Here is a 55,954-nt window from a genome sequence, read left to right on the forward strand (position 1 = left end):
CACCGGCGATCCCGAAGCCGACCACCACCACGTCGTACGACGCGTCGTCGCCCAGACCGGAGGGCAGAGCGGAGGGGGGCAGGACTGCGGGCAGCGAGGTGCCGCGCGCCTCGGCTGGGGTGGGCTGTTCGCTGGTCATGGACGCAGCGTAGTGCCAGAACTAGAACGAGTTCCAGTTTCTGGGGTCGGGCGAGCACTTAGACTGAGCCCACCCCCCTCCGTCCGATCGTCGGGCCCTGCCTGAGAGGCGACCTGTTGACCTTCGACGTCCACCAGCTCGACTCCTTCGTGCTGGTCGGGTCGCTGGTCACGCTGCTGGCGGTGCTGGCTGTCCGGGCGTCGACGCGTGCGGGGCTCCCCAGCCTGCTGATCTACCTGCTGATGGGGGTCGTGCTGGGAGAGGCCAGCATCGGCATCGACTTCGAGGACGCCGCGATGGCGCACGCGCTGGGCTTCGGGGCGCTGGCCATCATCCTCGCCGAGGGCGGACTGACCACGAGCTGGCGCGAGATGCGGCCCGCGATGCGGCTCGGCGTCTCGCTCGCCACGGTCGGCGTCGCGGTGTCGGTCGCGGTGGTCGCGGTCGGGGCGCACTTCATCCTCGGACTTCCGTGGGAGCTCGCGATCCTGCTGGGCGCCGTCTGCTCGCCGACCGACGCCGCGGCCGTGTTCTCCGTGCTGCGGGTCGTCCCGCTCCCCAAGCGGCTGACGGGCTCCTTGGAGGCCGAGTCGGGGCTCAACGATGCGCCGACCGTCGTCCTCGTCACGCTGATCTCCAGCGGGGCCGCGGCGGACCACGGTGCACTCGCCGTGGTTGGCATCGTCGTCTTCGAGCTCGTGATCGGCGTCGGCTCGGGCCTGCTGTTCGGGTTCGGGGGCGCCTGGGTGATGCGGCGGGCTGCGCTGCCGTCGTCGGGGCTCTACCCCGTCGCGATCCTCTGCCTGGCGTTCCTCGCGTACGGCGCGTCGGCCGCGGTCCACGGCTCGGGGTTCGCCGCGGTCTATGTGGCGGCCCTGATCCTGGGCAACAGCGACCTCCCGCACCGCAGTGCGACGCGCTCCTTCGCCGAGGGGATCGCCTGGCTGGCCCAGATCGGGCTCTTCGTGATGCTCGGCCTGCTGCTCTCGCCGGGCCGGATCACGCTCTCCACGGTCGGGCTGGCGATCGGTGCCGGGCTGATCCTCACCTTCGTGGCTCGCCCCCTGTCGGTGCTGATCAGCTCGGTGGTGCAGCCGATGCCGAGGCGGGAGCTGGCCTTCATCTCGTGGGCCGGCCTGCGCGGGGCGGTGCCCGTCGTACTCACGACGATCCCGCTCGCGGCGGGGGTCGCCGACGCGGAGTATCTCTTCGACATCGTCTTCGTGATGGTCGTGATCTACACCCTCCTGACCGGCCCCACGCTGCCGCTCGTCGCCCGGATGCTCAAGGTCGCCCGGCGCTCGGAGCCGCGCGAGCTCGATGTCGAGGCGGCCCCGCTCGAGCGCATCGCCGCCGACCTCCTGCAGGTGACGATCAGCCCGCAGTCGCAGATGCACGGCGTCGAGGTCGGCGAGCTGCGCCTGCCCCGCGGAGCGTCGGTGTCGCTGGTGATCCGCGACGGAGAGACCCTGGTGCCCGAGCGCCGTACGGTCCTGCGCCGCGGCGACGACCTCGTCGTGGTCACGCCGCGCAAGCACCGCGAAGCCACCGAGGAGCGCCTGCGCCGGGTGTCCCTGCACGGCCGCCTCGCCCACTGGCTCGCCGACGACACCTGAGCCGCCCCCACCACAGGCAGCCCAGCACAGGCAGCCCAATCAGGCAGCAGCCCCACCCCCGTCCGCCGACCCGTCACTCCCTCGACCAAACACGCCGGGTACGGCGGAGCCAGTGACGGGTCGGCGAGCACAGCCACCTCCCCCCGTACGCCGACCCGTCAATGCCGCTGACAGCCCCGGCGTGTCCGGTCGAGCCAGTGACGGGTCGGCGGGGTGGGGTGGGGGGTGGTCAGGAGACGGTGGGGCCGCAGAAGGAGGTGTCCTTCTTCAGGGTGATGCCCTTGGGGCCCTTGCGCAGCTTCTTGAAGTCCTCGCCGACGAGGATGGTCACGCCGTCGGAGAGCGGGTCCTCCTTGACGATCTTGGTCCTGCCGAGGTGCTTGGCGACCAGACGCACGATCTCGCTGTCCGGGTCGTCGGTCCAGATCTGGGAGAGCTGCACGCGCACGTCGCGAGGGCCGTTGCCCATCTTGCCCTCGTCGAAGCCGCGATCCACGAGGAGATCCATCGTCTCGGCGGCCTGGCCCTCGCGGCCACCGGCGTTGAAGACGCTCACGGTGACGTCGTCGGTGGTCACCCGATCGCCGGCCTTGCCCTCCCGGGGCTCGCACTCCACCGGGAGCACGCTCTCACCGAGCTTGCCGGGGAGCGGCGAAGTCAGCGCCGACCAACCCCACACGGCCATGACCAGGAGGATCACGGTCAGCGTCGTGAGCGTCGCGGCGCTGCGGACATGGGTGCTCATCAACCCTCCAGCAGGTGGACGCGGGCGTGCAGGACGTTGCGCTGCTGCAGGGCGGCCCGCAGTGCCCGGTGCAGGCCGTCCTCGAGGTAGAGGTCGCCGCGCCACGCGACGACATGGGCGAAGAGGTCCCCGAAGAACGTCGAGTCCTCGTCGAGCAGCGCGTCGAGCTGCAGGGTGGTCTTGGTCGTGACGAGCTGGTCGAGGCGGACCTGGCGCGGCGGCACGTCCGACCAGCCCCGGGAGCTGAGCCCGTGCTCAGGGTAGGGACGGTCGTGGCCCACGCGCTTGAAGATCACGCTGGCGACTATAACGACGCGTGCTGCAGGTCCAGAAGCTCGCGGAGTCCGCGAGCCATGGTGTCCTCGCCGTACAGCTGCGCCACCGCGCCGGCGTGGGCCCGACCCAGCCGCTGCAGCGCTGCACGGTCCGCGACGAGCGCGCGGACGGTGCGGGTCCAGGCTTGCGCGTCCGCAGTGGGAAGCATCACCCCCGTCTCCCCGTCGACCACCGCGTCCCGGATGCCCTCGAGGTCGGCGGCCACGACCGGAGTGCCCCGCATCCCCGCCTCGATCGTGACGAGCCCGAAGCCCTCCATGTCGCCGGGCACCACCACGTTGGGTTGGACGAACAGGTCGGCGCCGCAGAGGAGTGCCTCGCGCTGGTCGTCCGAGACCCTGCCGAGCAGGTGGACCTGGCCGGTGACCCCTGCCCGGGCCGCGGCCTCGGCCACCCTCGCAGCATCGGGACCGTCCCCCGCCACCACCAGGTGCGTCCGGCAGGACAGACCCGGCAGGACCTCTCCGACGAACCATGCCGCGCCCTTGCGGCGCACCAGCCGGCCCAGGCTGAGCAGCAGCACGTCGTCCTCGCTGAGCCCCAGCTCCGCGCGCACCCGGGCGCCGGCCACCCTGCGCTCCTGCTCCGAGCAGGCACGGACCGGGATGCCAAGGCGAAGCACGCTGACCCGCTCCGGGGGGACGCCGAGGGACACGACCTCGCCGGCGGTCGCGGCACTGATCGCGATCACCTTCTCGGCCCGGCGCAGGGGCGGGTGCACGATCGCTCGATAGAGGCGGTGCTCGTAGGTCACGTCGAGGCCCATCACCATCGTCGCCGACCGGGTCCGGGTGAGCGCCAGCAGCGGGCGCAGTACGGCGTACATCAGGGCGTCGCCCGTCACCACCAGAGCGACGTCGCGACGGGCGAGGAGGGCGGCCACCCGCAGCACCGCCCAGGGGGCCCACCACACCAGGGCGCGGTTGCCGCCGCCGTGCGCGACCAGGGCCGGCTCGGGCCGCAGCCCGGCCAGCGAGCGCCAGACGCCCGCGGCCAGCGTCTCCATGCCGCCCACCGAGGGCGGGAACTTGCGGGTGACGAAGACGACCCGACCCTCCCGGGCTGCCGGGCGCGGCGCGCGCGCGCCGTCGCGAGCGGACAGCCCGCGCAGCTGGCTGAGCCCCAGGGCGGTGTCGACCACGATGAGCAGCACCCGCGACACGAGCGCGACCACCAACGCGTCGCCCACCGACGTCACCGGGGCGAGCACCGCGACGAGGACGGCCTCGCGAGCGCCCATCCCGGCAGGCACGAAGACCAGCGCCACCCCGATCCCCGAGGCGAGGGCATAGGCGCACACGGCGAGCACGTAGCCCTGCAGGCCGGTGACCCCGAGCGGTGCCCCGAGCAGCATGATGTGGAGGCCGAAGAGCAGGTTGCCCGCCACACACCAGGCCGCCGAGCGCAGCACCCCGGGCAGGGAGTACGTCGAGGGCGGGACGTCGCGGCGCAGCAGCCGGGCGGCCAGGTCCACCAGCCGATTGAGCACGGGCGGCCAGAGGGCGGCCAGCAGCGGGAGGGCCAGCAGCGGGGCCCAGCCGACGAGCTCCGAGGCCTCCCGGCCCGCGGCCGGCAGCAGCACGCACCCGATGACGAGCGCGGTGCACACACTGATCGCCAGGGCCAGGAGCGAGGCCGACGCCATCCGCAGCGGCGAGACCCCGTAGCGGCGGCCGAGCTGCGCCTGGGCGAGGACCGGCCACACGGAGCCGGGGAGGTACTTGCCCGCCTGGCCCACGCCGTACACGCGCAGGCCGTCGCGGGCGGACAACCGCACACCGCCGTCGCGCACCGCCTCGAGCCACGACAGGTAGAGCGCGCCGACGGCCGCCGCGCCGAGGGCCCCCGAGCCGAGCACGGCGGGCCACGAGAGCTGGACGAAGGAGTCCACGATCTCCGCGCGCCGGCTGAGCAGGGCCCAGGCGATCGCCCCCAGGAAGAGCGCGAAGAGGAGGTAGGTCAGCGCGAGGTGACGGCTCCTCTCCCGGCGATCATCCGGAGCGGTCACGGGCGTCGGGGGCGCAACGGTCGCGGCGGTCGACGGACCGTCCCCCCGGCCGGGCGCCGCCCGCCGGGCGTGCCCACCCAGATGAACGTCGGCATCACCGGGGCCGCGGCCCGCCACGCGGCGTGGGGCAGCCGGGCCAGCCGGGGCGGGACCATGTCGGTCGCCTCAAAGGCCACCGGGTCGCCGAGGACGGTGTAGGTGTAGTCCCACAGCCGCAGCGGCGCGCACATCCGCTGCAGGGCGGCCCGGCCGCGGAAGCGCTCGTAGTAGTCGTCGGCCCGCCCGCTCAGCGCGACGTAGCGGTCCGCGACCCGTGGCGGCAGCCAGGACAGGAACGGGAGCCGGTAGTGCGGCTCGACCACGCCCCACCGGTTGCCGAGGCCCAGGTAGACGACGCCGTCGTCGGCGAGCACCCGGCGGATCTCGGCCATCACCCGGTCGGCGTCGACCACGTGCTCGTAGATGTGGTTGAACACGACGATGTCCACGCTCCGGTCGGCCAGCGGCAGCGCCGCTCCGTCGGCGCACAGGAACGAGGCGTGGGCGCCGAACTCCGTGGCGGCGTGCGCCAGTCCCGGCACGTCGATGTCGAGACCCACGACCTCGCAACCGGCTGCGCGCAGGGTGTCGACGGTGAAGCCGGTGGAGCAGCCGATGTCGAGGGCGCGGAGCCCGGCGAGATCCTCGCGGCCGAGGAAGTGACGCAGGACGGCCACGATCTTGGCCGCCTTGCGCCGGCGCTTCCGCTCGTCGTGGGTCTTGTCCTGCAGCTCGGAGTAGGCCAGCTGCGCAGTGCGTCGGGTCATCTCGTCAGCTCGGGGAGCGCGGGGAGGTCGCTGGAGGCGGACGGCTCGACAACGGTACGGCGCGCGTCGGCGCCGTCGAAGCGCATCCGCTTCGTGTGCTCCAGGGCATCCTCCAGCAGCGTGCGGTTGGTCCGGATCAGGTCGGAGATGATCCCGAGGATCACGGACAGGAACGACATGATCAGCAGGACCGCGCCGACCAGGAGCGACTGGAGGTGCCCACCTTCGTCGTTCGACATCATCAGGATCGCGTAGCGCACGAACGGGGCCAGCCCGAGCACGCCGAGGATGGCGGCCAGCCAGGCGAAGATCAGGTAGGGCTTGTACATCAGGTAGGCCCGCACGATCGCGCGCGCCGACTTCATCACGTGCTCGGGCGTGGAGCGGAAGAGGCGGGACTCGCGGGTCTTGGGGTTGGTGACCACGGGGATGCTGGCGATCTCCAGGTGCTTGTTGCCGGCCTGGATGATCGTCTCCATGCAATAGCTGAACCGCGTGATCGTGTTCAGCACCATCAGGCTCTCGCGGGAGTAGGCCCGGAAGCCGCTGGCCGCATCCGGCAGGTGCGTCCCCGCGGCGACGTTGACGACCCGGCTCCCCACGCGCTGGAGCAGCTTCTTGGCGGGCGAGAAGTGCTCGACCTGCTGCACCTGACGATCGGCGATGACGATGTCGGCGCGGCCCTCGAGGATCGGGCGGACCAGGTCGGGGATCCGCTCCTGGGGGTACTGGTTGTCCCCGTCGGTGTTGACCACGATGTCGGCGCCGAGCTCGAGGGCGCGGGTCACCCCGTCGCGGAAGGACCGGCCCAGTCCGCGGTTGCGGATGTGGTGCACGAACTCGTGCACCCCGTGCTCCCGGGCGACCTGCACGGTGCGGTCGGCGGAGCCGTCGTCGATGACCAGGACGATGATCTCGTCGATGCCCGGGATCGATTGCGGGATGGACTGCAGGACAGCGGGAAGGGTCTCTTCCTCGTCCTTGCAGGGGATCTGGACGACAAGCCTCATGGACGACCTCGTGGGTGACGATGGGTCTCTTCCGGAGGATCGAGCCTAGCGCGAATGCGCCGACGCAGGGGGCGCCGCAACACAGGGAGGAGCAGCAGTCCCACCGCTGCGCCCAGCGCGCCCGCCGAGACGAGGGCTCCGGTGCGCAGACCGGGGGGACGGTGGCGGATCCGCACGTCGTGCTCGCCGTGGGGGACCGGGATGGCCGCGAAGGCGTGGTTGCCCGCCACCATCGCGACCGGCTCACCGTCGACGGTCGCCGTCCAGCCGTCGCGCAGGATCGAGTCGGCGACTACGAGGTATCCGTCGCCGGACGCCTTGACGCGGGCCCTGATCTGCTCGGCCTCGTCGACCAGCACGGTGACTTCGGCGGACGCCCCCTCAGCGACGGGCAGTGCCGGGTCCTCCAGCAGCACGGTGTCGTCGGGCAGGCCGATCGCCAGCCGCTCCAGCCGCTCCTCCGCGTCGGGCACCACCTCGGAGTGCGCCGCCCAGCGGATCCGAGGCAGGGCGCTGGTGCGCTCGAGGACGAGGCCGCCGGCGTCGGCGTGCACCAGTCGCAGACCGTCCGGCGCCGGGCGTACGGCGGAGCAGGCCGGGCCTGTGCCGGCTCCCTCCAGGACGAGCGTGGCGTCGTGACCGCTCGTCCAGACGTCGACGACGTAGGGGGTCCGATCGGCCAGGTCCTCGCCGGCCACGCCCACGCGCAGGGCCCCGGCCCGGACGGCGCCCCGCAGGGGGCGGGTCCCCTCGCGCACACCGGAGGGGGTGCGGACCGCCACGTGCAGCTGCAGGCGTGCGTCCTGAGGGATGCGCAGGGTGTCGGTCAGCCGCACCTGGACGCCCCTCATCGCACCACCGGGCACGGTGCACTCCAGCCGGCTCCGGCCGTCGAGGACGACGGGCTCGCCCGACCCGGGGACGAGGGCGACGGGCGTGCCGGCGACCTCTCGCGTCTCCGCCACCCAGTAGCGGACGGAGAGCTGGTCGAGCACGCTCGAGCCGGCCGCGACCCTTGCCGTGACCTCTGGTGAGAAGGCCATGTTGGTCGGGCTGCGGGCCACGTCCGGGTCGAGCGCCTCGAGGAGCTCGCGCCAGCGGGGCGCAGTGAACTCGTGTCCGACCGGGGTGCGCAGGGCATACCAGTCGGAGGTCGCCGGATACATGGTGCGGTCGCCCGCGGCGTAGCGCTCGGCGCCGAGATGCTCCTGCAGGAAGGCGTGGGTCGCGGTGGTGGGGTAGAAGCTGGAGCGCTCGCTGCGCGGCAGCATCGTGTGCGCGAACCACGCGCTCTGGCCCACCAGCAGCAGCGCCAGCACGACGGGGCCGACGCTGCGGGCCCGGTCAGGTCCGAAGCGGGTCAGCACGGCGGCCGCGACCGAGACCGCGAGCAGCACGCCGGGCACCACCAGCGACGAGCGCAGGTGGTCGCCGTAGCCCTCGGCCGCGGCGTCGGCAAGGGCGGCGCGCAGGACCAGTCCGCCCAGCAGCAGGACCGCTGCCACGACGGCGAGTCCGGCGGCCAGGTCACGGCGGCGGCGGTGCTGCTCGGGGCGGCTCCCGCCCGAGTGGTCGTCGGGCGAGGCCCAGTCGAGGAGCCGGTCGAGACCGTGGCCGGCGAGGGCGGCGCCGGCGAAGGCGAAGACCGATCGCGCCCGGTTGATCGAGTTGGAGGAGTAGAAGGGCAGCGACTGCAGCGCGGAGAGCAGCGGGCCACCGAACCAGACGGCCACGAGCACCACCCCCAGGAGCACCGCGAGGAAGAGCGTGGCCGACCGGTCGCTCGCGTGTGTGCCCCGACGGGCGACGACCAGCGCGCACACCGCGAGCACCGCGGCGGCGGCGCCTAGGAAGGCCACCCCCTCGATCGGGTTGACCGGCCCGTAGCTCTCACCGGCCACGCACAGCCCGACGCTCTCGGGGGCGACGGCGGTGAGCAGCAGCCCGAGCGGGGAGTGGACGCCGGACCAGTCCCGCTCCTCGAGCGCGACGGCGTCGAGGTTGCGGGCGAACGGCACCAGCTGCACGGCCGCGAGAGCGACGCCCAGCCCCACCCCGCCGGCGGCGCCCAGCAGCACGCCGGCCGCGCGTCGAGGGGCGTCGCGGACGCTCGGAGCCACCCGCATCACGACGTACGGCGCGGCGGCCGTGAGGGCGAACAGGGTGACCGCGGGGAAGCCGCCCAGGAGCATGCTCGCGACGACCACCGCGACCAGGACCACGTCGCGGACGCGGCGATCCTGGACCAGCCGCTCGAGCGCCCAGAACAGCGCCGGGATCAGGGCGGCGACGCGGGTGTGCGGCCAGTTGGTCCACATCATCATGAAGCCCGACGACACGAAGACGACTCCGGCCAGCAGCGCCGGCCCGCGGCGTACTCCTCGGCGACGCAGGAACGCGAACATCCCTGCGATCCCCACGGCGATCTCGCCCAGCTTGACGAACGCAGGGGCCAGCCACAGCGGGAGCACGAGGTAGGGCAGGGCCAGCGGGCTGAATACGCCGTGGTTGGGCAGGTGGGCCAGTGGGCTCCCGCCGACCTCGTAGGGCGACCAGGTCGCGAGATCGCCGTGCAGCAGCGCCTGCTTGGTGGCGGCCACACCGGGGAGGTAGTCGACCGTGTCGCCGCGGCAGGTGATCGCGTCGGTCGCCGGACGCGCGTCGTGGGCGGAGAACGGTTGGAAGAGCGTCAGCAGGTCGACGTCGACGAGCGTTCCCTGTCCGAGCAGGGCAGGACCCAGCGCGACGAGCACGAAGACGCCGACCAGCAGCGCACTGAGCTGGTCGAAGCGCGGGGGACGGGGAGCAAGCGACATCACGCCTCCTCCTACATCCCGGGAAGCTCGCCGGGAAAGAGTAGGCCCCTGCGCCTGCGATCAGGCGGACCAGCGCACGAAGTCGTCGACGAGGTCTGCCATCGCGTAGACGCCACGGAGGTCCTGGCGGTTGTCCATCAGGCTGGTGAGGGCCTGGGTGTGTCGGCTGTGCTGGGTGATCTGCTGACGGCGGATGTGCTCGAGCTCGAGGTCGACGGGGGTCTTGTCGTCCATGGTTCCTCCTGGTGTCCGGATCGGTGAGACAACAGTCGGCTGCTCGCGTCGCCGGCGCATTGACGGCGGGTTACAGGTGCGTGTCACGTCCTGTGACGTGGACTGCACCGCAACTACCGGACAGCGGGACGCCCGCGTGCTAGGCGCTGCGCCGGCCCCCTAGGTTGCGGACATGGATGACCACGAGGCGATTCGCCAGCTCAAGTACCGCTACGTCCGCTTCCTCGACACCAAGGCGTGGGACGACTACACGGAGACCTTCGCCCCCGAGGCGACCGCGGACTATGCCGGACTGGTCTTCGACGGCCGCGACGCCATCGTCGACTACATGCGCACGAACATGACGGCCGACATGATCACGCTGCACCAGGTCCACCACCCGGAGATCACCGTGGACGGCGACACGGCGACCGGCACGTGGTACCTCCAGGACAAGGTGATCGTGCCGGCCTTCAAGTTCGTCCTCGAGGGCGCGGCGTTCTACGACGACCGCTACGTCCGCACCTCCGACGGCTGGCGGATCGCGCACACCGGCTATCGCCGTACCTATGAGATGACGTGGTCCACCGACGACCTCGCCAGCGTCAAGATCAAGCAGAACCCCACGCACTGACCCCGACCCGTCACAGGCTCTGCGCCGTACGGCGTGTCTGGTCGAGGGAGTGACGGGTCGGGTCAGAGGGCCGGGTCGGTCCAGGCGATCTGGACCACCTCGGTGCCGCCGTCGCGGGTGACCAGCCGGCCCCGGCCCGGCGGCGCCGGCCGGGGCTTGACGTTGCCGATGAGGTAGCCCTCGTCGGGGCTGCCGGACAGCACCAGACCCGGCGCCGAGAGGTCACGCAGCGACTGGATGACCGGCTCGTAGAGAGCCCGTGAGGCACCACCCGAGCGGCGCGCCACCACGAGGTGCAGACCCACGTCACGGGCCTGGGCCAGCAGCGGCTGCAGCGCCTGCACCGGCGAGCTCTGCTGGGTCGCGACGAGGTCGTAGTCGTCGACGACGATGAAGACCTCCGCGCCCGACCACCACGACCGGCTGCGCAGCTGCTCGGGCGTGACGTCCGGCCCGGGGATCCGGTTCTCGAGATAGCTCGCGAGGTCGCGCAGGATCGGTGCGGCCTGGTTGGCGCTGGTGAGGTAGTTGAGGAGGTACTCGTCGGGCACCTCGCCGAGCAGCGAGCGGCGGTAGTCGACGACGACGATCTGCGCCTGCTTGGCGGTGCGGGTGCGCATGACCTCCTGGACGTAGGTCCGCAGCAGCGCGCTCTTGCCGGACTGTCCGTCGCCGAAGAGCAGCAGGTGCGGCTCGGCGTCGGGGTCCAAGGTGACCGGGGCCAGCTCCTTCTCGTTGATGCCGAGCACCAGCCGCTGGTCCTGGCCACCGCCGGAGTGGATGAGCTGCTCGCGGACCGGGGCCAGGTCCACGCGCTCGGGGAGCAGGCGCAGCTTGGGGCCGGTCGGGCCCCGCCAGGCCGCGATGCTGCGCGCGACGAGGTCGTCCACGCCGTCGCCCACGGTGGCCGAGTCGGGCTCGGCGTCGATGCGCGGCAGCGAGCCGAGGAAGTGCAGCTTGCCGGGGACCAGCCCGCGCCCGGGGCGTCCCTCGGGCACCAGCGTCGCGACCTTGCGGTCGATCTCGGAGTCCAGCGGGTCGCCGAGGCGCAGCTCCAGCCGGGTGCCGAAGACGTCTCGCATCGCCGCCCGGAAGTCGGCCCACCGGGTGGCCGAGACCACGAGGTGCAGCCCGAAGGTCAGGCCGCGGGTGGACAGCTGCTGCAGCTCCAGCTCGAGGTCGTCGAAGTCCGCGCGCAGCGTGCTCCAGCCGTCGACGACCAGGAAGACGTCGCCCCAGCCGTCGTCGGCGCGTCCGGCGGCGCGACGTGAGCGATAGGTCTCGATGGAGTCGATGCCCTGGGAGCGGAAGTACTCCTCGCGGCGGTCGACGATGCCGTGCACCTCCGCCAGGATCCGTCGTACGACGTCGGGCTCGGACCGCGTGCCGACGCCCGAGACGTGCGGGAGGCGGGCGAGCGGGGCGAACGTGCCGCCACCGAAGTCGAGCACGAAGAACTGCGACTCCTGCGGCGTGGTCGTCAGCGACATGCTCGTGACGATCGTGCGCAGCAGCGTGCTCTTGCCGGTCCGTGGCCCGCCCACCACCGCGACGTGACCGGCCGCACCGCTGAGGTTGACCGTCATCGTGTCGCGGCGCTGCTCGCGCGGACGGTCGACGGTGCCGAGCGGGACGACCAGGCCGCCGAGGGCGCGCCACTCGGGCGAGACCAGTCCCAGGTGCGGGTCCTCGACCAGGTCGGGCATCAGCCGGTCGAGGGTGTCGGGCACGTCGAGCGGCGGCAGCCACACCTGGTGGGCCGCCGGGCCGTGGCCGATCATCCGGTCGACCGCGACGTCGAGCAGGGAGCGCTGCTCGCCCTGGGGAGCGGCCGGGGCGGCCTCGGTCTCGGGGGCGACCAGCGGCTCGAGGGTCAGCACCTCCGAGATCGTGAACGGCAGGATGCCGCGCACCTTGCCGCCCTCGTCGCGGTGCACGCGCGCCCGACCGGACGGCGGTCCGGAGACGTAGGCGGCCTTGAACCGCAGCAGCGTCGACTGGTCGGGCTTGAGGTAGCCCAGGCCGGGGACGGGAGGCAGCTCGTAGGCGTCGGGCACACCGAGCACGCTGCGCGACTCACCGGCCGAGAAGGTCCGCAGACCGACCCGGTAGGACAGGTGCGACTCGAGCCCGCGCAGCCGCCCCTCCTCCAGGCGCTGCGAGGCCAGCAGCAGGTGCAGGCCCAGCGAGCGGCCGAGCCGGCCGATCGCGACGAACAGGTCGATGAACTCCGGCTTGGCCGAGAGCATCTCGGAGAACTCGTCGACCACGATGAACAGCGACGGCATCGGGGCGAGGTCCTCGCCGTTGAGCCGGGCCTTCTCGTAGTCGCGGATCGAGGCGAAGTTGCCGGCCTCGCGCAGCAGCTCCTGGCGGCGCACCATCTCGCCGGACAGCGCGTCCTGCATGCGGTCCACGAGGGTGAGCTCCTGGGCCAGGTTGGTGATCACCGCGGACACGTGCGGCATGTCGGACATGCCCGCGAACGTCGCGCCGCCCTTGAAGTCGACCAGCACCATGTTGAGCTGCTCGGGGGAGTGGGTCATCGCCAGCCCGAGGACGAGCGTGCGGAGGAACTCGGACTTGCCGGAGCCGGTGGCGCCGATCACGAGCCCGTGCGGCCCCATCCCCTGCTGGGCCGACTCCTTGATGTCGAGGTGGATCAGGCCGCTCTCGCCGACTCCGATCGGCACCCGGAGCCGGTCGCGAGCGGGCCGGGGGCGCCACGCCGTACCGGTGTCGAAGGCATGGACGTCGCCGAGTCCGAGCAGGTCCATGAAGTCGGTGGGTCCGGTGATGTCGCCGGTGGAGTCCCCGGTCCCGGCGCTCACCGTGTGCAGGGGGGCGAGCCGACGGGCGAACGCCTCGGCCGTGGCGAGGTCGCACTGGTCGGCCAGCGCCCGGATCGGCTCCTCGCGCAGGCGCAGGGCGGCGACCGGGTGCTTGCCGTCCTCGGTGGGGACGCCGCCGAGCTCGAGCCGCAGCCGCGTCATGTCCTCCAACTCGCCCCAGCGGGCGGGCAGGTCGAGGAGCGTCACACCGTGCAGGCCGTACGGCGGGACGACGTGGTTGCCCGGGGGCAGGTGCCCGCCGTCGATCACGAGCAGGATGTGGGGCGTCGCCGGACGCTCGTCCGCGCCGAACCGGGGCCGGTCGCCCAGGTCGGGGGGGAGCAGCGCCCCGAGGTCGTCGAGGGAGGTCGTGACCATCCGCATCGGGCCGACGGCGTCGCTGTGCTGGGCGCTCTGGGCGTGGGGCAGCCACTTGACCCAGTCCCAGTGGGCGAGGTTGGCCTCCGAGGACAGCACCGCGAGCACGAGCTGCTCGGGGCTGTGGAAGGCGGCGGCCGAGCAGATCACCGCCCGGGCCAGGGCGCGGGCCTCCTCCTCGTCACCGCAGATCTCGACGCGGTCGAAGGCGCGCAGGTCGATCGAGGCGGGCAGCCGCGGCTGGAGCCGGTGGACGACCAGCAACCGGTGCAGTGCGGAGGCGGCCACCGGGTCGACCTGGTCGACGGGCGCGCTCTCCGGGGGGACCAGCTCGAGCGACAGCTGCTGGGAGCACAGGCCGTAGCGCACGTGCAGGAAGTCGGGGTCGCCCGGACCGTGCTCCCACAGCCGGGAGCGGTCCTCGGCGAGGGCGGGGAGCGCGGCGGGCTCGGGGTGGTGCCAGGTCAGCGCCCGGCGCTGCTGGTCCGCGGCCTCGCGAGCGACCTTGCGGACCCCCGAGAGGTAGCGCAGGTACTCGGACCGCGAGCCGACCACCTGCTGGGTGCGCTGCTTGCGCTGCCGGTCGATCTGGACGATGACGAAGCCGAGGGTGGCGAAGAGGAACATGCCGGCCGCGATCATGCTGCGTCCGCGGTTGTCGCCGGAGGCGCCCATGCTCGCGACCAGGACGATGGAGCCCAGGCTGCCCAGCATCGGGATGGCGTTCATCATGACGCCGCTGGCGCCTTCGTGCTCCTGGATCTGGGGCGGCGGCTGCAGCACGATCTGTCCGGTCGGAAGCTCCGGCTCCTCCAGCCGTGGCCCACCGCGAAGTGTGGTGCTCAAGCGTCCCCCTCCACGTGCCTGTGCCCGCCACCGCCGACGGCCCGTCCGCTCTGCCGGGCTTGATGATAGGCGCGGGTGGGGTGAGCGACTACTGTGCCCATGCCTGGGCTGAGACCGGTTGAGGGAGAAGTGGATGACGACCGCGCCGCTGCGCGAGAGCGCTCTGTCGGGGGCCCCGACCGACACCATCGCCGTCAGCGTGCACGGACCCGCGGGCGTCCTCGACCTCGTCGTGCCCAGTGGGGCCGCCGCCACCGACGTGGCGCGGGAGTACACCGCGCAGACCGGTCTTGCCTCCGTCCCCCTGTTGCACGACCGAGGGGGCCGGAGGCTGGCCCCCGACGCGTCGCTGGGGTCGGTCGGCATCGAGTCCGGAGACCTGCTGGTCGCGACGACCGGCGTCCACCGCGGGACACACGACGCGGACGCGGCGCGCATGTCGGTGCCGCACGACGACGGAGCGCTGGGCACCCTCTGGGTCACCGTCGCTGGCGCCGTCGCCCTCCTCGCGGGCTGGTTCGCCTCCCAGACGTCGTCGGTCGGACACCAGGAGCTGACCATCGCGCTGCTCACGGCCGCGACCGTGATCGGCGTCCTGCCGATCGGTCGGTACGCCGAGGCGCGCGGCCTCGCTGCCCCGGCGTTCGCGGGCGCCGCGGCCTTCGTCGTGGTCCATGAGCCGGGCATGACGCGGCTGCCGATGACCATCGGGGTTGCAGCGCTCGCCGCCGCCGTGGCCGCTGCGGTCGCTCGCACCCTGAGTGGCCGCCGCGAGGAGGCGCACCTGGTCTGGGTGGTGGCGGGCACCGCGACGTTCGTGCTGACCGGGGTCTGTGCGGTGCTGGGTGCTCAGGCGCAGGTGGTGTGGTCGGTGCTGCTCGTGGTCGCGATGCTCTCGGCGCGCTGGGTGCCGAGCATGGCCGTCGACGTCCCCGACCACCTGCTGCTCGACCTCGACCGGTTGGCGGTCACCGCGTGGTCGGCCCGCGACCGGGCCACGGGGCGGCGCGGCCGGATGGTGGTGCAGCGCGCCGCGATGGAGGCGGTCGTGGAGCGTGCGGCGCGGTTGGTGACGGCCGGCGCTGCAGCGGTCCTGGCCCTGGTGGCAGTGGCAGCACCGATGGTGCTGCGGACCGCGGAGCTCGACCTGGACCGAACGGGCGGTCGTGTGCTGGTCCTGCTTGTCGGCGGCGCTCTCCTCTTGGCTGCCCGCAGCTATCGCCATGGGACGGCCCGGCTGCTGTTGCGCGCTGCCGGGCTGCTCGCCTGGGTGTCCCTCGCGTGGGTGCTGTTCGACGAGCTGTCGCCCGGGAGAGGTGTTGCGCTCGCCTCGACGACCGTGGCCCTGGGATTGCTGGCGGCGCTGGTCGCGGTAGCGGTCGGGCGCGGCTGGCGCTCGGTCTGGTGGTCACGTCGGGCCGAGGTCGCCGAGGCGCTGTGTGGCTCGTTCGCGCTGGCCGCGCTGGTCGTCGCCAGTGGTCTCTTCCGCAGCCTGTGGGAATTGACATCCTGAGGTTTACGGGGTTAGCGCTCGGGTAGACAGGTGCGTGTTCGAGCGGCCCGATCGACGCGGTGCCAGGACTCGGGCACCACACCATTGATCTCGAGCGGCGGTCGCGTCGCGGGGGAAGGAGTCAGCACGCATGTCTGACAACGCAGGACTCAGCCAGGGAGAGAAGGCCCTCTCCAATGCCGCCGACGCGGTCTCGCGGGCACGGAGCGACCTCGCGTCGCGCCAGTCGCGCCTCCAGTCGGAGATCGATGAGCTGCGCACCAAGTGGGGCGGCTCGGGAGCCGCGGCCTTCCAGACGCTCAACACGGCGTGGCAGGAGAAGCAGACCCGGATCACCAACGCGCTCAACGAGTTCGAGCGCTCCCTGGTCGACACCGAGAAGGACAACGTCAACACCGACCAGGCGGCCAGCGACGAGATCGCGCGCCGCAACGCGCGCCTCAACGCCATCTGACCCGCTCGAGACCTGGAGACTTCGACATGAACACTGGTGGACTCAACGTCAACCACGGCGCGCTCGACAACGCGTCGCAGAACCTGATCGCCGCGGCCCGCTCCATCGAGGCTCGGCTCAACACGCTGGAGGACGAGCTGCGTCCGCTGCGCAGCGACTGGACCGGCTCCGCGAAGATCGCCTACGACTCGGCGAAGAAGAAGTGGGACTCCGCGATCAGCGAGATGATCCTGCTCCTCTCCGACACCGGCTCGATGGTGCAGACCTCCAACGACGAGTACCGCGCCGCCGACCAGCGGGGCGCCAACCGGTTCTGACCGTGTGATCGCACCGTGGGGGACGGCCGGCGGCCGTCCCCCACGGTCCGGCTCTGGTCGGCACAGCTCTGGACGGCACAGCACGGCACAGCTAGCTCTGGGGGAGCAGCATGACTGATGACAAGAACACCCGCCTCGACCCGCCTGAGGTCCTGCGGGTCGCCCGCCGGCTGCGGGGCGCCTCGGACGACCTGGCGAAGTCGAAGTTCGACGATGTGAACATGCCGGCTGGCGCCTTCGGAGGGCTTCCGGTTGCTCAGCGCCTGCAGCGGCTCCACGACGAGGCCCAGCGGCTCAACGCCCTGGCCAACACCGCGGATGTGGAGAAGCTCAGCGAGTTCAGCATCGGCGTGAAGGCGTCGGTGGAGTACCTCGACGACGCCGACCGCGAGGCCGAGGTCAACCTGGCCCGGCTGGCGCGGGCCGAGCCCGAAGGGGGCTGGTGATCGTGACTGGGCCCAAGGAGCAGGCACTGCGCGCTGCGCTCGCCGGGACTCGTCCTCAGGTCGTGCTGCGCGCCTCCACCGCCTGGACCCAGTGCGCTGAGACGCTCATCGGTGTTCACGGTGACCTGAAGGGTGCCGCCAAGGAGCTGGACGCGCAGATGGGGCAGCGCGCTCGGCGTGCCGCCCAGACCGCGTTCATCAACGCCGCCGAGCACGTCTCCGAGCGGCGCCGCTCGATGCGCATCGGCTCACTGGCTCTCGAGCGCGCGCACCGTGCGCTCAAGGCCGCGCAGCAGACGCTCACCGAGCTGGACAGCGATCCCGGTCCGGTCCCGCCCAAGTCGCCGGACTACACGGGGCTGGACGCCGCGGAGAAGGCGGACGCCGACAAGATCTACGGCACGAAGAAGTCCAGCTACGACACCGCGCTCGCCTCTCGGGAGCAGCGAGCGGCCAGGGCGCTGCGCGAGCTCGAGGCCGGGCTCCAGGAGGCGGCCGACCAGATGGAGAAGCTGGTCCCCGAGGACCGGCGCGACAAGGAGGATGAGCCGAAGGGCACACCTCCGGGCACTCCGCCGGGCGCTCCGCCGCGCACTCCACCGGGCCATGTCCCGACCGGCCATCCCCTGCCGCCGAACGTCGAGCCGCCGGTCTGCCTGCCACCCCCGGTGGTGGAGCCGCCGGTGACGCAGCCTCCCGTGACGCAGCCTCCCGTGCCCCCTGTCGACCCGCCGGTCACAGTGGTGGTGCCGCCTGAGTTCCACGAGGTGCCGACCGACGGCAACGGTGGTGGCGGTGGCACCCAGGGGGCGACCCCGGGCGGCGCAGTGCCCTCGGCCGGCGCGCTGCCGAGCGCGTCCGGAGGCCCTGCCGGAGCGGCTCCCGGGTTCAGCCCCGGTGGCATCGGCGGTGCGGCCGGGGGCGCGGTCGCAGGCGGCGCTGCAGCCTTCGGTGCGGCGGCGCGGCCCGCCGGCATGGCCGCGGGCGCTGCGGGCGCCCCGGGTCGTGCCATCGGAGCGACCAGCAGGGCCGCCGGGCGAGGGACGTTGTCGCGCAGCGCCGTCGCCGGTGCTGGTGCCGGAGCCGGGCGCGGCGCTGCCGGAGGACGATCGGCATCGGCCGGGCGCGCCGGTGCCGCGGGTGGTGCCGGCGGCGCCCGGGGTTCTGGGAAGGGTTCCGGCACGGGGTCCCGCACAGCCGGCCGGCCGGGCGGGCGCGCTGGAGCTGCCGGCGCGGCAGGAGGAGCCGGCGGGCGGTCCCGCTCCACGGGCAAGCGAGGCGCGGCCGAGGGTGTTATGGAGGACGAGCAGGACTGGCTCGACGACGAGGAAGCCGCTCCCGGGGTGATCGACTGAGCGCGGGTGTGTCACCCGCACACGGGGCCTGCCGGCATCTCGAGCCCGGCAGGCCCCCGTGCGTCCCCGGGACGCCTCCCGCGGGTGCCGGCTGTGGGTAGCATGCGGGCGCGACAGCCGGGGCCGGCCACAGGGCCGGGCCCCTGTACAGGGGCCCGCAGCACATGAGGGGAATTCGATGAGTCAGATGACCGCGGGCGCGTCGGGGCTGTTGCGCGTCACCGTCGCGTCCGGCACCCGCCGGGTCGACCTGGTCCTGCCGGCCGCGGTCCCCCTGGCCGAGCTGGTCCCCGAGCTGGCACGCAGCGTGGGACTTCTCGACGCCTCGACGGTCTACGGCGGCTACCGCGTCGTGGCCCAGGACGGCCGCGCCCTCTCTCCGGATGCGGGACTCACCATGCAGGGCATCGAGGACGGCGGCCTGCTGACGGTGACCGCCGGGGTCGACGATGCGCCGCCGCGCGTGTACGACGACGTGGTCGAGGCGATGGCCGACGTCGTGGAGCGCGACCTCCGCCCGTGGGAGCCGGCTGCCGGTCGCCGTACGGCGCTCTCGGCGGCCGCGCTGCTCCTCACGCTCGGTGCGGTCGCCCTCCTCACCCAGTCCGGCTCGCTGTTGACAGGGATCGCCGCCGTGGTGATCGCCGTGCTCCTCGCGAGCGGTGCCGTGGTCCTCTCGCGGGCCCAGGACGAGCCTGAGGCGGCGGTCGCGCTCGCGTGGATGGCCGCGGTCTACGCCGCCGTCGCGGGGCTCCTGCTCGCCCCCGACGGGGACTTCTTCGCGATGCCGGTGGCCTGTGCCGGCGGAGCCGCTCTGCTCGCCGGGCTGGTGGGCGTGGTGGGCATCGGTCAGGGGCGTGCGCTCGTGCTGCCGCCGGTCGTGGTGGGCGCGATCGCGCTCGCGTCGGGCCTGCTGATGGACACCTTCGGGGACGCCGACCCCAGCGTCGTCTTCCCGATCGCGCTGGTCCTCGTGGTCATCGCCGGCAGCGTCTTCCCCTGGCTGGCGCTGGGTGTCACCGGCACCAGCGTGGAGCAGATCTACACGGTCGCCGACATCACCAGCGACCCTGACGACGTCGACCCGCGCCAGGTCGGAGCCGATGCGCGCACCGCTCACGAGATCCTGGTCGCGGTCTCGGCCACGGTCGGGCTGCTGCTGGTCCTGATCACGCCGCTCGCCGTCTCCCGCGGGTTGTCCGGGACCCTGCTGGTCCTGTGCTGCTGCGTGGTCGTGATGCTGCGGACCCGTCAGTACCGAACCGGCTCCGAGGTGCTGGTCGGGCTGGTCTCGGGCATCGCCGGACTCGTGGCCACCGGGCTGTCGGTGCTCTGGCTCCAGCCGGACTGGCGGCCCACCGCCGCCGTCGCGCTCGCCGCCGCCGGTGGTGTGCTGCTCACGGCCACGCTGATCCCGGGCGCCGCCTCCGTGCGTCGTGGCCGGCTCGGGGACGTGGCCGAGACCGTGGCTCTGCTCGCCCTGCTGCCGCTGCTGCTGGTGTCGGTGGGCGTCGTCAGTCGCATCGGGGGCTGAGGTGGCCACCAAGCGGGATCTGGTCGAGGCGCACTCCTTCAGCCGTCGGCGCCTCGTCACGGCGTTCGTCAGCGGGGCGCCCGGGGGGCGCGAGGTCGAGCCCACCCGCCCCGGCCGCACGATCATCGGCGGAGTGGCGTTGGCCGTCCTGCTGCTGGCAGGAGCGGCGATCGGCGGCATCCTCGCCGGTCGGCCCGCGGCGGACTGGCAGAAGCGGGGTCTGGTGATCGCCAAGGAGGACGGCACCAACTACGTCATCACCGAGGACGAGGACCCGGTGCTCCACCCGGTCGTCAACAACACCTCGGCCAAGCTGATCCTCGGGGCGGACCTCAGCTCGCAGAGTGTGGCCCAGGAGTACATCGACGACGCCGAGACCGGGGACCTGCTGGGCATCCTCGGTGCTCCCACCCGACTGCCCGAGCCCGACCGGCTCGTTGACGACGGGTGGACCGCGTGCACCGCGCCGGACGCGGGCATCCGGCTCGACCTTGCCGTCGACCCCGAGGTGACGGCGCTGGGCCGGGATTCGGCCAGTGTCGTGTCGACGCCGGACGGGCGCTACTTCCTGATCGCCGACGTCCCCGAGCGCCACTCCGCCGAGCCCAACGTCCATGCCTTCGAGCTCCCGAAGTCCATGCGCGACAGCCTGCTCTCGGCGATAGGCATGCCGCCGAGCACGGAGGCGATCCCGGTCCCCGACGACTGGGTGATGCTCTTCCCGGCCGGTCCGCCCCTGGCACTCGCCGGGTTCAGCGACCTGACCCGGCTCGGCAAGCCCCCTGCCACCTCCCTGGAGCTCGAGGATGGCCGATCGGCGCGGGTGGGCGACCTGGTGACCTACGGCGACGAGCGGATCCTGGTGAGCGACGACGGGCTGGTGAGCCTCACCCCGTTCGCGGCCCAGATCTACTCCGTCCTCGCCGGCAAGCAGACGAGCGGGCAGGTGGCGGGGACGCCTCCCAACCGCGTGGGCGAGAACTTCCCGGTCGAGTGGCCCGCGCAGTCCCTGACGGCCGAGGGAGGCGAGCTCTGCGCCCAGCTGGACACCGAGGTCGGCGAGGCACCCCGGGTGCTGCTGGCCGGGGATCCCGGCGACCGCGCGAGCGCCCTGCGGGGCGCCGAGGCGGACGCGAGCGACGGCGCCGAGGGGGGTGGGGGCGCCATCGCGGCGGACGAGCACATGGCCGGGGTGGAGGCCGGTCACGCGGCCTACTTCATGTCGGGAGCGTTCGACGAGAGCGAGGCGGGCACCCCCTTCGTGGTCGACGTGAAGGGCGTCCGCTACGAGCTGGTCGGTCCGGACACCGCTGCGCTCCTCGGGTACGGCGACCACGAGGCGCGCGTCGTACCGGACACCTGGAAGGACCTCTTCCGGTGCGGGGTCAACCTGTCCCAGGAGGACGCCATGCGTCCGCCGGACGCCGAGGCGCGGAGCACCTGCTCGTGACGCTCCTCCGTGGGGCCCGCGGGGCCCGCGGGGCCCGTGCCCTGGCCTCCCTCCTGCTCGGCGCCGGCGCGGTGCTGGCGGTGGGCGTCCCCGGAGTCGTCGTGTCCGGAGCCGTCGTGCCGGCCACGGCGGCGGAGGGTGACCCGGTCTGCCCGTCCGATCCGAACCCCGTCGAGGGCGGTCCGACCGACGTGGACGGTCCCAGTGCACCCCTCGAGCAGCTGAGCATCGACCTCGCCCACGAGCACGCCACCGGCAAGGGGATCTCCGTCGCGGTGCTCGACACCGGGGTCAGCTCCCCCCACGTCGAGGTGGTCGGCGAGCAGCCCGTGACCCCGGACGGAGGCGGGCCCCAGATCCTCGACACCCACGGCACGCAGGTGGCCGGCTTGATCGCCGGACGCCGCAAGGACGGCATGGGGACCGCGCCGGGTGCACGGATCGTGTCGGTCAAGGTCCTCGACGGGGCGGCCGCCACCGTGGGGGACGACGCCGTCCAGCTGACGCCACGCAGCGTCGAGCAGGGTCTGGCCTGGGTCGCCGACCGGGTGGAGCGCAGCCGTGGCGGCAACGACATCGGCGTGGTGAACCTGTCGCTGTGGGTCGACCACAGTCCAGGCATCGAGAAGCAGGTCCGTCGCCTGCAGAAGCGGGGAGTCATCGTGGTCGGCGCGGTCGGCAACCGACCCACCGACGAGCAGGACCCGCTGCACGGCGAGTTCGCCGAGCAGGACGACGACGAGGACGCGCGCCTCTACCCCGCGTCGTACGACGGGGTGATCGGCGTCAGCACGAGCGTGGAACCCGGTGAGGACCCCGCCGACGTGGTCCTGCGCAGCTTCTCCACCGACATCGCCGTGCCCACGCGCCACGCCGTGACGACGGTGCCCGACGGCAGCATCTGCGTCGTGGAGGCCCCGGCGTCGTCCTGGGCCGCGGCCGAGGTCAGCGGGTTGGTGGCGCTGCTGCTGGAGCGCTACGAGTGGAAGAAGGATCCGCGCACGGTGTCCAAGCAGGTCGTGGCGCGGCTGCTCGCGACCGCGGACGGCGCGGACGACGTGCGCAGCCCCTACACGGGGATGGGCATGGCCCGTCCCGCCGAGGCGCTGACCCGCCCGCTGCGCTTCGACGACGCTGGGGACGTCGTGGCGACGCGGGACGTCGCGGAGTCCGAGGGGATCGCCTCGCCCGGCCGGCCGGCCGAGGACGAGCTGGTCGAGTCGCGCCACGACTTCCTGTGGTGGGGCGTGCTCGCCGGTGCGGTGCTGGTGTTGGCGCTGCTGCTCAAGCCGCTGTTCGCTCGTCTGCGGGGGTGAGGGGCAGCGGCCAGGGCGGCCGCAGCACGGCGGGGAGTGCGGAGACCGCGACCAGAGCGAGGAAGCCGCTGATGACCTTGTCCCCGAGCGAGCTGAGCAGGTTGGAGAGCCCGACCGCCATCGCCAGCTCGTCGGTGAGGGCGAGGAAGCTGGCGGTGATGGTGTCCTCCCCGTGCCCGGTCGAGCCATCGAAGACGAGCACGAGGATCGGCGCCGCGATCAGCGAGCAGACGAGCGCCACGAGGACGTTGAGGGAGAGGTAGCGCGGCAGGGTCCGGCCCAGGCCCCACCGGCGCACGCCGTACCCCCACACGAGCGCACCTGCGACGTTGACCAGGGTGAACGGCAGGGACGCGGTGCCGCTGGTGGCCACGCCGAGCAGGTTCGTCGTACCACCCACGGCCGCGCCGAGCCACGGGCCCAGGACGATCGCGGCGACAGCGGTCCCCACCATGTCGAGATAGACGGGCAGGGAGAGGAAGTCGACGAGGGTCCGGCCGAGGAGGTTGATGAGGACGCAGACCGCCATCAGCGCGAGCACCAGGCCGAGTCCGGGACGCTCGCGGGACGCGGGGGCGTCGCTCGCGGACGCCACGAGAGCCGGCACGGCGGGCGGGTCGCTCGGCGTCTCGGGCGCGGAGCCCGGGGCGGACTGGCCGCGGACGAGCGCGATCCACTCGTCCACCTGCCCGTCCTCGCCGTCGAGCGCGTCGACGATCTCCCGGACGAGCGCGATGTTCACCCTGGCCCGGCCGGTGCGGAAGGCGTCGTACACGGTCGTGCGCGCCACGCGGGAGGCGTGCGGCTCCAGGCCACGCGCCAGCCTGCGCTCGGTGATCCGTCGCGCGATCTCGGCATAGGACGGCTCGCCGACCTCCAGGCGCAGCGCCTGCAGGCGCTCGGCGAGGAGATCCCAGCGCGCGCCCTCGCGTCTGCCGGACGACGTGCCGTCCACCTGGTGCTCCTCCTCGACTCGCCGACATGTGCTGCCTACATGCATATACCCCTCGCGAGAGCAGTCGAGTCAGACTCTAGTGAGCGCGAGGACGCTGGGGTCGGTGTTCGGGATTGTCCGGGGAGCCCGGTTCTGCTTGGGATCGGGCAGGACAGGACGTAGGAAGGAGTCCGCGAGCCCGCGAGCCCGCGGGGGAGGCTCGCGGGCCGCGCCCGACCGATGCCCCTCCGTCGTCGGACGGGATGGACCTCTCGGTCACAGGTCCTGCGGATCCCCGTCGACCAGCTCCCCCTCGGCCAGCTCCCCCTCGGCCAGCTCCCCCTCGACCAGGGCGATGACGGGGCCTCCTGAACCGGTCGCCTCCTCCAGCTCGTCGACCGCCCACAGGGGGAGCCCGTCGACGAGCGGCACGGCTGTCGGGACGATCCCGGTCGCGAGATGGGCCTCGGTGGCGTCGTCCGGGTGCTCGTCGACAGCCGTGGGCTCCACGTCTGACAGGTAGGCCGCCCACTCCGTCGGGTCGATGAGGAAGGTCGTCTGCTCGTAGCCGTCGTCCACGCGGATGATGCCGTCCTCCGGGCGCACCTCGGTGCAGTGCGGCCCGAGATAGGCGACCAGGGCCTCCCAGGCCTCCTCGACGCTCCAGGTCCGGTGGACGTAGGGCACGCCGGGCATGGCGTCGCTGTCGACCTGCTCCTTGAAGCGGTGGGCGGCGGCGAGCTGGGCGGCGGCCCACCAATCGCGGGCCAGGTCCTCGGAGGGGGCTCGTGGAGAGGGGACCTGGGTGGAGCCCCGGATCCGGCGCCCGTGCGGGTGAGGATCGCCGGCATGGCTCTCCGGGTCGACGAAGGACCAGTCCAGCCGAGCGCCCTCTCGGGTGCGGGAGACGTCGTCGAGACGGAGGCTGAGCGGGGCCCCGGGGACGTCGACGACCCGTGCTGCTCGCCGTACTGCCTGTGCCTGGTCGTCTGCCGGGTCGTCCACAGCACCCACCTCGCGAGGGTCCGAATGGCGAACGCCGGCCCCGACCTGTGATCGGGACCGGCGTGGGCCGCTTGCGCGGCGTGGCGGAGGATAGGGGATTCGAACCCCTGAGGGCGTTAACCCAACCCGCTTTCCAAGCGAGCGCCATAGGCCACTAGGCGAATCCTCCGCGCAGGAGCGTACCTGTCACGGGCGGGCGGGTGAAATCGGGCCGCGTCGAGGCGGCTTTGGTGCCGCCGAGGCCGTCCCCTACACTCGTGGCCAACCCCCCGTGTGGCGGCATCTCGCCCAACTCCCCCAGGGCCGGAAGGCAGCAAGGGTAAGTGAGCTCTGTCGGGTGCGCGGGGGGCCTTTTGCTTTCCGGGGTGGGTCCCGGTCGTCGGCGGGCGGCACCCGCTCCACAGCCTCGCCGGTTCCACAGCCCCACCCGCTCCCGGGTGTCGCCTGTCGGTGCCGCTGGTTAGGGTTCACATCGTGGAGTCACCCCTCGCGCTGTACCGCCGCTACCGGCCCGAGACGTTCGCCGAGGTCATCGGCCAGGATCACGTCACGGAGCCGCTGCGCAACGCGCTCGCGAACAACCGGGTCAACCACGCCTACCTGTTCTCCGGGCCGCGCGGCTGCGGCAAGACGACCTCCGCTCGGATCCTCGCGCGCTCACTCAACTGCGAGTCGGCTCCGACGTCCGATCCGTGCGGCACCTGCCGCAGCTGCGTCGACCTGGCCCGGGGCGGTCCCGGGTCGATCGACGTCATCGAGATTGACGCCGCCTCCCACGGTGGTGTCGACGACGCCCGCGACCTGCGCGAGAAGGCGTTCTTCGCGCCGGTGCACAGCCGCTACAAGGTCTACATCATCGACGAGGCCCACATGGTCACCACGCAGGGCTTCAACGCCCTGCTCAAGCTCGTCGAGGAGCCCCCGCCCCACCTGCGGTTCATCTTCGCCACCACCGAGCCGGACAAGGTGCTGCCGACGATCCGCTCACGCACCCACCACTACCCCTTCCGGCTGATCCCGCCGCGGCTGCTGTCGTCGTACCTCTCGGAGCTGTGCGAGAAGGAGGGCGTGGCGATCGAGCCGGCCGCGCTGCCGCTCGTCGTCCGCGCCGGGGCGGGGTCGGCGCGCGACACGCTGTCGGTGCTCGACCAGCTGCTCGGCGGGGCCGGGGCCGAGGGGGTCACCTATGCGCTCGCCACGGGCCTGCTGGGCTACACCCCGGACTCGCTGCTCGACGAGGTCGTCGACGCCTTCGCCGCCGGTGACGGCGGGTCGGTCTTCGGGGTGGTCGACAAGGTGATCGAGACCGGGCAGGACCCGCGCCGGTTCACCGAGGACCTGCTGCGCCGGCTGCGCGACCTGGTGATCGTCGCCGCGGTGCCCGACGCGCCCGCGACCGGGCTGATCGACGTCTCCGAGGACCAGGCCGAGCGGCTCGTCGCGCAGGCAGCCCGGTTCGGTGCCGTGGAGCTCAGCCGTGCCGCCGACATCGCTGCGGCCGGTCTCACCGAGATGCGCGGGGCCACCGCGCCCCGGCTGCTGCTCGAGCTCATCTGCGCGCGGGTGCTGCTGCCCGGCGCCGACGACTCCACCGACGGGCTGATGGCCCGCCTGGACCGCCTCGAGAAGCGGATGGCGATCAGCGGGGGCGCGCCATCGGCTCCGATCGCACACATCGCCTCGTCGCCGAGTGCGCCGCCTGCCGCTGCACCGACGCCTGCCGTCGCCCCGGCTCCCAGCCCTGCGGCTCCCAGCCCTGCGGCTCCCAGCCCTGCAGCCCCCGGCCCTGCAGCCCCCAGCCCTGCGGCCCCCAGTCCCGCACCGGCGCCCCCCGCCGCCGAGGAGTCCTGGCCGATGACGGCGGTCCCCGCTGCCGGGGCCCCGCCGGCTGAGCCGGTGCCCGCCCCGCCGGCCCCGGCGCAGCCGGTGGCCACCCAGCCGCCTGCCCCGTCGCAGCCTGCCCGCGTCGAGGAGCAGCCCCAGGCTCCCCGAGGCGGTCTCGGGCTCGTCGACGTACGCCGGCTGTGGCCTGACATCGTCGAGGCGACCAAGCAGCGCCGCCGGGTCACCTGGATCCATCTGACGCAGCACGCCCAGGTGATGGACGTCGACGAGAAGACCCTCACCCTGGGCTTCGCCAACGCCGGCGCGCGCGACTCCTTCGCCAACGGCGGCAGCGCGGAGATCGTCCGCCAGGCCGCGATCGACGTGGTCGGTGTCGACTGGAAGGTCGACGCGATCGTCGCGCCCGGCGCCCGCCCGGGGGAGGGATCGGCGGCTGTGCCCGCCGCCCAAGCCCAGCCCGCGTTCCAGCCGCAGACCGCCCCCGGCCAGCCGGCTGCCCCGACGCCCGAGCCGCCGCCGTACGACGGACCCGAGCCGCCGCCCGACGATGCTCCCCCGGAGCCCTCGCCGACGCCGCCGGTCGCGGCGGACCGCTCCACGGACCCGCGCTCGATCGCAGCCGCGCGTGACGCGATCCAGCAGACCCGGGTCGCAGGGCAGGGCGAGCAGGTCGACCGCTATGCCGCGGACGCCGACGCCCGACGCGACGACATGGACGCCGACAGCGACGGCCTGGTGGGGGCCGAGCTGCTCCAGCGTGAGCTCGGCGCCCAGGTGATCGAGGAGATCCCCCGCCAGTGACCTCCCGCCAGTGACCTCCCGCCAGTGACCTCCCGCCAGTGACCTCCCACCCGTGATCTCAGTACAGGCACACCAGCAACCCCAAGCCCGCAAACCAGACGCAGAGGTGATCGCATGACCCAGAACCCGTTCGAGGCGCTCGGCGGAGGCGGTTTCGACATGAACGCCCTGCTGCAGCAGGCCCAGCAGATGCAGGCCCAGCTCGAGAGCGCCCAGCAGGAGCTGGCCGCCTCGTCCATCGAGGGCACAGTGGCAGGCGGGGCCGTGACGGTGACCGTCAACGGCGTCGGCGAGCTGCAGGGCGTGGCCATCAAGGCCGGTGGCTTCGACGGCGGAGACGCCGACGACCTCACCGACCTCGGGGACATGATCGTGGCCGCCTATCGCGATGCGAAGGCGCAGGCCGACGCGCTGGCGGGCGAGAAGCTCGGCCCGCTCTCGGGTGGACTCGGGGGCGCGGGTGACGCCGGACCGGGCGGACTCCCGGGCCAGTTGGGCCTCTAGGTCCCGCGTTGTACGAAGGCATCGTCCAGGACCTGATCGACGAGCTCGGCCGGCTGCCCGGCGTGGGTCCCAAGAGCGCGCAGCGGATCGCCTTCCACCTGCTGCAGGCCGACCCGGTCGACGTACGCCGGCTGGCGGAGGTCCTGATCGAGGTCAAGCAGCGGGTGAAGTTCTGCAGCGTGTGCTTCAACGTCTCCGAGGACGAGAAGTGCCGCATCTGCCGTGACCCGCGGCGCGACCCGGTCGTCATCTGCGTCGTCGAGGAGTACAAGGACGTCGTCGCCATCGAGCGGACCCGGGAGTTCCGGGGCCGCTACCACGTGCTGGGCGGAGCCATCTCGCCCATCGACGGCATCGGCCCCGAGCAGCTGCGGATCCGCGAGCTGATGATGCGGCTGGCCGACGGGACCGTCACCGAGGTGATCCTCGCGACCGATCCGAACCTGGAGGGGGAGGCGACCGCGACCTACCTGACTCGTATGCTCAAGCCCTTGGGGTTGCGCGTGACGCGTCTGGCGAGTGGACTGCCGGTGGGTGGTGATCTCGAGTACGCAGACGAGATCACGCTCGGCCGAGCCTTTGCAGGGAGACGATCCGCTGATGACTGACCAGACGCCCGACGCCGCGAGCGACCTGACCGTGGATCCCACGGTCGAGCTCGAGGCCGCCGTTGCCGCAGTGCTCGCCTCCGGCGCCTCTCCCGAGGCGGAGGTGCTGGTCGGCCCGGTCCCCGCAGCGCCCGAGGTGCTGGACTCCGCGACCGAGGAGTTCGCCCACCAGATCGCCGACCAGGTCGAGAGCTTCCTGCTCGCCCTCCAGGCGATCGCTCGCGAGGCCGACGGGGGCCGGGCGATCTCGCTGCTGCTCCTCGAGGTCTCGCAGGTGCTGCTGGCCGGTGCCCGTCTCGGAGTGCAGCGCGACTTCACGCCCGCCGAGGAGTTCCAGCCCGACGCCGGCCCCGACCCCGACCTGGACGAGATGCGGCTGCGGCTGGCCAAGATGCTCGACGGGGTCGACATCTACTCCGAGGTGTTCGACACCTACGGCGAGCCCGAGATCGTGTCGTCGGCGCTGTCCGACGACCTGACCAGCGTCGCGGCGTCGTTGGCGCACGGCCTGCGCCACCTGCGGGCCGGCCGCGTGCTCGAGGCCCTGTGGTGGTGGCAGTTCTCGTACGTCGCGAGCTGGGGCAACGAGGCCAGCGGGGTGCTGCGGGCACTGCAGTCGATCGTCGCGCACGACCGCCTCGACGCGGAGTTCGCCGTCGACGAGGAGCAGGTGGCCGCGGCTAATGAGATGCTCGGATCTCTCGAGCAGACCCCCCGGTAGACTCTTCCGCGGTCGCCGCGCAGCATGGCGTGGCCCTGCGGCCGGTCTCCTTGGGGGACCCTCGAGGGTGCGCGGCCGTTCGACGCAACCGACCCTCAAGAGGTAAGCAGCCGTGGGCATTGTCGTGCAGAAGTACGGCGGCTCGTCCGTTGCCGACGCGACCGGCATCAAGCGAGTCGCGCAGCGCATCGTGGCGACCCGCAAGGCAGGCCATGACGTCGTCGTGGTCGTCTCCGCGATGGGGGACACGACCGACGACCTGCGTGACCTCGCCCAGCAGGTCACGCCGCTCCCGCCGCCGCGCGAGCTGGACATGCTGCTCACTGCCGGTGAGCGGATCTCGATGGCGCTCGTCGCGATGGCCATCGCCCAGCTCGGGCACAAGGCCCAGTCCTTCACGGGCTCGCAGGCCGGTGTGATCACCGACTCGGTGCACGGCAAGGCGAAGATCATCGACATCACGCCGGGCCGCATCGAGAACGCCATCAAGGAGGGCGCGATCGCCATCGTCGCCGGCTTCCAGGGCGTGAGCCAGGACACCAAGGACGTCACCACGCTCGGCCGTGGCGCCTCCGACACCACCGCGGTGGCCCTCGCCGCCGCGCTGGGCGCGGACGTCTGCGAGATCTACAGCGACGTCGACGGAGTCTTCACCGCCGACCCGCGCATCGTGCCGGCGGCTCGCAAGCTGCACCGGCTCTCCACCGAGGAGATGCTCGAGATGGCGGCCTCGGGCGCGAAGATCCTCCACCTGCGGTGCGTCGAGTACGCCCGCCGCTACAACATGCCCATCCACGTGCGTTCCTCCTTCAGCCAGAAGGAAGGCACCTGGATCGTGCCCGACAACTCCCAGGGAGATCAGATGGAACAGGCGATCATCGCCGGTGTCGCTCACGACCGCAGCGAGGCCAAGATCACCGTCGTCGGGGTGCCCGACAAGGTGGGTGAGGCCGCTCGGATCTTCGAGACGCTCTCGGCGGCAGAGGTCAACATCGACATGGTCGTGCAGAACGTCTCGGCGGCGTCCACCGGTCGCACGGACATCTCCTTCACGCTGCCCCGCGAGGACGGTCAGAGCGCGATGAGCGCGCTCTCGCGGATCCAGCCCGAGGTCGGCTACGACAAGCTGCTCTTCGACGACCAGATCGGCAAGGTCTCGCTGATCGGCGCCGGCATGCGCTCCCACCCCGGCATCACCGCGAAGTTCTTCGCCTCGCTCGCGGCGGCCGGGGTGAACATCGAGATGATCTCGACCTCGGAGATCCGGATCTCGGTGATCATCGACGAGACCCAGATCGACACCGCGGTCCGGGCGACCCACTCGGCGTTCGACCTCGACGCCGAAGAGGTCGAGGCCGTGGTCTACGGCGGGACCGGCCGATGAGCGTGCGCATCGGCATCGTCGGCGCCACCGGCCAGGTGGGCGTCGCGATGCGACAGATCCTTCTCCAGCGTGGGTTCGCGGCCGACGAGGTGCGGTTCTTCGCCTCCGCCCGCTCCGCCGGCACCGTGCTGCCCTTCGGCGACCGCGACATCACCGTCGAGGACGCCGCGACCGCCGACCCGAGCGGCCTCGACATCGCGCTGTTCTCGGCCGGGGCGACGACCTCGCGGGCGCTGGCCCCGAAGTTCGCCGAGGCCGGCGTCACGGTGGTCGACAACTCCTCGGCCTTCCGGATGGACCCCGACGTGCCGCTGGTCGTCTCGGAGGTCAACCCCGGGGCCATCGCCGAGGCGCGCAAGGGCATCATCGCCAACCCCAACTGCACCACGATGGCCGCGATGCCGGTGCTCAAGCCGCTGCATGACGAGGCCGGACTGGTCCGTCTCATCGCGTCGACCTACCAGGCCGTCTCGGGCAGTGGCGTCGCCGGCGTGGAGGAGCTCGCCACCCAGGTGCTCGCCGCCGGGGAGAAGGCGACCGAGCTCGCCTACGACGGACGCGCCGTGGCGTTCCCGGAGCCGACGAAGTATGCCCGCACCATCGCCTACAACGTCGTCCCGCTGGCCGGCTCCATCGTCGACGACGGCCTCCACGAGACCGACGAGGAGCAGAAGCTCCGCAACGAGTCGCGCAAGATCCTCGGGATCCCCGACCTGCGGGTCTCCGGCATCTGCGTGCGGGTCCCGGTCTTCACCGGTCACTCGCTGGCGATCAACGCCGAGTTCGCCCGCTCGATGACCGTCGAGAGGGCGCGCGAGCTCCTGGCCGACGCCCCCGGTGTGGAGCTCTCCGAGATCCCCACGCCCCTCCAGGCGGCCGGCAACGACCCGTCGTACGTCGGGCGCCTGCGGCAGGACCCGGGCGTCGACGACGACCGCGGCCTGGCGCTGTTCATCAGCAACGACAACCTGCGCAAGGGCGCGGCCCTCAACACGGTCCAGATCGCCGAGCTCCTCGCGGCCCGCTGAGCGCGGCGCCAGCGCGCCGTACGCCCCCGCCCCGCCAGCTGTAACGCGGGGTTATCCGAACTACCACAGCGCTAGAGCGCTCGGGCAGACCGGATAACCCCGCGTTACAAGCGAGCGCCGGGTCAGTCGCGGGCGGGCTCAGCGAAGTTGGTGGCGACCCAGTGGGACAGGGCGAAGGACAGCATCGCGACCACCGGGATGACGATCACCATCCACCAGGCGAAGAGCACGTCGATCAGGAACACCAGCGCGATCACGGTGGTGACGCCGACGGCGAGGAAGCTGGTGCTGCCCGGGTCGGCGACGTTGAAGGCGCGCAGCAGTGCGCCGCCGGCGAAGATGAGCGTGATCAAGATGGCCAGCACCAGGAGCAGGCCCGGGTTGCCGCACGAGGACGTGCCGTTGACCGCCTTGCAGCCGCGCATCGACAGTGCGGTCAGCCCGACCAGCGCCAGTCCGATCACCAGCCCGGTGAGGACGGCCGCGGTCATCGGCGCGAGCGCGGGCAGCACGAAGCCGGAGGGGCGGGAGTCCGTGTCGGCGTCCTCGTCGCCAGCGTGCCCGTAGCCGGCATCCTCATCGGCAGCGTCCTCGTCGACCGCAGAGGTCTTCTGGACGAGAGTGTCGTGATCCTCCGCAGCCGCTGACGGACCTGCGGCAGGGCTCGCGGCGGCGGGGCTCGAAGCGGCGGGGCTCGAAGCGACAGGGCTCGAAGCGACAGGGCTCGAAGCGACGGGGCTCGCAGCGGCGGGTGCCAGCCGGGCCGGCTTCTCGATGATGACGGTGGGCTCGTCGGCGCTCGCGTCAGGTACGGCGGGAGTGTCGTCGCGGGTGTCCTCGACCTCGAGCTCGGCAGCGACCTCGGGCACGGAGATCGTCTCCACCACCGCGGGCTCGGTCACCTCGGGCTCGGTCACGCCCGACTCGGCGAGCTCCGGCTCGGTCACCCCGGACTCGGCGAGCTCCGGCTCGGCCACCTCGGCAGGGATCGCCGTCTCCTGCTCGCCGGACGGCGCGCCAGCGGCGCCACGCTTGCGCTTCTTGCGCCGGAGGCCGAACGACGGCAGCTCCAGCGCGGACTCGTCGGGTGTGCCGGGGTCCTTCTCAACCATGGCGGGCAGTCTGCCAGAGAAGGGGACGCGAGCAGTGCGGGCGGACGGCTCGTCCCGAATGCGATCAGGCCCGAATGCGATCAGGCCGGAACGCGATCAGGCCGGACCCTGGGGGTCCGGCCTGATCAAACGTCGGGCTGACAGGATTTGAACCTGCGGCCTCCTCGTCCCGAACGAGGCGCGCTACCAAGCTGCGCCACAGCCCGATTGTGGGCGCTGGGCCCACGGCACGGGCGAGCATACCGGAGCCCGCCCGGTTCTTCCGCATCGGGTCGCCTCAGGCGGCCACCAGCGTCAGCAGGGTGGCCTCGGGCCGGCAGGCGACCCGCAGCCGGACGTAGGGGTTGGCACCCAGGCCGGCCGAGACGTGCAGCCAGCACGACCCGGGCTCGCCGGGCGCGGAGTCGGCCGGATGCCGGTGCAGTCCCTTGGCGCGGGCCGTGTCGAGGTCGCAGTTGGTCGTCAGCGCCCCATAGAAGGGCAGGCACACCTGGCCACCGTGGGTGTGCCCGGCGATCACGGCGTCGTAGCCGTCGCGGGCGAACTGGTCCAGCACCCGCAGGTAGGGCGCATGGGCGACGGCGAGCCGGACGTCGGCGTCGGCGTCGGCCGGACCGGCGACGCGGTGGAGGTCGTCGTAGCCCAGGTGCGGGTCGTCGACGCCGGCGAACGAGAACCTCGTGCCGCGCACGGTCAGCGAGCCGAACCCGTTGGTCAGATCGAGCCAGCCGGCGTCGGTCCAGGTCTGCTGCAGGTCGGGCCACGGCAGCTGAGGGGTGTCGGTGTGCCGTTTGCCGTCGTCGGGCAGCAGGTAGCGCAACGGGTTGCGGAAGGTCGGGGCGTAGTAGTCGTTCGAGCCGAACACGAACACCCCCGGCACCCCGGCGAGCCCGGAGAGTGCCTCGGTGACGAACGGCACCGAGCGGGGATGGGCGAGATTGTCGCCGGTGTTGATGACGAGGTCGGGCTCGAGGTCGGCGAGGCCGCGCAGCCACTCCTGCTTGCGCCGCTGACCGGGCGTCATGTGGATGTCCGAGAGGTGCAGGACGCGCAGCGGCTCGTGGCCGGCGGGGAGCAGTGGCACGGTCACCCGGCGCAGCGTGTAGGCGCGGGCCTCGCACGCGGCGTACGCCGTCAGCGCGGCGCCCGCGATCGCTCCGGTGCCGATGACCCGTCCGGCGGCACGCAGGGGAGAGCGGGGGAGAGTGCCGGAGAAACCCATGGCGCAAGGCTGCCACAATGGGTTTCATGAGTGCCCTCAAGGACCGACTGCGTGCCGACCTGACCACCGCCATCAAGGCGCGCGACGAGGTGCGCTCCTCCACGCTGCGGATGGTGCTGACCGCGATCACCAACGCGGAGGTCGCGGGCAAGGAGCACAGGGAGCTCGCCGACGAGGACGTCGTGACGGTGCTCTCCAGCGAGGCCAAGAAGCGCCGTGAGGCCGCCATCGCCTTCGAGGAGGGTGACCGCCCCGAGATGGCGGCGAAGGAGAAGGCCGAGGCCGCCGTCCTCGCCGACTACCTCCCCGAGCAGCTCAGCGCCGACGACATCTCCCGGATCGTCACCGAGGCCGTCGCCAAGGTCGGCGCGGCCGGCGAGGGGATGAAGGCGATGGGCAAGGTGATGGGTGTGGTCCAGCCCCAGGTCAAGGGGCGGGCCGACGGCGGGGCCGTGGCCGCGGAGGTACGCCGCCAGCTGGGCTGAGCCGAGTACGGCGCGTCCGGGCGCGCGTGATCCGCAGCGCCATCATCGCGGCGATCTGCGCCGACACGAGTGGCTCGCGTCAGCCCCGACCGCGGCCGCCGCCCCCGCCGTTGCCGCCGCCGTTGCCGCCGCCGTCGTTGCCTCCGCCGCCACCACCACCGGTGTCTCCGCCGCTGCTCGGGGGCGGGGTCGGGGCGGGGATGTAGGTGCTGCCGGCCCCGGGGACGCTCGAGGGGTAGACGAAGCTCTCGTCGTCGAGCCACTGGGCGATGACCTTCATGGCGTCACCCCACATCGGACCCGCGGTGCCCGAGCCGGAGACGTCGTACAGGGGCGAGCCGCCGACCATCACGCCGGTCAGCTCCTGGGGGCTGCCGAACTCGTTGGCCCCGGCGATCATCGAGGCCGCCGCCAGGTTGGGGGTGTAGCCGACGAACCACACCGCGCGGTTGCTCTGCGTGGTGCCGGTCTTGCCCGCGGCCGGCTGCCCCAGCGCCTGGGCGGAGGCGAAGCCGCCCTCGATGACGCCGCGCAGCACGTCGTTGACGGCGTCGGCGGTCGTCTCCTCCATCACCCGGGTGCACCGGGCGGGGTACTGCTTCAGCGAGTTGCCCTGCGAGTCCTGGATCTCCTCGACCGGGCGGCTGTCGCAGTGCAGGCCGCGGGCGCCGAAGGTCGCGTAGGCCTCGGCCATCTCCAGCGGGCTCACGTCCGGGACGCCGAGAGTGAACGACGGCACGCGCTCGGCCGAGCCCGGCTTCTTGCCGACCGGGTTGTCCAGGTCGAGACCCATCTTCTTCGCGAGCTGGAACGGCTCGCAGATGCCGGTCATCGCCATCAGCTGGGCGTAGAAGGTGTTCACCGACAGCCGGGTGCCGGTGTAGAGGTTCATGGTCCCGGAGCTGGTCGAGTTGCCGACCGGCCAGGTGCCGTAGCCGTAGGGCTCGCCGTCGCAGTCCTCGAACAGGCTCTCGCTGAGGACCATGTCGTCCGGGGAGGGGATCGCCGTGGCCAGCGAGATGCCCTGCTCGACGGCCGCTGCGAGCACGAACGGCTTGAACGTCGAGCCGCCCTGGAAGCCCTTCGAGTCGCCGTACTTCTGATTCACCGCATAGTTGAGGAACGTCTGTCCCTCTGCCTTGCTCCGGCCCATCGGTCGCGACTGGGCCACCGCCTTCACCGCGCCGGTGCCGGGCTCGACCATGGTCAGGCCGCCGATCGCCTGGTCGGTGGGGTACACCGCCTCCGCCACGGAGGCGTCCGCGGCGTCCTGGTAGCGCTGGTCGAGCGTCGTGCGGATGGTGAGCCCGCCGGTCTGCAGCAGGTTGCGCCGGTCCTGCTCGGTCTTGCCGAGTGAGGGGTCCTTGAGGAGGTACTGCACGACGTAGTCGCAGAAGAACGCTGCGGTGGAGTTCACGCAGCCGTTCTTGGCGTTGACCGTCCGCAGGCCGAGCTTGGACTCGCGGGCACGTTCCTGCTCCTCGGGGGTGATGACGTTGAGCTGCGCCATCCGGTCGAGCACCACGTTGCGCCGTGCCAGCGCGCGCGAGGGGGAGTTGGTGGGGTCGTAGCCGGTGGGGTTCTTCACCAGTCCGGCCAGCATCGCCGACTCGCGGAGGTTGAGTTTCTTGGCGTTCTTGTTGAAGTAGTGCCGCGCGGCGGCCTGGATCCCGTAGGAGCCGTCGCCGAAGTAGGCGATGTTGAGGTAGCGCTCCAGGATCCAGTCCTTGGAGTAGTTCTCCTCGACCGCGATCGCGTAGCGCAGCTCGCGCAGCTTGCGGGCGTAGGTGTCGTCCGTGGCCGCCTTGCGCTCCTCCTCGGTCTCCGCCTGCTGGACCAGCGTCAGCTTGACCATCTGCTGGGTGATCGAGGAGCCACCCTGGACGACGCCGCTGTTGGCCTGGTTGGTCACCAGCGCGCGCAGGGTGCCCTTGAGGTCGAGGGCCCCGTGCTCGTAGAAGCGGTAGTCCTCGATGGCGACGATGGCCTTGACCATGGTCCGCGAGACCTGCGCGAGCGAGACGTTGACGCGATTCTCGTCGTACAGCGTGGCGACGAGCTTGTTGTTGGCGTCGAGGATGCGCGTGCGCTGCGGCAGCGCCTTGGTCTCGAGCTCGGCCGGCAGCGAGTCGATGCTCGCCGCGACGTCGCGCGCGCCCATGCCGACCACACCGGCGAACGGGATCATCAGCCCCGCGGTCACCACGCCGAGGACGACGGAGACAGCCGTCATCACTCCGAGGTGGGACAGGACTCGGGAGACGGTCAGGCGCTCGGGCGCAGGCGCGGACATGCGCCCAATGTACGGGAGAGGTGAGCAACGACGTCACGCATGACTAGGTCGGACTAGTCCGTTTGGACTATGCCGATTGGGTCAAAGGTGCCTGACGCAAACAAACCCGTCTCCGTACAGTTTTCAACAGGGGTTGAGGGTGGTGGCAGTCATGGGGGTTGCCGCTGACCACCTCGCTAGGGATGGGGACCGTTTCATGTGGGTTGAGGACTGGACGACGGCTGCTGCCTGCCGCAAGGCGCAGCCGGATCAGCTGTTCGTGCGCGGAGCCGAGCAGAACAAGGCCAAGCAGGTCTGCGCCGGCTGCCCGGTGCGCAGCGAGTGCCTCGCCGAGGCGCTGGACAACCAGATCGAGTGGGGTGTGTGGGGCGGCATGACCGAGCGGGAGCGCCGCGCGCTGCTGCGTCGCCGGCCGACCGCCTCCTGGCGCTCGGTGCTCGAGGCCGCCAAGAACGGCCACGACCTGAGCCCCGCCGTCTGAACTGACGTACCTCGAGCCGTCCGCCCTCAGGGCGGACGGCTCAGTCGTCGTCACTCGGGCCCGCGTTCCAGCCCGCGTTCCAGCCCGCGTTCGGCTCAGTCCTCCGCCGCGCCGCCGGCCAGCAGCGTGCCGATCCGACGCAGGCCGTCGAGGTCGTGCACGTCGGTGGACAGCGCCGGTACGACGACGGTCTCGACGTCCGGGTGCGCCGCCGAGAAGCGCTCGCACAGCCGCGCCTCGCGCTCGACCATCCGCGACCGGTCGGCGTGCAGCCGCAGCAGCCCGGCCGTGAGCGAGGCGGGGTCCTTCTTGCGCAGCCGCTCGGAGGCCGACATCGCCTCGTCGGCCGACAGCGGCCCCTTCGGCAACGGGGTCGCCCGGTTGACCACCAGACCGGCGAGCGGCATCTCGTCCTCGCCGAGGCGCTCGACGAAGTACGCCGCCTCGCGCAGCGCGTCGGGCTCGGGTGCGGCGACCACGAGGAACGCCGTACCGTCGGCCTGCAGCAGCGCGAACGTCTTCTCCGCTCGCTGACGGAACCCGCCGAAGACGGTGTCGAGCGCGGCGACGAACATCTGCAGGTCGCGCAGCACCTGGCCGCCCAGGATCTTGCTGAGCGCGTTGGTGATGACGCCGAAGCCGGCGGTCATCAGCTTGGCCGGGCCGCGGGCGGGAGCCAGCAGCAGCCGGATGAAGCGGCCGTCGAGGAAGCTGGAGAGCCGCTCGGGCGCGTCGAGGAAGTCCAGCGCCGAGCGTGAGGGCGGGGTGTCGACGACGATCAGGTCATAGGTGCCGTCGCGGTCGGCGTCGGCGCGGATCTGGCCGAGCTTCTCCATCGCCATGTACTCCTGCGTGCCCGCGAACGAGCTCGACAGCGCGATGTAGAAGGGGTTCTCGAGGATCTGGCGCGCCTTGTCCGGGCTGGCCTGGCTCTCGACCACCTCGTCGAAGGTGCGCTTCATGTCGAGCATCATCGCGTCGAGGCTGCCGGTCGCGTCGGGGGAGAGCCCCGTCACCGGGCGGGGCGTGTTGTCGAGCTGCTCGATGCCCATCGCCTGGGCCAGTCGACGGGCCGGGTCGATCGTGAGCACGACCACCTTGCGGCCCCGCTCGGCGGCGCGTAGCGCCACGGCCGCGGAGGTCGTGGTCTTGCCGACGCCCCCCGAGCCGCAGCAGACGATGATGCCGGTGCCCGGGTCGTCGAGGAGAGCGTCGACGTCCAGGCTCACCGCCCGCTCGCCCGTCGCGGCGAGCGGACCGAAGCGGGGCCGCTCGTGGGTGCGCCTGCTCATGCCATCCCCTGCTCTTTCAGCGAAGCGGCCAACTCGTAGAGACCGCCCAGGTCGATGCCTTGGGGCAGCCGGGGCAGCTCGTAGGTCGGCACGCCGAGCTCGCCCACCAGCACCCGCTGCTCGTCCTCGAGCCCGCGCCGCTCCGCGTGGTCGCGGGCCTCGTCGAGCAGGCCGTCGACGAGCGTGTCGTCGACATCGGTCCCGGCCTCGGCCAGCTCCTCGACGATGCGGGTCCGATCGAGGCTGCCGCTGCGGGCAGCGGCGAGGTCCTCGTGGGAGAGGTCGCCCGAGCGGACGAGGTTGACCACGACTCCACCGACGGGCAGCTGGGCCTCGCGCAGCTCCGCGATGCCGTCCGCTGTCTCCTGGACCGGCATCTCCTCCAGCACCGTCACGAGGTGTACGGCGGTGCGCGGCGAGCGGAAGAGCGTCATCACCAGGTCGGCCTGGCTCTTGATCGGCCCCACCTTGGCGAGGCCCGCGAGCTCGCCGTTGACGTTGAGGAACTGCGAGATGCGGCCCGTCGGGGGAGCGTCGAGCACCACCGCGTCGTACTGGATGGTGTTCTTGCCGCGACGCCCCGCCTTGGCCGCCTCGAAGACCTTGCCGGTGAGCAGTACGTCGCGCACGCCGGGGGCGATGGTCGTGGCGAAGTCGATGACGCCGAACCTGTCGAGGGCCCGGCCAGCGCGACCGAGGCGGTAGTACATCGAGAGGTACTCCAGCAGCGCCGACTCCGCGTCGATGTGCAGCGCGTGCACGGTCCCCGCGCGGCCGTCCTCGCCGGGGAGACCCTGGGCGATGCGGCGCTCCTCGTAGGGCAGCGGGTCGACGTCGAACATCCGGGCGATGCCCTGGCGGCCCTCGACCTCGCAGAGCAGGACGTTCTTGCCGGTCGAGGCGAGGGCGAGCGCGAGGGCTGCGGCGACGGTCGACTTGCCGGTCCCACCCTTGCCGGTCACCACGTGCAGCTGGACGCGGGACCAGTCGGGGCGGGTCGCCGCACGTGTGGTCTGGGGCGCTGGTGGGGGCACGTTCGCAGCCTACGACCTGGTCCTGACCGCCGGAGGGGTCGCTGTGACTAGAGTCGCATCAGACGACAAGGAGGGCTCCAGTGGACAAGGTGGTGGCGACGGCGGCCGAGGCAGTGGCGGACATCGCGTCCGGCTCGCGGCTGGCGGTGGGCGGGTTCGGGCTGTGCGGGATCCCGTCGGTGCTGATCGAGGCGCTTCTCGAGCAGGGCGCCGGCGAGCTGGAGGCGGTGTCGAACAACTGCGGCGTCGACGACTGGGGGCTGGGCCGGCTGCTCGCGGCGCACCGGCTGCGGCGGATGGTCTCGTCGTACGTCGGGGAGAACAAGGAGTTCGCCCGGCAGTACCTCTCCGGCGAGGTGGAGGTCGAGCTGACCCCGCAGGGCACGCTGGCGGAGCGGATGCGCGCGGGTGGGTCGGGGATCCCGGCGTTCTTCACCGCGACCGGGGTCGGCACGCAGGTCGCCGAGGGCGGCCTGCCGTGGCGCTACGACGACGCGGGCAACGTGGTGGTGGCCTCGCCGGCCAAGGAGGTACGACGCTTCGCGACGCCCGAGGGCGAGAAGGAGTTCGTGCTGGAAGAGGCGATCATCGCCGACTTCGCGCTGGTGCGGGCCTGGAGGGGCGACCGGCACGGCAACCTCGTCTATCGCGACTCCGCCCGCAACTTCAACCCGCTGGCCGCGATGTGCGGACGGGTCACGATCGCGGAGGTCGAGGAGCTCGTCGAGCCCGGAGAGCTGGACCCCAACGACGTCCACACCCCCGGCGTCTACGTGCACCGGGTGGTCGCGCTGAGCCCCGAGCAGGCGGCCGACAAGCGCATCGAGAAGCGGACCGTGCGTCCGCGCGAGGAGGCCTGAGATGAGCTGGACCCGCGAGCAGATGGCCGCCCGTGCCGCCTCGGAGCTCCACGACGGCTCCTACGTCAACCTCGGGATCGGGCTGCCGACGCTGGTGCCCAACTACGTCCCCGACGACGTCGAGCTGGTGCTGCAGTCGGAGAACGGCATCCTCGGCGTAGGCGCCTACCCCGTCGACGGCGAGGAGGACCCGGATCTGATCAACGCCGGCAAGGAGACCGTCACGCTGCGCCGCGGTGCGTCGTTCTTCGACTCCGCGACGTCGTTCGCAATGATCCGCGGCGGCAAGATCGACGCCGCGATCCTGGGTGCGATGCAGGTCTCGGCCAACGGCGACATCGCCAACTGGATGATCCCCGGCAAGATGGTCAAGGGGATGGGCGGCGCGATGGACCTCGTGCACGGCGCGAAGAAGGTCGTCGTGCTGATGGAGCACGTGGCCCGCGACGGCTCGCACAAGATCGTCGAGGAGTGCTCGCTGCCCTACACCGGCAAGCGGGTCGTGCAGCGGATCATCACCGACCTGGCCGTCATCGACGTGATCGACCGCGCGAGCGGCGAGCTGGCCACCCCCGGCACCCTCGGCGAGCGGTTCCTCCGCCTGGTCGAGTGCGCCCCCGGCGTCAGCGAGGACGAGGTCCGCGAGAAGACCGGCCCCCAGCTCAGCTGAGTCGGCGCGAACGCACACCCGGAGAGCGCTGAGTCGGCGCAAGCTCTCGTGCGCTTGCGCCGACTCGGCGGTCGTACGGCGTGCGCTTGCGCCGACTCGGGGTGCCCTCAGTCGAGGGCCAGGGCCGCCGCCGGAGTCACGCGGGCGGCTCGGCGGGCCGGGAGCAGGGCGGAGATCAGGCCCGCCAGCGCCCCGACGAGTACGACGAGCGCCAGCTGGCCCCAGGGGAGCACCATCGCCACGTCCTCGACCACGGTGCTCACCAGCACCTCGACGCCGACCCAGGCGAAGGCCACGCCCAGCGTGGTGCCGAGGACGGTGGCCACGCCCGCGAGCAGCAGCGCCTCGCCGGCCAGTGTCGTCCGCAGCTGGCGTCGGGTCAGCCCCATGGCGCGCAGCAGGGCGATCTCGCGGCCCCGCTCGAGCACCGACAGCCCGAGGGTGTTGCCGATCCCGATCAGCGCGATCACGATCGCGATCCCGAGCAGCCCGACCACCGCGCCGGTCAGCACGTCGAGCTGCAGCTCGACCCAGGCCCGCTCGGACAGCCCGCTCTCGAGCTCGGCGCCGATCGGGTTCGCCACGGCGGTGAGGTCGCCCCCGAGGTCCTCGGCGTCGGCGCCGGGCTCGGCGAGCACCCACACGGCGCGGGTGCCGGGCCGGGGCGCGAGCTGCTCCAGCGTCTCGGGGGCCACCAGGGCCGCCGTGCCCCAGCCCTCGCCGGCCAGGAGGCTCAGCTCGGCCGTGCGATCCCCGACGCGCACGTCGACGATGTCGCCCTCCGACACCTCGGAGCCCAGCAGGCCCGACGGGACCAGCACGGTGCCCGGCGCGACCTGCTCGAGCTCCGGTGCTCCGCGCACGACGTCGCTCGCGCCGGGCGCGGCGAGCAGCTCGACCTCCTCACGGGCGTCGTGACGGGAGTCGATGGTGGCCGTCGTGCCGAGCAGGGTCACCGCCTTCTCGACCTCCGGCGCCGCCAGCACCCGGTCCAGCGCCGAGGCGGGCAGGTCCTCGCCCGTCGCGGTCAGGGTGGCGTCGATGGGGTGCTGCGCGTCCATGTCGCCGGCGATGGCGTCGCGCGAGGTCGCCATGCCGGTGAGCACGGCGGTCGTGAGGGTCACCCCGACGAGCAGCGACGCCGTCGTCGCGGCCGTACGCCGCGGGTTGCGCACCGCGTTGCCCACCGCCAGCCGACCGGCGGGCCCGCTGAACCGGTCGGTGAGCGCCCCCCAGCCCCGGATCAGGCCGGGCACCAGGAGCGGCCCGAGCAGCAGCACACCGGTGAAGGAGACGGTGCCGCCGGCCACCATCAGCTCGACGGACGCGTCGCCGATGGCCAGGCCCAGCAGGACCACGCCGACCCCGACGGCCAGCAGACCCAGGGCGATCCGGATCCGTCCGGCGACCGTCCGCACGTCGACCCCGCCGTCGGGACGCAGCGCCGCCAGCGGGCTGACCCGCACCACCGCGCGGGTGGGCAGCCACGAGGCGACCACGGTGACGGCGAGCCCGACGCCGAAGGCCGCGACGTACCAGATCCAGGAGAGCTCGACGGTCCCCATCGAGGCGGACGGGAACCAGTGCCGGATCCCGGCGACCAGCGCGAGCCCGCCGAGTGTCCCGACGGCCAGGCCGATGAGGGAGGAGACGACCCCGAGCACGAGAGCCTCCACGCGCACCGAGCGCAGCACCTGGCGCCGGGTGGCGCCGACGCAGCGCAGCAGGGCGAAGTCACGGGTGCGCTGGGCGAAGAGGATCGAGAAGGTGTTGGCGATGACCAGCACGGACACGAACAGCGCGATCGCGGCGAACATCAGCAGCAGGATGGCGATGACGTCGACGCCGTTGCTGATCTCCTGCTGACGCTCGTCGACGAAGACGTCGCGCTCGCTGACCCGGCCGCCGGACTCCTCCAGCCAGCCCTCCAGCGACGTCGTCTGCTCGGCGACGGAGCCGGTGCCCGCCCAGGCCACGCTGTCGACGTGCATCTCGCTGCGCCAGCCCGCCACATCGGACCAGGTCAGGTAGACCGGGGCCGCGACCATGACGGAGGGCGAGTCGACGATGCCGACGACCTCGACGTCCACCGCTCGCGAGCCACTGCCGACCTGGAGCCGGTCGCCGAGGGTGATGCCGTTGCCCTTGGAGCGGTTGACGTCGGCCACGGCCTCGCCCGGACCGGACGGGAACCGGCCCTGCTCGAGCTGCTGCCAGCGCATCGCGTCGGTCTCGGCGACGAGCCCGATGTCGGTCTCGTCGCTGACCAGCTCGCCGTCCGCGGTCGCGAGCGGCTGCCGGCTCCAGCCGAGCACCGAGGCCTCGGCGCCCTCGTCGGCCGCCCGCTCGACCAGCTCGCCGGCCTGGTCGCCGTCGATCCACGAGACGACCACGTCGGAGCCGGCGTACGGCGCGTCGACGCCCGCCACGAGCCCGTTGCGGGTGGCGGTCGAGAGCGCGTGGGTGATGATCACGAAGGCGACGCCGATGGTGACCGCGAGGCACGCGGCGACGTAGCGCCGGGTGTGGCGGCGCATCGAGGCGAGGAGCACGGTGCGCATCAGGCGCTCCGGCCCTGGCGCAGGGCGGCCACGAGCTCGTCGGAGCCGGGGCGCTCCAGGTGGGCGCGGATGGCGCCGTCGGCGATCACGACGACGTCGTCGGCGTAGGCCGCGGCGTCGATCTCGTGCGTCACCATCACCACCGTCTGTCCCATCTCGCGCACCGAGCGGCGCAGGAAGCCGAGCACCTCCGCCGACGCCTCGCTGTCGAGGTTGCCGGTCGGCTCGTCGGCGAAGACCACGGCCGGGGCGGTCACGAGCGCGCGGGCGATGGCCACGCGCTGCTGCTGTCCGCCGGAGAGCTCGCTGGGCCGGTGGTCGAGGCGGTCGCGCAGGCCGAGGGTGTCGACGACCAGGTCGACGCGGGCGACGGTGGCGGCGTCGAGGTTGCGGGCGCGGCGCCCGGCGAGCTCGAGGGGGAGCAGGATGTTCTGTCGCGCGGTGAGCATCGGCAGCAGGTTGAAGGCCTGGAAGACGAAGCCGACGTGCTCGCGGCGGAAGAGCGTCAGCGCGGTGTCGTCGAGCGACTCCAGCGCCACCCCGCCCACCTCGACGGTGCCCGAGGTGGGCTGGTCGAGGCCGGCCAGGCAGTGCATGAGCGTGGACTTGCCGGAGCCCGAGGGCCCCATGATCGCGGTGAACCGGCCGGCTGGCAGGTCGAGGTCGACGCCGCGCAGGGCGTGCACGGCTGCGTCTCCGCGGCCGTAGGTGCGGGTGAGTCCGCGAGCCGTCGCGGCGGTGGCTCCGACGCTCGTCGCGGAGGGGGGACGGGGGGTGTGAGCGGTGGTTTCCAGCATGACCACGACGCTAGGTTTCGAGCGGCCTCCGGGCGTCCGGCCGTGGGCTGAACCTGGGGTACGACGAGCGGGGGACGCCGGCGCGCGTCGTACGACCTGGGGTGGAGGTCAGCCGACCAGCCCGGTCTCGTAGGCCAGCACCACCAGGTGCACGCGGTCGCGTGACCCGGTCTTGGCCAGCACCCGCCCGACGTGGGTCTTGACGGTGGCCTCGGCGACGAAGAGGTCGGCGCCGATCTCGGTGTTGGAGCGGCCGCGGCCGACCAGCGTGAGCACCTCGAGCTCGCGCTCGGTGAGCATGGCGAGGCGCGGGTCGGGGCCGTCGGCGGGGCCTGCAGAGTGACCGGGGGAGCCCTCGGCGGCACCGGGCAGGGACGACGCGAAGTGGTCCAGCAGGCGTCGGGTGGTGCTGGGCGCGACGACGGCGTCGCCGGCGTGCACGGAGCGGATCGCGCCGAGCAGGTCCGGCGGTGGGGCGTCCTTGAGCAGGAAGGCGGAGGCGCCGGCGCGCAGGGCGGCGAAGGCGTACTCGTCGAGGTCGAAGGTCGTCAGTACGATCACCCGCGGCTCCGGTCCGCGCGCGGTGAGCAGCCGCGTGGCCTCGACCCCGTCGAGGCGAGGCATCCGCACGTCCATCAGGACGACGTCGGCGCGGGTCGCGGCCAGTCGCTCGATCGCCTCCCGCCCGTCGCCGGCCTCGCCGACCACCTCGAGGTCGTCCTGGCTGTCGACGAGCATCCGGAAGCCCGCGCGGACCAGCTGCTGGTCGTCGACGAGGAAGACCCGGATCGGCCGGTCGAGAGGATGGTCGGCGTTCTCGGACTCGGGGCTCACAGGGGGATCCTGGCAGACACCGCGAACCCGCCCCCGGGCCGTGGCCCCGCCTCGAGCGTCCCGCCGTGCACCGACACCCGCTCGTGCATCCCGAGCAGGCCGAGCCCCTGGCCGTCGTCGCTGGACGCGGCGCCCCGCCCGTCGTCGCACACCTCCACGCGCAGTGCGTCGTCGACGGCCAGCCGCAGACGCACCCGGGTGTCGGGGCCGGCGTGCTTGCGGACGTTGGTGAGCGCCTCCTGGACGATGCGGTACGCCGTGAGCGCGACGCCGTCGGGCAGCGCGGTCGCCCCGGCCCGGCCCGTCTCCGGCAGGGTCGCGTCGAGGCGCATGCCGCCGGCGCGGGCGTCCTCCACCAGCGAGGAGAGGTCGGCGAGCCCCGGCTGGGGTCTCGTCTCGGAGACCACCTCGGCGTCCGAGCGCAGCAGGCCCAGCATCTGCCGCATCTCGGTGAGCGCCTCGCGGCCCGCGGCGGCGATCGTCTCGAGGGCAGTCGCGGCCACCTCCGGGTCCTTGCCCGCGGCGTACCTCGCGCCGTCGGCCTGCACCACGATCAGCGACAGCCCGTGCGCGACCACGTCGTGCATCTCCCGGGCGATCCGGGCGCGCTCGTCGGCGGCCGCGAGCTCCGCGCGCTGGGTCGCCTCCCGCTCGAGGCGCTCCCCGCGCTCGACCAGCGTCGCGACGTAGGCCTGCCGGGTCCGTCCGAGCACGCCCAGCGTCCAGGCAGTCAGCACGATCGCGGAGATCAGCAGGAAGTAGGACATGAACGCCGAGATGCTGAGGTCGCCCCACGGCCGGATCCAGGCGTACGACGCGACGGCGGCCGCGAGCATCCCGACGCCCAGCGCGACCCAGCCGGCGACGGGCCGGGCCCACCGCGCGACGGAGTAGACCGCGATCGGGAACGCCACCTGGGACCACAGCGCGAACTCGGTGACGAACACCTGGGCCGCGCTCGCCGTCGCGATCACCAGGAAGACCGGGACCGCGTGGCGCCGACGCCACCACAGGGGCACCAGCTGGACGACGTTGAGGACGATCTCCGAGGGCGGCAGCCGGGAGATGAGCATGACCGGGACCGGCAGCAGCAGGAGAGCGGTGAGGACCGCGTCGAACCACCACTGGCCGCGCTCGTCGAGTCGCCAGGGCTGCCGGACCATGCCCCGAGCCTAGGCGCGCGGCGCCGGCGGCGCGTCGTACCGGCGGGGGACCGGTGGCGGGTCGGTGTCCTACCCAGGGTGGACTCCCGCCGGTCACAGGTAGGGTGCGAGCCATGACGAAGTGGGAATACCTGACCGCGCCGATCCTGACGCACGCCGCCAAGCAGATCCTCGACAACTTCGGAGCCGATGGCTGGGAGCTGGTGCAGGTCGCGCCGGGGATGAACCCGGAGAACCTCGTCGGCTACTTCAAGCGGCCCGTCCAGGGCTGAGCCCCAGATGACTGTCGAGCAGCGGCTCGCGGAGCTCGGGCTGGAGGTGCCGCCCGTCGCGGCGCCGGTCGCGTCGTACGTCCCGGCCGTGCGCAGCGGCATCCACGTCTTCACCTCGGGCCAGCTGCCGATGCGCAGCGGCGAGCTGATGTTCACCGGCAAGGTGGGCGGCGAGGTGACGGCCGAGGACGCGACCGCGTGCGCGCAGCAGTGCGCCCTCAACGCGATCGCGGCGGTGAAGGCCGAGATCGGCGACCTCGACCTGGTCAAGCGGGTGGTGAAGGTGGTGGTGTTCATCGCCTCGACTCCCGACTTCACCGGGCAGCCGTTCGTCGCCAACGGCGCCTCCGAGCTGTTCGGGCACGCCTTCGGTGACGCCGGGCGCCACGCCCGCTCGGCCGTGGGGACGCCGGTGCTGCCGCTCGACTCGCCGGTCGAGGTCGAGCTGATCGTCGAGGTCTGATGCTCGACTTCACGCGCTCCCTGCCGAGCAAGCTCGTCGAGCAGGCCCGCGACTTCGCCGAGGGGCGTCGTACGCCGGCCGAGCCGCGCAACGCCGCGACGATCGTGCTGACGCGCGGCTCGCGCTCCGGATCCGTGGAGGAGGGCGCGCTGGAGGTCTACTTCCTGCGTCGCCACGTCGACATGGCGTTCGCCGCGGGCATGGCGGTCTTCCCCGGCGGCGGCGTCGACCCGCGCGACCACGACTCCGACGACGACGCGCTGCCCTGGGCCGGTCCGCCGGCCGAGGAGTGGTCCGAGCGGCTCGGCGTCGAGGTGGGGCTGGCACGGGCGCTGGTCTATGCGGCCGTGCGCGAGACGTTCGAGGAGTCCGGCGTGCTGCTGGCCGGCCCGTCGCCCGACTCGGTGGTCGACGACACCACCGGCGACGACTGGGAGGCCGACCGGGTGGCGCTCGAGGAGCGGCAGCTGTCGTTCACCGAGTTCCTGCGCAAGCGCGACCTGGTCGTCCGCTCCGACCTGCTCACGCCCTGGGCGTGCTGGCTCACCCCGGTCTTCGAGCCGCGCCGCTACCGCACCTGGTTCTTCCTCGCGGACCTGCCGGAGGGCCAGCGCACCCGCGACGTGTCGTCGGAGTCGCAGGAGGTGATGTGGCTCTCCGCGCGGGACGCCCTGGCCGCCGCCCACCGCGACGAGCTGCTGATGCTGCCGCCGCAGTACTACACCTGCGTCGAGCTCTTCGCCGCCACCGGCCCGGAGCACGCCGCGCGCATCGGCCGCGCGCGCGAGGTCGCGCTGGTCGAGCCGACCGCCCGCTTCGCCGGCGACGAGGCCCACCTGGAGATCCCCGAGCGGCTCGTGGAGCTCGGCGAGCGCGTGCGGGCGGGGATGGAAGCGTGACCTGGCTCGGCGGGTCGTTCGGGGAGCGGGCGCGCTGCGTGCTCGCCCCCAACCCCGGCATCATGTCGCTCGACGGCACCAACACGTGGGTGCTGCGCGAGCCCGGGGCACGACGCTCGGTCGTCGTCGACCCCGGCCCGTCGATCCTCAGCCACCTCGACGCGATCGCGGAGGAGGGCGGCGAGGTCGCCGCGGTGCTGCTCACCCACCACCACGCCGACCACTCCGAGGCTGCGCGCGAGTTCGCCGAGCGGATGGGCTGCGGCGTTCGTGCGCTTGACCCGGCCTACCGGCTCGGCTCGGAGGGTCTCGGCGACGGCGACGTGGTCGAGGTGGACGGCCTCGAGGTCCGCGTCGTCGGCACGCCCGGCCACACCGCCGACTCGCTGTCGTTCCTCGTGCCCGCCGACGGCGCCATCCTGACCGGCGACATGGTGCTCGGTCGCGGCACCACCGTGGTCGCGCATCCCGACGGCCAGCTCGGCGCCTACCTCGACTCCCTCGACCGGCTGCACCGGCTCGCCGAGGCCCGCGAGGCGCAGGCGATCTGGCCCGGTCACGGCCCCGTCATCGACGACGCGCTCGCCGTCCTCGACTTCTACATCGCCCACCGCCGCGAGCGCCTCGCCCAGGTGGAGGACGCGGTCGACCGGATCGCGGCCGTCGACCACCCCGAGGGCATCTCCATCGACGAGCTGCCGCGCCGGGTCGTCGAGATGGTCTACGCCGATGTCGACCCGGTCCTCTGGGGCGCCGCCGAGCTCTCCGTGCGGGCCCAGATCGCCTACCTCAACGAGCGGCGCCCGCCGCACGTGTGAGCGGGGCGCGCGGGGTGCACGCCGTACCCCCCACCCGCATGTAACGCGGGGTTATCGGTACTGCCACAGCGAAATGGCGCTGCGGTGGTTCCGATAACCCCGCGTTACAGCTGGGCGGGGCGACGGCTGCGGCGCCACCCGCGCGCCGCCCCCACGAGGGCGAGTACGACGAGCGCGGCCAGGCCCCCGGTCATCGCCCAGCGCTCGGCCGACCACGGCCACTCGGGCTCGGGGCGGCCCACCGTCGGGCGGTCGAGGGTCATCAGGTCGACGGCGACGGTGAGGCTGTTGCCGTCCACCGCGGGGGCGGTGCGGCCGACGATCCGGTAGGTCGAGTCGGGGCGGCGCTCGCGGGTCATCACGACGATCTGTCGCTCGGTGGGCTCGGAGTCGCTGACCGGCGTCACCAGGGTGACCATCAGGTCGTCGTCGATCCAGCCCAGGGGGCGGACCTCGGCGCCCTGGGGGTACAGGCTCTCGCGGGAGGCCAGCGGCCTCGCACTCAGCCGACGGGTGGCGACGTCGAGCACCCGCGCGTCGTCGGTGGGCGCGGACGTGCCCAGGCTCAGCTGCGCTCCGCCGGGGGCGAAGGCGCCGAGAGGGGGGCGCGCGTTGACGCGCAGTCGGACCCGACTCATGGCCTTGCCGTCCCAGGTCGACACCTGGTTCTTCTCCAGCACCGTGACCGAGCCGTCGTCGGCGATGGCGAGCGTCGCCCCTTCGGTGCGCACCGGCACCTGCTGCGAGCTGGTGGCGCCGCGGCCGATCCGTCCGGCGGCGGGATCGCGCGCACCGGTAGCGCTGTCCGTCCAATAGACGAGCCGCCTGCCGACCCAGACGATCCACGCGCTGTCGGGGGACCAGCCGATGTCGGTGACCATCGTGCCGCGACCACCGCGGATCGGGACCGTGCGGACGTCGCCGGTCTCCAGGGTGACGACCCGGATCCCGCTGGGCATCGGCGTCGCGTCGGATCGGGGCGCGGGCCCGGCCCAGGCGTAGGCGAGCTGCCGACCGTCGGGGGACAGCGCCACGGAGGTGGTGTCCCCGAGCGCGGCCCGGTTCAGCACCCGGTTGAGCAGGAAGCCGGGCAGGTCCAGTAGGTGGTAGTCGCCCTTCTCCGCATCGACCACCACCGGCAGCCCGCCGCGCATGACGTACGCCGCGGCGCCGCGCCCGATCGCCAGGTCGCTCTCGACCTCGTCGCGCAGCCACTCGCCGTCGTCGCCCTGCGCCGCCATCCGCTCCGGCACGCTCCAGAGGTGACTCGGCACGGCCTCGCGGGCTCCGGGGTCGGAGCCGTCCGCCGGCACGGCCTCCCGTGACGGCAGTCCACCCAGGAGCCCGGCCGTCCCCGCCACCAGTGCGAGCACCGCCACGGCCGCCCCGGCGGACAGCGCGACGGAGCGGAGGCGTGCCCGCTGCCCCCGCCGCCAGGTGTCGGCCGGCACCACGACCCGCGGCGCCTGCTCGGCGATCCTCTCCAGCTCCTCGCGCAGCCCGCTCTTGAAGGGCCCGCTCATGACGACTGGTCCTTCATGACGACTGGCCGATCAGCTCGGAGAGCTCCGGCGCGAGCACCCGCAGTCGGGCCAGCGCCTGGCGGCCGATCGACTTCACCGTGCCCGGGCCGATGCCCAACACCTCCGCGGTCTGCGCCTCGGTGAGGTCCTCGTAGTAGCGCAGCACCAGCACCGTCCGCTGCCGGGTCGTCAACCGCGCGAGCGCCTCCTCGAGCGTCAGGCGCAGTGCGGTGTCCACCGGCGCCGCGGGCGCGTCATACACGCCGAGCGCGCTCTCCCGGACGTGCCGCCGAGACCTCCACCACGAGACGTTCTGCGTGTAGAGGATGCGCCGCACGTAGGCGTCCGGGTCCCCGGAGATCCGGTGCCAGGCCCGCGCGGCCTTGAAGAGCGCTGTCTGCACGAGGTCCTCCGCGAGGTGGGCGTCCCCGGTGAGGAGGTACGCCGTACGCGACAGGGCAGCCGTGCGCGCCACGACGTACGCGTCGAAGTCGTGCTCAGGCACAGCGCCCCCTTCCACCCCTACAGACGCACGAGCGCCCGCGGCCGGGGGTCAGCGGCGGCCCACGAAAATGTAACGCGGGGTTATGTGACCCACCGCAGCGAAATATCGCTGTGGTAGATCGGATAACCCCGCGTTACATGCGGCTCGTACGGCGCGGCGCGGCGCGGCGCGGCGCCGCGCGCCCCGCCGTCGTACGGCGAAGCGTCAGCGGGCGCGGCGGCTCAGGCGCTCGATGTCCATGATCACGACGGAGCGGGGCTCCAGGCGCAGCCAGCCGCGGGAGGCGAAGTCGGCCAGCGCCTTGTTGACGGTCTCGCGGGAGGCGCCGACCAGCTGGGCGAGCTCCTCCTGGGTGAGGTCGTGGTGGACGTGGACGCCGTCGTCGGCGGTGCGGCCGAAGCGGTCGGCGAGGTCCAGCAGCGCCTTGGCGACGCGGCCGGGGACGTCGGAGAAGACGAGGTCGGCGACGACGTCGTTGGCCTTGCGCAGTCGCGCGGCGAGCTGCGAGAGCAGGCCGCGGGCGACCATCGGGCGTCCCTCGAGCCAGCGCAGCAGGTCCTCGTGGGACAGCGAGGCGAAGGTCGCGTCGGTGACGCACGTGACGGTGGCCGAGCGCGGACCGGGGTCGAAGAGCGACAGCTCACCGAACATCTGGCCGGGACCGAGGATCGCGAGGAGGTTCTCGCGGCCGTCGGAGGAGGTGCGGCCGAGCTTCACCTTGCCCTCGAGGACGACGTAGAGCTTGTCGCCCGAGTCGCCCTCGCGGAACAGCACCTCGCCGCGACGCAGCCGGCTCTCGGCCAGCGAGGCCTGCAGAGCGGTCGCAGCCTCGTCGTCGAGCGCGCTGAACAGCGGGGCCTGGCGCAGTACGTCGTTGTCCACGACACCTCCATCGTCGTCAACACCGCCCGGGGACCGCGCAGTGACACAGAGCATCCTAGCCGTGGGCCTTGTCACAGACGTATTCCGTCCCTGTGTCCCGCGCACGAATCCCGGCGGACGCAGCCAAATCGGCGGTGTCGGCGGTGCCCCGTAGTCTGGGCGGGTGCCTGACACGTCCCTGGTCCGCCGTGCCCGCAAGACCCACCGGGTCCTCGCCGAGACCTACCCGGACGCCCGCTGCGAGCTGGATTTCGACGATCCCTTCCAGCTGCTCGTCGTCACCGTGCTCAGCGCCCAGACCACCGACCGGCGGGTCAACGCCGTGCGCCCGCTGCTCTTCGCGACCTATCCCGACCCCGCCGCGATGGCCGGCGCCGAGCGGGACAGGCTCGAGCAGATCGTCGGCCCCCTCGGCTTCTTCCGGGCCAAGACCGACGCGCTGCTCAAGCTCAGCCAGGCGCTCGTCGAGCACCACGGCGGCGAGGTGCCCGGCCGCCTCGACGACCTGGTCAAGCTCCCCGGCGTCGGCCGCAAGACCGCCAACGTCGTGCTCGGCAACGCCTTCGACGTCCCCGGGATCACCGTCGACACCCACTTCGGCCGACTGGTTCGCCGCTTCGGCTGGACCGACGAGACCGACCCGGTCAAGGTCGAGCACGCCATCGCCGAGCTCTTCCCCAAGCGCGACTGGACGATGCTCAGCCACCGGGTGATCTGGCACGGGCGCCGGATCTGCCACGCCAAGAAGCCCGCCTGTGGCGCCTGCCCGGTCGCACGCTGGTGCCCGGCGTACGGCGCGGGGCCGACCGACCCGATCGCCGCCGCGGCGCTGGTCAAGACCCAGGGACCCGCATGAGGCGCCCCCTCCCCACGGCCCTGGTGGCCGTCGTGCTCGGGCTGACCCTGTCCGCCTGCGCGCCCGGCGACGACGACGACAAGCCCGGCTGGTCGGTCCCCTCGGTCGGCCCCGCGGAGGTCGAGGTCGACACCCCCGAGCTGCGCGAGGCCAAGGCGAGCCTCGGCGTCGAGCCCTGTGTCCCGGGGGCCGGCGCGCCCGGCGCGGGCTCCCTGCCCGAGGTCACGCTCGAGTGTCTCGGCGGCGGCGAGGCGGTGGACCTGTCGCGCCTGGAGGGCCCGCTCATCATCAACTGGTGGGCCCAGTGGTGCGAGCCCTGCCGCACCGAGATGCCGATCCTGCAGTCCTTCCACGAGAGGTACGGCGACCGCGCGCCGATCCTCGGCATCGACTCCCAGGACAACAGACCGCAGTGGGCCTTCGATCTGATCGAGGAGACGGGGGCGACCTACCCGATGCTCGCCGACCCCGGCGGCGACACCAACCGCGCCGGCGACCTGCAGGTCCGTGGTCTGCCCCACTTCGCCTTCCTCAGCGCCGACGGCGAGCTCACCCAGGTGGCGGTCTCGCTGACGTCCGAGGAGCAGCTCGTCGAGCTGGTCGCCGAGCACCTTGGGATCGACCTGTGATCCCCGACTGGCTCGAGCCGGTACGACGCGCGGCGCAGGACATCACCGTCGACCACCTCACCCGCTTCCAGCCGCCGGAGGGCGCCCAGACCCGCAAGGGGGCGGTGCTGATGCTGTTCGGCGAGGGGGAGCGCGGCCACGAGCTGCTGCTCACCGAGCGGGCCCACGACATGCGCTCCCACCCGGGTCAGGTCTCCTTCCCCGGCGGGTCGCTCGATCCGGGGGAGACCCCCGTCGAGGCTGCGCTGCGCGAGGCCGACGAGGAGATCGGCCTCGACCCGGCCTCCGTCGAGGTCTTCGCCGAGCTCCCCGAGCTGTGGTTGCCCCCGAGCAACTTCGCGGTGACACCGGTCCTCGGCTGGTGGCGCGAGCGCGGCAGGGTCGGCATCGCCAGTCGCGACGAGGTCCACGCTGTCCACCACGTGCTGATCGAGGACCTGCTCGACCCCACCCACCGGATCCGGGTGCGCCACCCCAGCGGCTGGCTCGGCCCCGGCTTCATGATCGGCGACGACAAGGACGTCATCCTCTGGGGCTTCACCGGCGGCATCATCGCCCGGCTCTTCGACTTCCTCGGCTGGACCCGGGAGTGGGACGAGGCCCAGGTGCGTGACCTGCCCGGCTACATGCTGCAGGGCGAGCCGCCCGCCGGCGCGCGTCGTACGGCACCGAACACGCGGCTGCTCGACATCGAGGACAGCGACGACGACGAGAACAGCGGCGGCGACGACGAGGACAGCGGCGGGGCCGACACGTGAACCTTCTCGATTGGATCCTCGTCGTCCTCGTCCTCGCCTATGCCTTGTCGGGCTACTGGCAGGGCTTCGTCACCGGAGCGTTCGCGACCGCCGGGCTGCTGCTCGGCGGCCTGCTGGGCGTCTGGCTCGCACCGATCGCGCTGGGCGAGGCGGAGCCGTCGATGTGGGTCTCGCTGGGCGCGCTCTTCATCGTGATCCTCTCGGCGACCCTGGGCCAAGCGCTGCTGCAGTACACGGGCTCCCGGATCCGCGAGCGCATCACCTGGCAGCCCATCCGGGCCGTCGACGCCGTCGGCGGCGCGGCGCTGAGCGCGCTGGCGGTGCTGATCGTGGCCTGGGCTCTCGGCGTCGCGGTCTCGGGGTCCAAGATCGGCTCGATCACCCCCCTGGTGCGCAGCTCGCAGGTCCTCGCCCAGGTTGACGAGGTGCTGCCGACCGCTGCCGGTCAGGTCCTGCAGGCGTTCAACAACGTGGTCGGCACGACGTTCTTCCCGCGCTACCTCGAGCCGTTCGCGCCCGAGAACATCGTCGAGGTGGCCCCCGGTGACGCCAAGACCCTGCGCCGTCCCGGGGTGCAGGAGGCCAAGCAGAGCGTGCTCAAGATCCGCGGCCAGAACGTCTGCGGCCGCGGTGTCGAGGGCACCGGGTTCCTCTACGCCGACGACCGGCTGATGACCAACGCCCACGTCGTCGCCGGGGTCAGCGAGCCGGAGGTGCTGATCGGCGACGACACGGTCAGCGCCGAGGTCGTCCACTACAACGCCCAGCTCGACGTCGCGGTCCTCGCCCTCGACGACGCCGGCCGGCCGCCGCTGAGGTTCGACACGGCCGAGGAGGAGCAGAACGTCGCGATCCTCGGCTACCCCCAGGACGGCCCCTTCGACGCCCAGCCCGGCCGCATCCGCTCGGAGCAGCGGCTCCGCTCACCCGACATCTACGGCAACGGCTCGATCATCCGCGAGGTGTACGCCGTGCGCGGGCTGGTGCGCCCCGGCAACTCCGGTGGGCCGATGGTGGCCGGTGACGGCGACGTGGTGGGCGTGATCTTCGCGGCGTCGGTGACCGACGGCCAGACCGGCTACGCCCTCACCGCCGATGCCGTTGCGGAGAGCGCGCGCCTCGGGAGCGCGAGCAGCAACCCCGTCGACACCGGCAGCTGCGCCGGCTGAACGTCGTACCCAGCACGTGGTCGGCTGAGGATGGGCGATCAGCTGCGCTTGAGCAGGCTCTTGCTCTCCTGGGCCTGACGGATCGCGCGCTCGGGGGCCTTGACCTTCTTGACCTTCTTGATGCCCAGGAAGGCCAGCAGGCCGGCCAGCAGCAGGTACAGCACGAACACGATGAGGTAGGCCCAGTGCAGGTCCAGGCCGCTGCCGTTCCAGTGGATCAGATAGGCCAGGGCGATCGAGAACATGATGATCGCGAGCAGGCCGAGGAACGCCGCGCCGGCGAAGAAGCCCGCACCCGTCGCGCCGTTCGAGACGCTGACCTTGAGCTCGGACTTGGCGAGCTTGATCTCGTTGGAGATCAGCGACGAGATGTCGCGGCTGGCGTCGGAGACGAGACGGCCGATGGTGGGATCGGTGTCCTTCACCGGTTCGGATGCCATGTGGTCTTCCTCCGCTGCTTGGTCGGGCCATTGTTGGTGATCAGGTCCGTGGTGACCTCCCTGACCCTACAACGCACGTTATAGGCTCGTGCACGGTGAGCCGGGAAGTCTGGTCGGCGCGTACTGTCTGCTGCCGTCACGCACCTTCCGAGAGGCTTCACTGGCATGAGCTCCCGTCCACCCTCCCCCCAGAGCTCACCCCAAGGCTCCCCCCGAAGCTCCAGGGTCCTCTCGCGACCCAGCTGGGCGGAGTACCAGCGCGTCGGTGACATCCTGCGCACCGAGACGATCGGCGGCCTCCTGCTCATCGCGGGAGCGGTGGTCGCGCTGATCTGGGCCAACT

Annotated in this window: 53 protein-coding genes, 2 tRNA genes and 1 other RNA gene (2 of these 56 cut by a window edge); 30 read left to right on the plus strand and 26 right to left on the minus strand. The window is 72.4% G+C overall.

Annotated features, from left to right (window positions below; genetic code table 11):
* Positions 1-139, minus strand: partial view of an FAD-binding protein gene (locus tag ACYU7L_RS06735; protein WP_460794571.1) — the 5' end (the start) only. The gene continues 1,355 nt to the left of window position 1, outside the view; 139 of the gene's 1,494 nt are visible here — the first part of the coding sequence; the start codon lies at positions 137-139; its stop codon lies beyond the left edge, outside the window.
* A 116-nt stretch (positions 140-255) separates the two neighbouring features.
* Here ACYU7L_RS06735 and ACYU7L_RS06740 point away from each other — a divergent pair, with 116 nt between their 5' ends.
* A complete protein-coding gene (locus ACYU7L_RS06740; RefSeq protein WP_460794572.1) occupies positions 256-1,755 on the plus strand; it encodes a potassium/proton antiporter in 1,500 nt (499 codons plus the stop codon).
* A gap of 229 nt (positions 1,756-1,984) precedes the next feature.
* Here the strand turns inward: ACYU7L_RS06740 and ACYU7L_RS06745 are convergent, their stop codons facing one another.
* The 7 genes from ACYU7L_RS06745 to ACYU7L_RS06775 are packed head-to-tail and all read right to left on the minus strand — an operon-like array spanning position 1,985 to position 9,710.
* A complete protein-coding gene (locus tag ACYU7L_RS06745; RefSeq protein WP_460794573.1) occupies positions 1,985-2,500 on the minus strand; it encodes a LytR C-terminal domain-containing protein in 516 nt (171 codons plus the stop codon).
* Positions 2,500-2,796 (minus strand): type II toxin-antitoxin system VapB family antitoxin, encoded by a 297-nt coding sequence (locus ACYU7L_RS06750; protein ID WP_460794574.1) that lies wholly within the window; start codon positions 2,794-2,796, stop codon positions 2,500-2,502. Before ACYU7L_RS06750 ends, ACYU7L_RS06745 begins: the two co-directional genes overlap by 1 nt.
* A gap of 8 nt (positions 2,797-2,804) precedes the next feature.
* Positions 2,805-4,844 (minus strand): glycosyltransferase, encoded by a 2,040-nt coding sequence (locus tag ACYU7L_RS06755; RefSeq protein ID WP_460794575.1) that lies wholly within the window; start codon positions 4,842-4,844, stop codon positions 2,805-2,807.
* Positions 4,841-5,650 carry a class I SAM-dependent methyltransferase gene (locus ACYU7L_RS06760; RefSeq protein WP_460794576.1) on the minus strand — a complete coding sequence of 270 codons (810 nt, stop codon included), beginning with the start codon at positions 5,648-5,650 and terminating at the stop codon, positions 4,841-4,843. Before ACYU7L_RS06760 ends, ACYU7L_RS06755 begins: the two co-directional genes overlap by 4 nt.
* A complete protein-coding gene (locus tag ACYU7L_RS06765) occupies positions 5,647-6,660 on the minus strand; it encodes a glycosyltransferase family 2 protein (protein ID WP_460794577.1) in 1,014 nt (337 codons plus the stop codon). Before ACYU7L_RS06765 ends, ACYU7L_RS06760 begins: the two co-directional genes overlap by 4 nt.
* Entirely contained in the window at positions 6,657-9,476 is a 2,820-nt protein-coding gene (locus ACYU7L_RS06770; RefSeq protein WP_460794578.1) for a DUF6541 family protein, read from the minus strand. The genes ACYU7L_RS06765 and ACYU7L_RS06770 overlap by 4 nt, the downstream gene beginning before the upstream one ends.
* 60 nt (positions 9,477-9,536) lie before the next feature.
* A complete protein-coding gene (locus tag ACYU7L_RS06775) occupies positions 9,537-9,710 on the minus strand; it encodes a hypothetical protein (RefSeq protein ID WP_460794579.1) in 174 nt (57 codons plus the stop codon).
* A 172-nt stretch (positions 9,711-9,882) separates the two neighbouring features.
* Between ACYU7L_RS06775 and ACYU7L_RS06780 the strand changes: the two genes are divergently transcribed.
* Positions 9,883-10,323: a nuclear transport factor 2 family protein gene (locus ACYU7L_RS06780; protein ID WP_460794580.1), complete on the plus strand. Its 441-nt coding sequence runs from the start codon at positions 9,883-9,885 to the stop codon at positions 10,321-10,323.
* Between the two features lie 62 nt (positions 10,324-10,385).
* Here ACYU7L_RS06780 and eccCa read toward each other — a convergent pair whose 3' ends face one another.
* Entirely contained in the window at positions 10,386-14,378 is a 3,993-nt protein-coding gene (gene eccCa, locus ACYU7L_RS06785) for a type VII secretion protein EccCa (protein WP_460794581.1), read from the minus strand.
* A gap of 133 nt (positions 14,379-14,511) precedes the next feature.
* Between eccCa and ACYU7L_RS06790 the strand changes: the two genes are divergently transcribed.
* The 8 genes from ACYU7L_RS06790 (at position 14,512) to ACYU7L_RS06825 (ending at position 22,763) form a co-directional block, all read left to right on the plus strand.
* The gene (locus ACYU7L_RS06790; protein WP_460794582.1) at positions 14,512-15,891 is read left to right on the plus strand and encodes a ubiquitin family protein; all 1,380 of its coding nucleotides are present in this window, start codon (positions 14,512-14,514) and stop codon (positions 15,889-15,891) included.
* A gap of 130 nt (positions 15,892-16,021) precedes the next feature.
* Complete coding sequence (locus tag ACYU7L_RS06795; protein WP_460794583.1) at positions 16,022-16,345, plus strand: WXG100 family type VII secretion target; 324 nt, start codon at positions 16,022-16,024, stop codon at positions 16,343-16,345.
* Positions 16,346-16,371: 26 nt separating this feature from the next.
* Positions 16,372-16,662, plus strand: a complete 291-nt coding sequence (locus tag ACYU7L_RS06800; RefSeq protein ID WP_460794584.1) for a WXG100 family type VII secretion target — start codon at positions 16,372-16,374, stop codon at positions 16,660-16,662.
* Between the two features lie 110 nt (positions 16,663-16,772).
* Positions 16,773-17,108 carry a hypothetical protein gene (locus tag ACYU7L_RS06805; protein WP_460794585.1) on the plus strand — a complete coding sequence of 112 codons (336 nt, stop codon included), beginning with the start codon at positions 16,773-16,775 and terminating at the stop codon, positions 17,106-17,108.
* Positions 17,105-18,463: a hypothetical protein gene (locus ACYU7L_RS06810; RefSeq protein WP_460794586.1), complete on the plus strand. Its 1,359-nt coding sequence runs from the start codon at positions 17,105-17,107 to the stop codon at positions 18,461-18,463. Before ACYU7L_RS06805 ends, ACYU7L_RS06810 begins: the two co-directional genes overlap by 4 nt.
* Before the next feature lie 178 nt (positions 18,464-18,641).
* Positions 18,642-19,997 (plus strand): type VII secretion integral membrane protein EccD, encoded by a 1,356-nt coding sequence (gene eccD, locus ACYU7L_RS06815; RefSeq protein ID WP_460794587.1) that lies wholly within the window; start codon positions 18,642-18,644, stop codon positions 19,995-19,997.
* A gap of 1 nt (position 19,998) precedes the next feature.
* A complete protein-coding gene (gene eccB / locus ACYU7L_RS06820; protein ID WP_460794588.1) occupies positions 19,999-21,447 on the plus strand; it encodes a type VII secretion protein EccB in 1,449 nt (482 codons plus the stop codon).
* Positions 21,444-22,763, plus strand: coding sequence for a S8 family peptidase (locus ACYU7L_RS06825; RefSeq protein ID WP_460794589.1), 1,320 nt, complete (start codon positions 21,444-21,446; stop codon positions 22,761-22,763). Before eccB ends, ACYU7L_RS06825 begins: the two co-directional genes overlap by 4 nt.
* Here ACYU7L_RS06825 and ACYU7L_RS06830 read toward each other — a convergent pair.
* The 3 genes from ACYU7L_RS06830 to ACYU7L_RS06840 form a co-directional block, all read right to left on the minus strand.
* A complete protein-coding gene (locus ACYU7L_RS06830) occupies positions 22,732-23,718 on the minus strand; it encodes an ECF transporter S component family protein (protein WP_460794590.1) in 987 nt (328 codons plus the stop codon). The genes ACYU7L_RS06825 and ACYU7L_RS06830 overlap by 32 nt on opposite strands.
* Before the next feature lie 255 nt (positions 23,719-23,973).
* Positions 23,974-24,702, minus strand: coding sequence for a hypothetical protein (locus ACYU7L_RS06835; protein WP_460794591.1), 729 nt, complete (start codon positions 24,700-24,702; stop codon positions 23,974-23,976).
* Positions 24,703-24,783: 81 nt separating this feature from the next.
* Positions 24,784-24,871 (minus strand) — tRNA-Ser (locus ACYU7L_RS06840).
* A 94-nt stretch (positions 24,872-24,965) separates the two neighbouring features.
* Here ACYU7L_RS06840 and ffs point away from each other — a divergent pair.
* From ffs to ACYU7L_RS06875, 7 genes are all read left to right on the plus strand, one after another.
* An RNA gene (gene ffs, locus ACYU7L_RS06845) (signal recognition particle sRNA small type) lies at positions 24,966-25,056 on the plus strand.
* A gap of 120 nt (positions 25,057-25,176) precedes the next feature.
* Positions 25,177-27,348 carry a DNA polymerase III subunit gamma and tau gene (locus ACYU7L_RS06850; RefSeq protein WP_460794592.1) on the plus strand — a complete coding sequence of 724 codons (2,172 nt, stop codon included), beginning with the start codon at positions 25,177-25,179 and terminating at the stop codon, positions 27,346-27,348.
* 114 nt (positions 27,349-27,462) lie between these two features.
* Positions 27,463-27,852 carry a YbaB/EbfC family nucleoid-associated protein gene (locus ACYU7L_RS06855; RefSeq protein ID WP_460794593.1) on the plus strand — a complete coding sequence of 130 codons (390 nt, stop codon included), beginning with the start codon at positions 27,463-27,465 and terminating at the stop codon, positions 27,850-27,852.
* Positions 27,853-27,860: 8 nt separating this feature from the next.
* Complete coding sequence (gene recR, locus ACYU7L_RS06860; RefSeq protein ID WP_460794594.1) at positions 27,861-28,460, plus strand: recombination mediator RecR; 600 nt, start codon at positions 27,861-27,863, stop codon at positions 28,458-28,460.
* Positions 28,453-29,181: a DUF5063 domain-containing protein gene (locus tag ACYU7L_RS06865; RefSeq protein WP_460794595.1), complete on the plus strand. Its 729-nt coding sequence runs from the start codon at positions 28,453-28,455 to the stop codon at positions 29,179-29,181. The genes recR and ACYU7L_RS06865 overlap by 8 nt, the downstream gene beginning before the upstream one ends.
* Before the next feature lie 112 nt (positions 29,182-29,293).
* Positions 29,294-30,565, plus strand: a complete 1,272-nt coding sequence (locus ACYU7L_RS06870; protein WP_460794596.1) for an aspartate kinase — start codon at positions 29,294-29,296, stop codon at positions 30,563-30,565.
* Complete coding sequence (locus tag ACYU7L_RS06875) at positions 30,562-31,593, plus strand: aspartate-semialdehyde dehydrogenase (protein ID WP_460794597.1); 1,032 nt, start codon at positions 30,562-30,564, stop codon at positions 31,591-31,593. Before ACYU7L_RS06870 ends, ACYU7L_RS06875 begins: the two co-directional genes overlap by 4 nt.
* Before the next feature lie 122 nt (positions 31,594-31,715).
* On the opposite strand, the gene ACYU7L_RS06880 is transcribed toward ACYU7L_RS06875, so the two are convergent.
* The 3 genes from ACYU7L_RS06880 to ACYU7L_RS06890 form a co-directional block, all read right to left on the minus strand.
* On the minus strand, positions 31,716-32,705 hold the full coding sequence (locus tag ACYU7L_RS06880) for a hypothetical protein (RefSeq protein WP_460794598.1): 990 nt from the start codon (positions 32,703-32,705) through the stop codon (positions 31,716-31,718).
* Positions 32,706-32,837: 132 nt separating this feature from the next.
* Positions 32,838-32,911, minus strand: a tRNA-Pro gene (locus ACYU7L_RS06885).
* A 71-nt stretch (positions 32,912-32,982) separates the two neighbouring features.
* Positions 32,983-33,927: a metallophosphoesterase gene (locus tag ACYU7L_RS06890; protein ID WP_460794599.1), complete on the minus strand. Its 945-nt coding sequence runs from the start codon at positions 33,925-33,927 to the stop codon at positions 32,983-32,985.
* 26 nt (positions 33,928-33,953) lie between these two features.
* Between ACYU7L_RS06890 and ACYU7L_RS06895 the strand changes: the two genes are divergently transcribed.
* Positions 33,954-34,412, plus strand: coding sequence for a GatB/YqeY domain-containing protein (locus ACYU7L_RS06895; protein WP_460794600.1), 459 nt, complete (start codon positions 33,954-33,956; stop codon positions 34,410-34,412).
* Between the two features lie 79 nt (positions 34,413-34,491).
* On the opposite strand, the gene ACYU7L_RS06900 is transcribed toward ACYU7L_RS06895, so the two are convergent.
* A complete protein-coding gene (locus tag ACYU7L_RS06900; RefSeq protein WP_460794601.1) occupies positions 34,492-36,705 on the minus strand; it encodes a transglycosylase domain-containing protein in 2,214 nt (737 codons plus the stop codon).
* Positions 36,706-36,901: 196 nt separating this feature from the next.
* Between ACYU7L_RS06900 and ACYU7L_RS06905 the strand changes: the two genes are divergently transcribed.
* Positions 36,902-37,186, plus strand: coding sequence for a WhiB family transcriptional regulator (locus ACYU7L_RS06905; protein WP_460794602.1), 285 nt, complete (start codon positions 36,902-36,904; stop codon positions 37,184-37,186).
* 95 nt (positions 37,187-37,281) lie between these two features.
* Here ACYU7L_RS06905 and ACYU7L_RS06910 read toward each other — a convergent pair whose 3' ends face one another.
* Entirely contained in the window at positions 37,282-38,478 is a 1,197-nt protein-coding gene (locus ACYU7L_RS06910) for an ArsA family ATPase (RefSeq protein ID WP_460794603.1), read from the minus strand.
* Positions 38,475-39,512, minus strand: coding sequence for an ArsA-related P-loop ATPase (locus tag ACYU7L_RS06915; protein WP_460794604.1), 1,038 nt, complete (start codon positions 39,510-39,512; stop codon positions 38,475-38,477). Before ACYU7L_RS06915 ends, ACYU7L_RS06910 begins: the two co-directional genes overlap by 4 nt.
* An 80-nt stretch (positions 39,513-39,592) precedes the next feature.
* On the opposite strand from ACYU7L_RS06915, the gene ACYU7L_RS06920 reads away from it, so the two are divergent.
* Entirely contained in the window at positions 39,593-40,372 is a 780-nt protein-coding gene (locus ACYU7L_RS06920) for a CoA transferase subunit A (protein WP_460794605.1), read from the plus strand.
* A 1-nt stretch (position 40,373) separates the two neighbouring features.
* A complete protein-coding gene (locus tag ACYU7L_RS06925; protein WP_460794606.1) occupies positions 40,374-41,042 on the plus strand; it encodes a CoA transferase subunit B in 669 nt (222 codons plus the stop codon).
* A gap of 107 nt (positions 41,043-41,149) precedes the next feature.
* Here ACYU7L_RS06925 and ACYU7L_RS06930 read toward each other — a convergent pair whose 3' ends face one another.
* The 4 genes from ACYU7L_RS06930 to ACYU7L_RS06945 all read right to left on the minus strand — a co-directional run bounded on the left by ACYU7L_RS06930 (position 41,150) and on the right by ACYU7L_RS06945 (position 46,397).
* Positions 41,150-43,603 carry an ABC transporter permease gene (locus ACYU7L_RS06930; RefSeq protein WP_460794607.1) on the minus strand — a complete coding sequence of 818 codons (2,454 nt, stop codon included), beginning with the start codon at positions 43,601-43,603 and terminating at the stop codon, positions 41,150-41,152.
* Positions 43,603-44,400 (minus strand): ABC transporter ATP-binding protein, encoded by a 798-nt coding sequence (locus ACYU7L_RS06935; protein WP_460794608.1) that lies wholly within the window; start codon positions 44,398-44,400, stop codon positions 43,603-43,605. Before ACYU7L_RS06935 ends, ACYU7L_RS06930 begins: the two co-directional genes overlap by 1 nt.
* Positions 44,401-44,508: 108 nt before the next feature.
* Positions 44,509-45,138, minus strand: coding sequence for a response regulator (locus ACYU7L_RS06940; protein WP_460796595.1), 630 nt, complete (start codon positions 45,136-45,138; stop codon positions 44,509-44,511).
* A gap of 92 nt (positions 45,139-45,230) precedes the next feature.
* Positions 45,231-46,397 (minus strand): sensor histidine kinase, encoded by a 1,167-nt coding sequence (locus ACYU7L_RS06945; RefSeq protein WP_460794609.1) that lies wholly within the window; start codon positions 46,395-46,397, stop codon positions 45,231-45,233.
* Between the two features lie 113 nt (positions 46,398-46,510).
* Here ACYU7L_RS06945 and ACYU7L_RS06950 point away from each other — a divergent pair, with 113 nt between their 5' ends.
* The 4 genes from ACYU7L_RS06950 to ACYU7L_RS06965 are packed head-to-tail and all read left to right on the plus strand — an operon-like array spanning position 46,511 to position 48,849.
* Positions 46,511-46,669: a DUF4177 domain-containing protein gene (locus ACYU7L_RS06950; RefSeq protein ID WP_460794610.1), complete on the plus strand. Its 159-nt coding sequence runs from the start codon at positions 46,511-46,513 to the stop codon at positions 46,667-46,669.
* Between the two features lie 7 nt (positions 46,670-46,676).
* Positions 46,677-47,132 carry a RidA family protein gene (locus ACYU7L_RS06955; RefSeq protein ID WP_460794611.1) on the plus strand — a complete coding sequence of 152 codons (456 nt, stop codon included), beginning with the start codon at positions 46,677-46,679 and terminating at the stop codon, positions 47,130-47,132.
* On the plus strand, positions 47,132-48,031 hold the full coding sequence (locus ACYU7L_RS06960; RefSeq protein WP_460794612.1) for an NUDIX hydrolase: 900 nt from the start codon (positions 47,132-47,134) through the stop codon (positions 48,029-48,031). Before ACYU7L_RS06955 ends, ACYU7L_RS06960 begins: the two co-directional genes overlap by 1 nt.
* Positions 48,028-48,849, plus strand: coding sequence for an MBL fold metallo-hydrolase (locus ACYU7L_RS06965; RefSeq protein ID WP_460794613.1), 822 nt, complete (start codon positions 48,028-48,030; stop codon positions 48,847-48,849). The genes ACYU7L_RS06960 and ACYU7L_RS06965 overlap by 4 nt, the downstream gene beginning before the upstream one ends.
* A 104-nt stretch (positions 48,850-48,953) precedes the next feature.
* Here ACYU7L_RS06965 and ACYU7L_RS06970 read toward each other — a convergent pair whose 3' ends face one another.
* From ACYU7L_RS06970 to ACYU7L_RS06980, 3 genes are all read right to left on the minus strand, one after another.
* On the minus strand, positions 48,954-50,372 hold the full coding sequence (locus tag ACYU7L_RS06970; RefSeq protein ID WP_460794614.1) for a hypothetical protein: 1,419 nt from the start codon (positions 50,370-50,372) through the stop codon (positions 48,954-48,956).
* A gap of 13 nt (positions 50,373-50,385) precedes the next feature.
* Positions 50,386-50,877, minus strand: a complete 492-nt coding sequence (locus tag ACYU7L_RS06975) for a SigE family RNA polymerase sigma factor (RefSeq protein WP_460794615.1) — start codon at positions 50,875-50,877, stop codon at positions 50,386-50,388.
* A gap of 204 nt (positions 50,878-51,081) precedes the next feature.
* Positions 51,082-51,759, minus strand: coding sequence for a Crp/Fnr family transcriptional regulator (locus ACYU7L_RS06980; RefSeq protein WP_460794616.1), 678 nt, complete (start codon positions 51,757-51,759; stop codon positions 51,082-51,084).
* A gap of 163 nt (positions 51,760-51,922) precedes the next feature.
* Here ACYU7L_RS06980 and nth point away from each other — a divergent pair, with 163 nt between their 5' ends.
* The 4 genes from nth to ACYU7L_RS07000 are packed head-to-tail and all read left to right on the plus strand — an operon-like array spanning position 51,923 to position 55,171.
* A complete protein-coding gene (gene nth, locus ACYU7L_RS06985; RefSeq protein ID WP_460794617.1) occupies positions 51,923-52,615 on the plus strand; it encodes an endonuclease III in 693 nt (230 codons plus the stop codon).
* Positions 52,612-53,244: a TlpA family protein disulfide reductase gene (locus ACYU7L_RS06990; RefSeq protein ID WP_460794618.1), complete on the plus strand. Its 633-nt coding sequence runs from the start codon at positions 52,612-52,614 to the stop codon at positions 53,242-53,244. Before nth ends, ACYU7L_RS06990 begins: the two co-directional genes overlap by 4 nt.
* Entirely contained in the window at positions 53,241-54,002 is a 762-nt protein-coding gene (locus tag ACYU7L_RS06995) for an NUDIX hydrolase (RefSeq protein ID WP_460794619.1), read from the plus strand. The genes ACYU7L_RS06990 and ACYU7L_RS06995 overlap by 4 nt, the downstream gene beginning before the upstream one ends.
* On the plus strand, positions 53,999-55,171 hold the full coding sequence (locus ACYU7L_RS07000; RefSeq protein ID WP_460794620.1) for a MarP family serine protease: 1,173 nt from the start codon (positions 53,999-54,001) through the stop codon (positions 55,169-55,171). Before ACYU7L_RS06995 ends, ACYU7L_RS07000 begins: the two co-directional genes overlap by 4 nt.
* A gap of 38 nt (positions 55,172-55,209) precedes the next feature.
* On the opposite strand, the gene ACYU7L_RS07005 is transcribed toward ACYU7L_RS07000, so the two are convergent.
* Positions 55,210-55,611 (minus strand): phage holin family protein, encoded by a 402-nt coding sequence (locus ACYU7L_RS07005; RefSeq protein WP_460794621.1) that lies wholly within the window; start codon positions 55,609-55,611, stop codon positions 55,210-55,212.
* Between the two features lie 165 nt (positions 55,612-55,776).
* Between ACYU7L_RS07005 and nhaA the strand changes: the two genes are divergently transcribed.
* On the plus strand, positions 55,777-55,954 hold the beginning of the coding sequence (gene nhaA, locus ACYU7L_RS07010; protein WP_460794622.1) for a Na+/H+ antiporter NhaA. The gene runs 1,184 nt beyond the window's last position; 178 of the gene's 1,362 nt are visible here — the first part of the coding sequence; it begins with the start codon at positions 55,777-55,779; its stop codon lies beyond the right edge, outside the window.

Source organism: Nocardioides pacificus (assembly GCF_054775955.1).

Excerpts from the sequence above, each read along its gene's own strand:
- ACYU7L_RS06940 (WP_460796595.1), bottom strand. The coding sequence starts at position 45,138 with ATGCTCGTCGACAGCCAGGACGACCTCGAGGTGGTCGGCGAGGCCGGC.
- ACYU7L_RS06905 (WP_460794602.1), top strand. The coding sequence starts at position 36,902 with ATGTGGGTTGAGGACTGGACGACGGCTGCTGCCTGCCGCAAGGCGCAG.
- ACYU7L_RS06880 (WP_460794598.1), bottom strand. The coding sequence starts at position 32,705 with ATGGTTGAGAAGGACCCCGGCACACCCGACGAGTCCGCGCTGGAGCTG.
- ACYU7L_RS06960 (WP_460794612.1), top strand. The coding sequence starts at position 47,132 with ATGCTCGACTTCACGCGCTCCCTGCCGAGCAAGCTCGTCGAGCAGGCC.
- ACYU7L_RS06930 (WP_460794607.1), bottom strand. The coding sequence starts at position 43,603 with ATGCGCACCGTGCTCCTCGCCTCGATGCGCCGCCACACCCGGCGCTAC.
- ACYU7L_RS06925 (WP_460794606.1), top strand. The coding sequence starts at position 40,374 with ATGAGCTGGACCCGCGAGCAGATGGCCGCCCGTGCCGCCTCGGAGCTC.
- ACYU7L_RS06945 (WP_460794609.1), bottom strand. The coding sequence starts at position 46,397 with ATGGTCCGGCAGCCCTGGCGACTCGACGAGCGCGGCCAGTGGTGGTTC.
- ACYU7L_RS06970 (WP_460794614.1), bottom strand. The coding sequence starts at position 50,372 with ATGAGCGGGCCCTTCAAGAGCGGGCTGCGCGAGGAGCTGGAGAGGATC.
- ACYU7L_RS06935 (WP_460794608.1), bottom strand. The coding sequence starts at position 44,400 with ATGCTGGAAACCACCGCTCACACCCCCCGTCCCCCCTCCGCGACGAGC.
- eccD (WP_460794587.1), top strand. The coding sequence starts at position 18,642 with ATGAGTCAGATGACCGCGGGCGCGTCGGGGCTGTTGCGCGTCACCGTC.
- ACYU7L_RS06765 (WP_460794577.1), bottom strand. The coding sequence starts at position 6,660 with ATGAGGCTTGTCGTCCAGATCCCCTGCAAGGACGAGGAAGAGACCCTT.
- ACYU7L_RS06770 (WP_460794578.1), bottom strand. The coding sequence starts at position 9,476 with ATGTCGCTTGCTCCCCGTCCCCCGCGCTTCGACCAGCTCAGTGCGCTG.
- ACYU7L_RS06900 (WP_460794601.1), bottom strand. The coding sequence starts at position 36,705 with ATGTCCGCGCCTGCGCCCGAGCGCCTGACCGTCTCCCGAGTCCTGTCC.
- ACYU7L_RS06760 (WP_460794576.1), bottom strand. The coding sequence starts at position 5,650 with ATGACCCGACGCACTGCGCAGCTGGCCTACTCCGAGCTGCAGGACAAG.
- ACYU7L_RS06890 (WP_460794599.1), bottom strand. The coding sequence starts at position 33,927 with ATGGGTTTCTCCGGCACTCTCCCCCGCTCTCCCCTGCGTGCCGCCGGA.
- ACYU7L_RS06745 (WP_460794573.1), bottom strand. The coding sequence starts at position 2,500 with ATGAGCACCCATGTCCGCAGCGCCGCGACGCTCACGACGCTGACCGTG.
- ACYU7L_RS06950 (WP_460794610.1), top strand. The coding sequence starts at position 46,511 with ATGACGAAGTGGGAATACCTGACCGCGCCGATCCTGACGCACGCCGCC.
- ACYU7L_RS06955 (WP_460794611.1), top strand. The coding sequence starts at position 46,677 with ATGACTGTCGAGCAGCGGCTCGCGGAGCTCGGGCTGGAGGTGCCGCCC.
- ACYU7L_RS06800 (WP_460794584.1), top strand. The coding sequence starts at position 16,372 with ATGAACACTGGTGGACTCAACGTCAACCACGGCGCGCTCGACAACGCG.
- ACYU7L_RS06990 (WP_460794618.1), top strand. The coding sequence starts at position 52,612 with ATGAGGCGCCCCCTCCCCACGGCCCTGGTGGCCGTCGTGCTCGGGCTG.
- ACYU7L_RS06865 (WP_460794595.1), top strand. The coding sequence starts at position 28,453 with ATGACTGACCAGACGCCCGACGCCGCGAGCGACCTGACCGTGGATCCC.
- ACYU7L_RS06795 (WP_460794583.1), top strand. The coding sequence starts at position 16,022 with ATGTCTGACAACGCAGGACTCAGCCAGGGAGAGAAGGCCCTCTCCAAT.
- ACYU7L_RS06780 (WP_460794580.1), top strand. The coding sequence starts at position 9,883 with ATGGATGACCACGAGGCGATTCGCCAGCTCAAGTACCGCTACGTCCGC.
- ACYU7L_RS06855 (WP_460794593.1), top strand. The coding sequence starts at position 27,463 with ATGACCCAGAACCCGTTCGAGGCGCTCGGCGGAGGCGGTTTCGACATG.
- ACYU7L_RS06805 (WP_460794585.1), top strand. The coding sequence starts at position 16,773 with ATGACTGATGACAAGAACACCCGCCTCGACCCGCCTGAGGTCCTGCGG.
- ACYU7L_RS06875 (WP_460794597.1), top strand. The coding sequence starts at position 30,562 with ATGAGCGTGCGCATCGGCATCGTCGGCGCCACCGGCCAGGTGGGCGTC.
- ACYU7L_RS07005 (WP_460794621.1), bottom strand. The coding sequence starts at position 55,611 with ATGGCATCCGAACCGGTGAAGGACACCGATCCCACCATCGGCCGTCTC.
- ACYU7L_RS06790 (WP_460794582.1), top strand. The coding sequence starts at position 14,512 with ATGACGACCGCGCCGCTGCGCGAGAGCGCTCTGTCGGGGGCCCCGACC.
- ACYU7L_RS06775 (WP_460794579.1), bottom strand. The coding sequence starts at position 9,710 with ATGGACGACAAGACCCCCGTCGACCTCGAGCTCGAGCACATCCGCCGT.
- ACYU7L_RS06895 (WP_460794600.1), top strand. The coding sequence starts at position 33,954 with ATGAGTGCCCTCAAGGACCGACTGCGTGCCGACCTGACCACCGCCATC.
- ACYU7L_RS06910 (WP_460794603.1), bottom strand. The coding sequence starts at position 38,478 with ATGAGCAGGCGCACCCACGAGCGGCCCCGCTTCGGTCCGCTCGCCGCG.